This window comes from Vibrio japonicus (assembly GCF_024582835.1).
GTDB lineage: Bacteria > Pseudomonadota > Gammaproteobacteria > Enterobacterales > Vibrionaceae > Vibrio > Vibrio japonicus.
This window is the reverse complement of sequence record NZ_CP102096.1, coordinates 2479878-2536029: the sequence shown is the minus strand read 5'-3', so window position 1 is coordinate 2536029 and position 56152 is coordinate 2479878. Positions and strand designations below refer to the sequence as shown.

The window sequence follows — 56152 nt, the reverse complement described above, 5'->3', positions numbered from 1 at the left end:
TGACGACCCCCTTACTTTTGATGGTACAAAATCGTTGGTACGCTCGTAGGCTCAATGCCGTCGCATCTAAAACACGCCGTAGCGATGTCGTCAATAAACAGCCAAGAGTCATCATTGCAGGTTTTGGACGTTTCGGTCAGATTGTTGGCCGTTTGATGTATGCCAATAAAATGAAGGTCACGGTTCTGGAGAGTGATGCCAGTCAAATTCAATTGCTTCGTAAGTATGGCTATAAGGTGTTTTTTGGCGATGCGACTCAATTAGATCTATTGCGGGCAGCCGGTGCTGATAAAGCGGAAGCGATGATCATCTGCACCGACTCACCGGACGAAATAATGAAAATCGTCGAATTGTGTCAACAACACTTTCCGAAGCTAAAATTATTAGCACGAGCCAGAAGCCGAGTAGAGGCATATCAGTTGCTCAGTCACGGAATTGAAAGCTATTCGCGAGAAACCTTTTTAGGTGCGTTAGACTTGGGGCGTCAGGCGTTGGTTGAATTGGGCATGCACCCATATCAGGCAAAAAGGGCAGAAGCGCATTTCAGAAAACTGGATAACGCGATGCTAAAAGAGTTGTTGCCTCAGCACACCGATGATAAACAATTAGCGTTAAGAGCCAAAGAAGCTCGAAAAGAACTGGAAGAGATTTTTGGTCGTGAGATGGAAAGCGATAAACAATCGAAAAACTTCTGGGATTAATCCAAACAGAGTCGTGAAATGAAAAAAAGATTTATTGCGGGAGCCAGTTGTCCTAAGTGTTCTGCACAAGACACATTACGCTGGTGGATAGAGAACAATATCGAATTGGTAGAGTGTGTTGAGTGTGGGCATACCGATCAACGCAAGCCTCAATCTGTAGAAAAAACTGAACACAGTGGCCAAGAGATGATCGGAATTTTTAAGCCAGAATAATTGAGTTTCTATAATCAATCCCCATAATACGTGGATAGACATTTTGTTAATCGGAGCAAGCTTTTTGCTCCGTTTCTTTAACTCCTTGGAGTAATTATGAAAATCGAAAAGAACGTAGTAGTAAGTCTTGCTTACCAAGTAAAACTAGAAGATGGTGCGGTTGTTGATCAATCTACAACTGACGCGCCACTAGATTACCTACACGGTAACAACAACCTAATTACAGGTCTTGAAAACGCCCTAGAAGGTAAAGAAGCAGGTGCTAAGTTCTCTGTAACTGTTACTCCAGAAGAAGCATACGGCGAGCACAGCGATGCGCTAGTTCAGCGTGTTCCTGCGAACGTATTCCAAGGCGTTGAGCAAATTGAAGTTGGTATGCGTTTCCTAGCGGATACTGATCAAGGTCCTATTCCTGTTGAAGTAACAGAAGTAGACGGCGATGAAGTTGTTGTAGATGGCAACCACATGCTTGCTGGTCAAACACTGACTTTTGACGTTGAAGTAGTTGCACTACGTGAAGCGTCAGCTGAAGAAGTAGAACACGGTCATGTACACCAAGAGGGTGGCTGTGGTCACGATCATGGCCATGATCACGACCACGAAGATGGCTGTTGTGGCGGTGGTAGCTGCGGTTCTCACTAATTCGAGAATAGTAAATCCTGCTGACTAGAAGCAGGAATGCCGATATTGAAAACGCAAGCGATGTATCCGCTTGCGTTTTTGTATTCTTTAGCGCGAAATTTCGTAACGAAATAAGAAAGGGAAGGTCTGTGAATACGCCATTTTCCATTGCCATACACGGCGGAGCAGGAACCATTTTACGTGAACAGATGACGCCTGAGCTGGAAACTCAAATTCGGTCCGCTCTAGAGGCATCAGTTCGAGCTGGGCACAAAATATTGGAGCAGGGTGGGGATGCGTTAGACGCCGTCATCGAAGCGGTAAAAGTGCTGGAAGACTCTCCTCATTTTAATGCAGGAAAGGGCTCAGTACTGACCAGTAAAGAGATGGTCGAGATGGATGCGTCCGTTATGCATGGCAAACAAATGGAAGCTGGGGCTGTAGCGGGTGTTCGTCATATAAAAAATCCTATCGAACTGGCGCGTGATGTCATGAAAAACAGCAACCACGTCCTATTAATTGGAGAAGGCGCGGAAGAGTTTGCGTTCGAACAAGGTTATGAATATACCGAACAAGACTACTTCTATACCGATCGCCGATACGACCAGTTGCAATCCATGAAAGAGAAGGGGTTGTTTGCGTTGTCTGAATCAAAATACCCTGATGATAATAAGTACGGTACGGTTGGTGCAGTTGCGTTGGATAAGCAAGGTAACTTGGCAGCTGCAACCAGTACGGGAGGCGTGACCAATAAGAAGTATGGTCGAGTTGGGGATTCATCAATCATTGGCGCGGGCACGTTCGCAGAAAATGGCAATGTTGCTGTGTCGACGACTGGGATGGGGGAGTTCTTCATTCGAAAATGCGTTGCCAGTGATGTCGCCGCACGAATGCGTTACTTGCAAGAAGATGTGAAAACGGCAAGTGAATCAGTGATTCAAGGTGAGCTCAAAACGATGGGTGGTGAAGGTGGTCTGATCGCACTCGATTCACAAGGCAGCATCAGTTACGCAATGAATAGTTCAGGTATGTATCGTGCTGGAATCGATACTCAAGGCCGAATAGAAATTAAGATCTACGCCGCAGAAAGCTAAGTGTAATGGCGACAAAATCTTGTATCTACAAACACTTAGTTAACCTCTGCGCAAGCGTGATTAAAAAATAACTGCAAGAAATGTGATTCAGTGCTAGAATCCATTTTTAACCAGCAATCAGACTTGGAAAGATGGGTAATAACGTAGTCGTTCTAGGCACCCAATGGGGTGACGAAGGTAAAGGTAAAATCGTAGACCTTTTAACTGAAGATGCAAAATATGTGGTTCGCTACCAAGGCGGTCACAATGCAGGCCACACTCTAGTAATTGACGGTGAAAAAACCGTTCTTCACTTAATTCCATCAGGTATCCTTCGCGATAACGTGAAATGTGTTATCGGTAACGGTGTAGTTCTATCACCAGAAGCTCTACTTAAAGAAATGAAACCTCTTGAAGAGCGCGGTATTCCTGTACGCGAGCGTCTTTTCATTTCTGAAGCTTGTCCACTAATTCTCCCTTACCACATCGCGCTTGACCAAGCTCGCGAACTTGCTCGTGGTAAGAAAGCAATCGGTACGACTGGTCGTGGTATCGGTCCAGCTTATGAAGATAAAGTTGCTCGTCGCGGTCTACGCGTTGGCGACCTATTTGATATGGAAGCTTTCGCAGAGAAACTAAAAGAAGTGATGGAATTCCATAACTTCCAACTAGTTAACTTCTACAAAGCTGAAGCAGTGAGCTACGAAGAAGTACTTGAGCAAGCGAAAGGCTACGCTGAACTACTGACTTCAATGGTTATCGACGTAACTGACGAACTAGACGCGGCACGCAAGCGTGGCGACAAGATCATGTTCGAAGGCGCGCAAGGTACACTACTAGATATCGACCACGGTACATACCCATACGTAACGTCTTCTAACACGACTGCTGGCGGTGTTGCTGCAGGTTCGGGTTTCGGTCCTCGTCACATCGGTTACATCCTTGGTATCGCTAAAGCTTACTGTACTCGTGTCGGTTCGGGTCCATTCCCAACAGAACTATACGACGGTCAAGAGAAACAAGACCCAGTTGGTAAGCACCTAGGCACTGTTGGCCACGAGTTTGGCGCAACGACTGGTCGTCTACGTCGTACAGGTTGGTTTGATGCTGTTGCAATGCGTCGTGCAATCCAAATCAACTCTATTTCTGGTTTCTGTCTAACTAAGCTAGACGTACTGGATGGTCTAGAAGAGCTAAAAATCTGTACTGGTTACAAGATGGCAGATGGCTCTGTACTAGAAGTTTCTCCGATGGCTGCTGAAGCGTTTGAAGAAGCTACGCCAATCTACGAAACTATGCCTGGTTGGTCTGAGAACACATTCGGTGCGAAATCAATCGAAGCGCTACCAAAAGCGGCTCTAGATTACATCAAGCGCATTGAAGAACTCACAGGCGTTCCAGTAGACATCATTTCTACAGGTCCAGATCGTAACGAAACAATCATCAAGGTTCACCCATTTGAATCTTAATCCTGATTGTTATCAGTGAATTAGAAAGCCAGCGCATCGTCGCTGGTTTTTTTATGCATTGCATTCCATAGCCAGCTATACTCCCTATGGCAATATTTTGCCTAAAAGCGGCAATTTTGACTAAAGAGATTACACGGTTTGCCGATATAACTATCAAACTTGCCGTTCTTACGGCAAACATGGCATTGGTGTACCGCCAAAGTTAATAATCGAAGTTAAGAGTGCAAAAAATGAAGCTAAAACGATTAGCGGCTTCAATGGTATTGGCTGCGACGACTTTTATGGTCAAAGCGAATGGTTTGCAGGATATTGGCGAGCCAGTACCTATCTACTCCGAAGCAGAACTAATAAATCTCGTTAATGAAAACCAACATTTAGCGCGTGTTAAGGCCGACAACTGCCAGTTGGTCGAAGACATTGTTGCTCGTGCTACCCGAATCAGTTTACCAGCGTACGAGTTTCTCTACGGTGACATGCTGGCCTGGGGTGTGTGTGTTGATCAGGATGTAGAGCTTGGCCTTTACTACATGGAAAACGCGGCTCACCAAGGGTTACCAGCAGCACTGGAACAGTTAGGTCGCTATTATTCGCGTGGAACATTAGTCCAGCAAGATAAAGAGCGAGCGATACCGTATCTTCGAGAGGCGGCAGCAATGGGTAACCTCAACGCACGAATTCACTTAGCTGAGTTGCTACTAAGAGACTATGGTAGTCCTTTGGATTATGAAGATGCGTACAGATGGTTGTATAACTCTGCAACAGCCGATCAACGTACTCATAAGCGTATTACGATCTTACGTGATGGGCTTGAACAACGTATGCCAATGAATATTATCGCACGTGCCAAAAAGCGAGAGACTTTCTGGTGATCCGCATTTGAGATAAGCCTCCCTGCACTCAGGTTTATCTCAGTGAGCGGTATGCCTGTCCACGATTTCTCTCTGATCTCTTCTTTTTCATACAACTCCCTACAACCTATCAGTTGATGCCGTGACTTTTTCACAGGCTAGTCGATGACTGCGAATAGCAGAGCTAAGTTATGAAAACTAATCAGATAATCTCCGTTTTTAAACGGCTTTACCTGTAGGTTATGGCAGGACTCAGATATACTAGTTTCAGATACCTTCCTTGCTAACTTTAGGCGTGCCTATGTCAGATAATATCCCAAACGACCCATTTGCAGATCGTGAGTCGGAAAATTACGAAAACCCAATTCCAAGCCGAGAATTTATTCTGGAGTTCCTGGAACAAGCGGGCGTGCCGATGAATCGCAATGACCTGTTTGAATCTCTTCAGCTTAAAGGTGAGGAGCAATATGAAGGCTTACGACGTCGCTTAAGAGCGATGGAGCGAGATGGGCAACTCGTGTTCACTCGTCGCCAGTGTTATGCGTTACCTGAAAAACTTGAAATGGTTAAAGGCTACGTCATTGGTCATAGAGATGGGCATGGTTGGGTGCGTCCTGAAGGAAGCACAGGTAAAGACAATGATATCGTCTTACCGCACCATCAGATGAAAAACATCATCCATGGCGATTATGTTCTGGTTCAACCGACACAAAACTCAAAACGTGGCCGCAAGGAAGGTCGTTTAGTTCGTGTACTAGAAGAGAGAACAGGGCAGATCGTCGGCCGTTTCTTTATGGAATATGGTTACTCGTATGTCGTGCCTGATGATTCCCGTATATCTCAAGACATCCTGATTCCAAATGAGTTGAAAGCGGGCGCTCGCATGGGGAACGTGGTCGTGATTGAGATTACTGATCGCGGTTCACGTTCACGCGGAATGATGGGCAAAGTAGTTGAAGTGCTTGGGGAGAACATGGCTCCGGGGATGGAAACGCAAATTGCAATCCGTACACACCAGATCCCTCATGAATGGCCAGTTGAAGTTGATAAGCAAATTGTAGGGTTGGGTGAGGAAGTTCCAGAAGAAGCGAAACAAGGCCGTGTCGATCTGCGTGAACTCCCGTTGGTGACCATTGATGGTGAAGATGCCCGAGACTTTGATGACGCGGTGTACTGCGAAGCCCTTCCTGATGGTGGTTGGAAACTATGGGTAGCGATTGCTGATGTCAGCTATTACGTCCGCCCGGATTCCGCACTGGATAAAGAAGCAATCAACCGTGGTAACTCCGTATACTTCCCATCTCAAGTGGTACCAATGCTACCAGAGGTGTTGTCTAACGGTCTATGTTCTCTAAACCCGCAGGTGGATCGCTTGTGTATGGTTTGCGAAATGACATTGTCTGAAACGGGTAAACTGACGGGTTACAAACACTATGAAGCGGTAATGAATTCGCACGCTCGTCTAACATACACCAAAGTTCACGAAATCCTCGAAGGTGATGAAGAACTTCGTCAACGATACGAGCCTTTGGTCGTGCATCTTGAAGAACTGCATAAAATGTATAAGACACTTAAGAAAGCGCGTGAACATCGCGGAGCTATCGAGTTTGAAAGTGTCGAGACTAAGTTTATCTTCAATGCAGAACGTAAAATTGACAGCATTGAACCTGTCATTCGTAACGACGCTCATAAAATCATTGAAGAATGTATGATTCTGGCCAATATCGCGTCTGCGTCATTGGTAGAAAAAGCAAAAGAGCCAGCACTTTACCGTATTCACGAGTCTCCAGGTGAAGAGCGATTGACGGGCTTTAGAGATTTCTTGAGCGAATTGGGTTTAGACTTGAAAGGTGGTTTAGAACCATCACCAATGGATTACGCAGATCTAGCACGTCAAATTGCAGAACGTCCAGACCAAGAACTGATCCAAACTATGCTGCTGCGTTCAATGAAGCAGGCGGTGTACAACGCAGATAATGTTGGCCACTTTGGTCTAGCACTCAAGCGTTACGCGCATTTCACATCACCAATCCGCCGTTATCCTGATTTGCTTTTACACCGTGCGATTAAATATCTGATCGCGAAACAAGAAGGGCGTAATCAAGATCGCTGGACTCCAACGGGTGGTTACCACTATTCGTTTGACGATATGGATTTCTATGGTGAGCAGTGCTCGATGACTGAGCGCCGTGCAGATGATGCAACTCGAGAAGTGGCAGACTGGCTTAAGTGTGAGTACATGCAAGACCATGTCGGCGATGAGCTGGAAGGTGTCATTGCCAACGTAACGAGTTTTGGTTTCTTTGTTCGCCTGACCGAACTGCACATTGATGGCTTGGTTCATATTTCGACCCTTGCTAACGACTACTATCAATTTGACCCGATTGGTCAAAGGCTTATCGGTGAAAGCTTTGGTGCGATCTATCGTTTAGGTGATGCGGTAAAAGTGAAAGTCTTGTCCGTGAACTTAGATGATCGTCAAATTGACTTTGAATTAGTCGAAACAAGTCGTAAGCTACGCGGCAAAGGAAAAACGGCGAAGAAACGCGCGGCAGAAGCTCAATCGAAAGCAAAGGCGAAAAAGCGTGCTGCAACAAAAGGCAGCGGCAAAGCCTCTCCTAATATTGAGCCAACTGTACGCCCAGAATCGGTAGAGCGTAAAGAGGGGCCTAAAAAGCCTAAAGTCACCAAAGCGCGTAAGAAAAAGCCGAACAGTAAGCCTAGGAAAGCCAAAAGTAGCAAACACGCGAAAGCGCAGTAAACGAAACAGGTTTAGTTAATGAGTAATGAATTTATTTACGGTATTCACGCAGTAAAAGCAGTTTTAGCGCGTGAACCAGAACGTTTTATTGAAGCGTTCGTTTTAAAAGGTCGTCAAGACGACCGTTTGATGCCGATTCTAAACGAACTGCAACAAATCGGTGTGTCGATTCAACAAATGACACGTAAAACACTCGACGATAAAGCTCGCGGTGCGAATCACCAAGGCGTTATGGCACGTGTAAAACCGGCTAAGCAATTAAATGAAAATGATCTAGATGACATTTTGGCTAAGCATGAAGCACCATTGCTATTGGTACTTGATGGAGTGACTGACCCGCATAACTTAGGGGCGTGTTTACGTAATGCAGATGCTGCCGGTGTAGCCGCGGTTATTGTACCTAAAGATAAATCAGCGAACATCAACGCGACAGTGAGCAAAGTAGCGTGTGGTGCAGCAGAAACAGTACCACTTGTACGAGTAACGAACCTTGCTCGCACCATGCGTTCACTACAAGAGCAGGGCATTTGGTTTGTGGGCACTGCGGGTGAGGCGACTCACGATATTTACCAAGCTAAGCTCACTGGTCCATTGGCAATTGTGATGGGTGCTGAAGGTGATGGTATGCGCCGCCTGACGCGCGAAACGTGTGATGACTTAATCAAAATCCCAATGGCGGGCAGCGTATCGAGCCTTAACGTATCGGTGGCTTCAGGCGTTTGTTTGTTTGAGGCGGTACGTCAACGGCTGGCGTAATGTCCTTCCCAAATCATTAATTTTAAAGCGCATATGACTCACGTCCTGTGCGCTTTTTTCTATCTGAAATTAATTTCGCTTAATTTTCACACACCCCTTGCAACTAAAACTGTGATCTGTATAATGCAGCGCACTGGTTAAGCCAGTTGTGAACCAATGAGCAGTGAGGAGCTGACGTATCTGTTTGATTTGTCAGGTAATGTAGACTCAGCTTATGTTCGCGGTTAATACAATTAGCTATCTTTTCTTCGGAAAAACTATCCCCAAGGGTGACCTTGGTATATAGGGATAGTTAATCGAAAATTAACTGACAATGCTTCCTAATCTTGGGAGCTACGGTTTCACATAAATCAATCGGCATTCTCTCGTCTTTACGAGTCTGAGTGGCGATATTGTTTGTGTAATTTTTTATTATTGGAGCTCTGTCTCATGCAGAACCAACGTATCCGTATCCGCCTTAAAGCTTTCGATTACAAACTAATCGATGCTTCTACAGCGGAAATCGTTGAAACAGCTAAGCGCACTGGCGCACAGGTTCGTGGTCCAATCCCACTACCAACTCGTAAAGAGCGTTTCACAGTTCTTATCTCTCCACACGTTAACAAGAAAGCACGTGACCAGTACGAAATCCGTACTCACAAGCGTCTAATCGACATCGTTGAGCCAACAGACAAAACTGTTGATGCTCTAATGCGTCTAGACCTTGCTGCGGGCGTTGACGTTCAAATTAGCCTAGGTTAAGGGAGATTAGAAGTATGATTGGTCTAATCGGTCGTAAAGTGGGCATGACCCGCGTATTTACTGAAGAAGGCGTTTCTATCCCAGTAACTGTTGTTGAAGTTGAAGCTAACCGTGTTTCTCAAGTGAAAACTCTTGAAACTGACGGCTACGCAGCAATCCAGGTTACAGCTGGTTCTAAGAAAGCTAACCGCGTAAACAAAGCTGAAGCAGGTCACTTTGCTAAAGCTGGCGTTGAAGCTGGTCGCGGTCTTTGGGAATTCCGTTTAGAAAACGGCGAAGAGTTCGAAGTTGGTTCAGAACTAACTGTTGAACTATTCAACGAAACTAAGAAAGTAGACGTTACTGGTACATCTAAGGGTAAAGGTTTCCAAGGCGCTGTTAAGCGTTGGAACTTCCGTACTCAAGATATGACTCACGGTAACTCATTGTCTCACCGTGCTCCTGGTTCTATCGGTCAATGTCAGACTCCAGGTCGCGTATTTAAAGGCAAGAAAATGGCAGGTCACATGGGTGCTGAGCGTGTAACGACTCAAAACCTAGAGATCGTACGTGTTGACGCTGAGCGCAACCTGCTTCTTATTAAAGGTGCAGTCCCAGGCGCAACTGGCGGCAACGTGATCGTTAAACCAGCTGTTAAAGCATAACGTCTCAGGAGTAAGTAATGGAACTAATGGTTAAAGGTGCTGATGCACTAACTGTTTCCGAAACTACTTTCGGACGTGAGTTTAACGAAGCTCTTGTACACCAAGTAGTTGTTGCGTTTGCAGCAGGTGCTCGTCAAGGTACTCGTGCTCAAAAAACACGTTCAGAAGTTTCTGGCGGTGGCGCTAAGCCATGGCGTCAAAAAGGTACTGGCCGTGCACGCGCTGGTACAATCCGTAGCCCAATCTGGCGTACAGGTGGTGTTACTTTTGCTGCGAAACCACAAGATCACAGCCAAAAAGTAAACAAAAAAATGTACCGCGGTGCTATGAAGAGCATTCTTTCTGAGCTAGTTCGTCAAGAGCGTCTAATCGTTGTTGATAACTTCTCAGTTGAAGCGCCAAAGACTAAAGAGCTAGTTGCTAAGCTTAAAGAGCTTGAGCTAACTGACGCTCTAATCGTGACTAGCGAAGTAGATGAGAATCTATTCCTAGCTGCTCGTAACCTATACAAAGTTGACGCACGTGACGTTGCTGGTATCGACCCAGTTTCACTAATCGCGTTCGACAAAGTTGTAATGACTGCTGAAGCAGTTAAGCAAGTTGAGGAGATGCTAGCATGATCACTGAAGAGCGTATCCTAAAAGTTCTACGTGCTCCGCACATCTCTGAAAAAGCAACTATGGCAGCTGAGAAAGCGAACACTATCGTTTTCAAAGTAGCTAAAGATGCAACTAAGAAAGAGATCAAAGCAGCTGTAGAAAAGCTTTTTGAAGTTGAAGTTAAGTCTGTAAATACTCTTATCACTAAGGGTAAGACCAAACGTCAAGGTCTACGCCAAGGTCGCCGCAGCGACGTTAAGAAAGCGTACGTTACTTTGAAAGAAGGTCAAGATCTTGACTTTGTTGGCGGCGCGGAATAACAGGAGTAGTTGAGAAATGGCTATTGTTAAATGTAAGCCGACTTCGGCTGGTCGTCGTCACGTTGTTAAAGTTGTTAACGCTGACCTACACAAGGGTAAGCCTTACGCACCTCTTCTAGAGAAAAACTCTAAGAACGGTGGTCGTAACAACAACGGTCGTATCACAGTACGTCACATCGGCGGTGGTCACAAGCACCACTACCGTGTAATTGACTTCAAACGTACTAAAGATGGCATCCCAGCGAAAGTTGAGCGTCTAGAATACGATCCAAACCGTAGCGCAAACATTGCTCTAGTGCTGTACGCAGACGGTGAGCGTCGTTACATCCTAGCACCTAAAGGTGTTCAAGCTGGTGATGCAATCCAGTCTGGTGCGGATGCACCAATCAAAGCTGGTAACGCACTTCCAATGCGTAACATCCCAGTAGGTTCAACTGTACACAACGTTGAACTTAAGCCTGGTAAAGGTGGTCAGCTAGCTCGTTCGGCTGGTGCGTACGCGCAAATCGTTGCTCGCGACGGTGCATACGTAACTATCCGTCTACGTTCTGGTGAGATGCGTAAAGTATTGTCTGAAGGCCGTGCAACAATCGGTGAAGTAGGCAACTCTGAGCACATGCTACGTGAACTAGGTAAAGCTGGTGCTAACCGCTGGCGCGGTGTTCGTCCTACCGTTCGCGGTGTGGTAATGAACCCGGTAGACCACCCACACGGTGGTGGTGAAGGTCGTACTTCTGGTGGTCGTCACCCAGTATCTCCTTGGGGTATGCCAACTAAAGGCTTCAAGACCCGTAAGAACAAACGCACTGACAAGTACATCGTACGTCGTCGTAACAAGTAATCTATATAAAGAGGAATCGCCATGCCACGTTCTCTCAAGAAAGGTCCTTTTATTGACCTACACTTGCTGAAGAAGGTAGAGAAAGCGGTGGAAAGCGGAGACAAAAAGCCTATTAAGACTTGGTCCCGTCGTTCAATGATCATCCCTACGATGATCGGTTTGACCATCGCTGTCCATAATGGTCGTCAGCACGTACCAGTTTTCGTAACCGAAGAAATGATCGGTCACAAGCTGGGTGAATTCGCACCAACACGTACTTACCGCGGCCATGTCGTGGATAAGAAAGCTAAGAAGCGTTAAGGAGTAGATGATGGAAGCACTAGCTAAACATAACTTTGCTCGCATTTCGCCTCAGAAAGCTCGCTTAGTTGCGGACCAAATTCGTGGAAAATCTGTAGACCAAGCTCTAGAAATCTTGACTTTCAGCAACAAAAAAGCTGCTGAACTAATCAAGAAAGTTCTTGAGTCAGCTATCGCTAACGCGGAGCACAATGAAGGCGCAGATATTGACGATCTAAATGTCGCAAAAATCTTCGTAGATGAAGGCCCGATCATGAAGCGTATTATGCCTCGTGCTAAAGGTCGTGCGGATCGTATCTTGAAGCGTTCAAGCCACATCACTGTTGTTGTAGCAGATCGCTAAGAGACTAGGAGAGTAAGCAATGGGTCAAAAAGTACATCCTAATGGTATTCGTCTAGGCATCGTTAAGCCTTGGAATGCTACTTGGTTTGCTAACACCAAAGATTTCGCTGACAACCTAGACGGCGACTTCAAGGTACGTCAGTTCCTTACAAATGAACTGAAAAAAGCATCACTTTCACGCATCATTATCGAGCGTCCAGCTAAGAGCATCCGTGTGACTATTCACACTGCTCGTCCTGGCGTTGTAATCGGTAAGAAAGGTGAAGACGTAGAAAAACTACGCGCAGCTGTAGCTAAAATCGCAGGTGTACCAGCGCAAATTAACATCGCTGAAGTACGTAAACCTGAGCTAGACGCACAGCTTGTTGGTGATAGCATCGCGTCTCAGCTAGAGCGTCGTGTTATGTTCCGTCGTGCTATGAAGCGCGCGGTACAAAACGCAATGCGTCTAGGCGCTAAAGGTATCAAAGTAGAAGTAAGCGGTCGTCTAGGCGGCGCTGAAATTGCACGTTCAGAGTGGTACCGTGAAGGTCGTGTACCTCTACACACTCTACGTGCTGACATTGATTACGCAACTTCTTCGGCTCACACTCAATACGGTGTGATCGGCATCAAAACTTGGATCTTCAAAGGTGAGATCCTAGGTGGCATGCCAGCAGCTAACGCTGTAGAGCCTAAAGGCGACAAGCCTAAGAAGCAGCGCAAAGGCCGTAAGTAAGGAGTCGACAGATGCTACAACCTAAACGTACTAAGTTCCGTAAGGTTCACACAGGTCGTAACCGTGGTCTAGCTAAAGGTACTGATGTAAGCTTCGGCGAATTCGGTCTTAAAGCTGTTGGCCGTGGTCGTCTAACTGCTCGTCAAATCGAAGCGGCACGTCGTGCAATGACACGTCACGTTAAGCGTCAAGGTAAAATCTGGATCCGTGTGTTCCCAGACAAACCTATCACAGAAAAGCCACTTGAAGTTCGTCAGGGTAAGGGTAAAGGTAACGTTGAGTACTGGGTAGCCCAAATCCAACCTGGTAAGGTTATGTACGAAATGGGTGGTGTACCTGAAGAATTGGCACGTGAAGCGTTCCGCCTAGCGGCTCGTAAACTGCCATTCAAAACTACATTTGTAACTAAGCAGGTGATGTGATGAAAGCACAAGATCTACGCGAGAAAAGCGTTGAAGAGCTTAACGCTGAGCTATTGAATTTGCTACGCGAACAGTTCAACTTGCGCATGCAAGCTGCAACTGGTCAACTACAGCAAACTCATACTCTGAAAGCTGTACGCCGTGATATCGCACGTGTGAAAACTGTTTTGACTGAGAAGGCAGGCGCATAATGAGCGAAGTAAAACGTACTCAACAAGGTCGTGTTGTTAGCGATAAGATGGACAAGTCTATCACTGTTGCTATCGAGCGTTTCGTAAAACACCCGATCTACGGTAAATACGTAAAACGTACGACTAAAGTACACGCACATGACGAGAACAACGAGTGTGGCCTAGGCGACACTGTTGAAATCGCAGAGTGTCGTCCTCTGTCTAAGACTAAGTCTTGGACATTGGTAAAAGTTCTAGAAAAAGCGAAGATTTAATCTTGCTAATTCTATGAAAATAAACGGCTCCAAAAATTTTTTTGGGGCCGTTTATTTTTTGACTACCCAATTATAAAAAAGGGTGGTACAATTCGCGTCCCTTTTAAAGAGGCAGCCCGACCCGTGAGGGTCTAGTTTTTTTATATATTTAGCGGAGCACTAACATGATCCAAATGCAAAGTATGCTGGACGCAGCTGATAACTCAGGCGCTCGCAGCGTAATGTGTATTAAGGTTCTGGGTGGCTCTCACCGCCGTTATGCACATATCGGTGACGTCATCAAAGTTACTGTTAAGGAAGCAATTCCTCGCGGTAAAGTTAAGAAAGGTGACGTTCTGAAGGCGGTGGTAGTTCGCACCCGTAAAGGCGTACGTCGTCCAGACGGTTCTGTCATTCGCTTCGACCGTAATGCTTGCGTACTGTTAAATGACAATACTGAGCAACCAATCGGTACACGTATCTTTGGTCCTGTGACTCGCGAACTTCGTGGCGATAAGTTCATGAAGATCGTTTCACTGGCTCCAGAAGTTCTGTAAGGAGCACGTAAGATGGCAGCTAAAATCCGTCGTAATGACGAAGTAATCGTTCTTGCTGGTAAAGATAAAGGCAAGAAAGGTAAAGTAACTAAGGTCCTAGCAACTGGTAAAGTTATCGTTGAAGGTATTAACCTTGTTAAGAAGCACCAAAAGCCGGTACCGGCTCTAGGTCAACAAGGTGGCATCGTTGAACAAGAAGCAGCAATTGATGTTTCTAACGTTGCAATCTTTAATGCAGCTACTGGTAAAGCTGACCGTATCGGTTTCCGTTTCGAAGATGGCAAGAAAGTTCGTTTCTTCAAGTCTAACGGCGAAACCGTTTCTAACTAATAGAAGTAATTTGGAGTTCTACTATGGCGAAACTGCATGATTACTACAAGTCGTCTGTAGTCGCTGAGCTGACCAAACAGTTCAGTTACACAAGCGTCATGCAAGTCCCTAGAATCGAGAAAATCACCCTAAACATGGGTGTTGGTGAAGCAATCAACGATAAGAAACTGCTAGAAAACGCAGCGTCTGATATGGCAACGATCTCTGGTCAGAAGCCACTTATCACAAAAGCGCGTAAATCTGTTGCAGGTTTCAAAATCCGTGAAGGCTACCCTATCGGTTGTAAAGTAACCTTGCGTGGCGAACGTATGTGGGATTTTCTTGAGCGTCTAATTTCGATCGCTCTTCCACGTGTACGTGACTTCCGTGGTGTTAGCGCTAAGTCTTTTGACGGTCGCGGTAACTACAGCATGGGCGTTCGCGAGCAAATCATCTTCCCGGAAATCGACTTTGATAAAGTTGATCGAGTACGCGGTCTAGACATCACTATTACGACGTCTGCTGGTACTGATGAGGAAGGCCGTGCTCTGCTGGCTGCCTTTAACTTCCCATTCCGTAAGTAAGGTGAAGGGTTACTGTTATGGCTAAACAATCAATGAAAGCACGTGAAGCAAAGCGTGCAAAGCTAGTAGCTAAGTTCGCTGAAAAGCGTGCAGCGCTAAAAGCTATCATCAGCGATGTAAACGCATCTGAAGAAGATCGTTGGAACGCAGTTCTTACACTGCAATCTCTTCCACGTGATTCAAGTGCTTCACGTCAGCGCAACCGTTGCAACCAAACTGGTCGTCCACACGGTTACCTACGTAAGTTCGGTCTAAGCCGTATTAAGGTTCGTGAAGCTTGCATGAAAGGCGAGATTCCGGGTCTTCGTAAGGCTAGCTGGTAATTGCCACTTAATCATTTGGAGTAAATCATATGAGCATGCAAGATCCGATTTCGGATATGCTGACCCGCGTTCGTAACGGTCAGGCAGCAAACAAAGTTGCTGTAAAAATGCCTTCTTCAAAGCTTAAAGTTGCAATTGCTGCACTACTAAAAGCTGAAGGTTACATCACTGACTTCGCTGTTGAAGGCGAAGTAAAACCTGAGCTAGAAGTAACTCTTAAGTACTTCCAAGCTAAACCAGTTATTGAGCAACTTAAACGTGTTTCTCGTCCAGGTCTACGTGTTTACAAGAAGAAAGATGAACTTCCTTCTGTAATGGGTGGTCTTGGTGTTGCTATCGTTTCAACTTCCAAGGGTCTAATGTCAGACCGCGCTGCACGTAAAGCAGGTCTTGGTGGTGAAATCATCTGCTACGTAGCGTAATAGGAGTAGAATATGTCTCGTGTTGCTAAAGCACCTGTCGCTATTCCAGCTGGCGTAGAGGTGAAACTAAACGGCCAAGAAATCACTGTAAAAGGTGCTAAAGGCGAACTATCACGCGTTCTTAATGATGCGGTAGTTGTTGCTCAGGAAGAAAACAATCTTACTTTCGGTCCACGCGAAGGTGTTGCTAACGCATGGGCACAAGCAGGTACTGCTCGCGCTCTAGTTAACAACATGGTTGTTGGTGTTACTGAAGGCTTTACTAAGAAGCTAACTCTTAAAGGTGTTGGTTACCGTGCTGCTATTAAAGGCAACGCTGTAGGCCTAACACTAGGCTTCTCTCACCCAGTTGAGCACGAGTTGCCAGCGGGTATTAAAGCTGAATGTCCAAGCCAAACTGAAATTGTTATCACTGGTTGTGACAAACAACTAGTTGGTCAAGTTGCGGCTGACATTCGTTCTTACCGTGAGCCTGAGCCGTATAAAGGCAAAGGTGTTCGTTACGCAGATGAAAATGTGCGTACTAAAGAAGCTAAGAAGAAGTAAGGTAACACTATGGATAAGAAAGCATCTCGCATCCGTCGTGCTACACGCGCACGTCGTAAGATTGCAGAACTGGGTGCGACTCGCCTAGTTGTACACCGTACTCCTCGTCACGTGTACGCTCAGGTTATCGCAGCGAACGGCTCTGAGGTAATCGCAGCAGCTTCTACTGTAGAAAAAGCGATCCGTGAGCAAGTGAAGTACACTGGTAACATCGATGCAGCTAAAGCAGTAGGTAAAGCTATTGCAGAGCGCGCTCTTGAGAAAGGCGTTGAGTCAGTTGCATTTGATCGTTCTGGTTTCCAATACCACGGTCGAGTAGCGGCGCTAGCAGAATCTGCTCGCGAAGCTGGTCTGAAATTCTAAGGTAGGGTTGGACGATGGCTAAAGAACAACAAGTTCAAGCGAATGATTTGCAAGAAAAGCTAATCGCCGTTAACCGTGTTTCTAAAACGGTTAAAGGTGGTCGAATCATGAGCTTTACTGCACTAACAGTAGTTGGTGACGGTAACGGTCGCGTAGGTTTCGGTTACGGCAAAGCTCGTGAAGTACCTGCAGCGATCCAAAAAGCAATGGAAAAAGCGCGTCGTAACATGACTACGATCGCTCTAAACGAAGGTACTCTTCACCACCCAGTGAAAGGTCGCCATTCGGGCTCTAAAGTTTACATGCAGCCTGCTGCAGAAGGTACTGGTGTTATCGCAGGTGGTGCGATGCGTGCAGTACTAGAAGTTGCTGGTGTACACAACGTACTATCTAAAGCATACGGTTCTACGAACCCTATTAACATCGTTCGTGCAACGATCGATGCACTAGGTAGCATGAAGTCGCCAGAGATGGTTGCTGCTAAACGTGGTCTAACTGTTGAATCTATTTCGGAGTAAGAACACCATGGCAACTATTAAAGTAACTCAAACTAAAAGCTCAATTGGTCGCCTACCAAAGCACAAAGCGTGTCTTAAAGGTCTGGGCCTTCGTAAAATCAACCACACAGTAGAACTTGAAGATACTCCGTGCGTACGCGGTATGATCAACAAGGTTTATTACATGGTTAAAGTTGAGGAGTAATCAGAATGCGTTTGAATACTCTATCACCGGCTGCGGGCTCTAAGCCTTCTGCGAAGCGCGTAGGTCGTGGTATCGGTTCTGGCCTAGGTAAAACCGGTGGCCGTGGCCACAAAGGTCAAAAGTCACGCTCAGGCGGTAAAGTTCGCCCAGGTTTCGAAGGCGGTCAGATGCCTCTGAAACAGCGTCTACCTAAGTTCGGCTTCACTTCTCGTAAGAGCCTAGTGTCTGCTGAAGTTCGTCTAGCTGAGCTAGCGAAAGTAACAGGTGACGTAGTAGATCTAAACAGTCTTAAAGCTGCTAACATCATCACTAAGAACATCGAATTCGTTAAAGTTGTTCTTTCTGGTGAAATCAACAAAGCAGTGACTGTAAAAGGTCTACGTGTGACTAAAGGCGCTAAAGCTGCAATCGAAGCTGCAGGCGGTAAAATCGAGGAATAATCTCGAGGAACGAGGTACAGATGGCTAAGAAACCAGGACAAGATTTTCGTAGTGCTCAGAGCGGCTTAAGTGAATTAAAGTCGCGCTTGTTATTCGTAATTGGTGCACTTTTAGTATTCCGAGCAGGCTCTTTTGTGCCGATTCCTGGTATTGACGCTGCTGTACTTGCCGATTTGTTCGAACAGCAAAAAGGTACCATCGTTGAAATGTTTAACATGTTCTCCGGTGGTGCTCTTGAGCGTGCATCTATATTAGCGTTGGGCATTATGCCGTATATTTCGGCATCTATTGTTGTCCAACTGCTAACTGTAGTTCATCCAGCGTTAGCTGAACTCAAAAAAGAGGGTGAAGCAGGCCGTCGTAAGATCAGCCAATATACACGCTACGGCACGCTTGTACTTGCGACATTCCAGGCTATTGGTATTGCAACAGGCTTACCAAACATGGTCGACAATCTGGTTGTTATCAACCAAACCATGTTTACGCTAATTGCTACCGTAAGTTTAGTAACCGGCACCATGTTCCTAATGTGGTTAGGTGAACAAATTACTGAGCGTGGAATTGGTAACGGTATTTCGTTACTTATTTTTGCAGGTATTGTTGCTGGATTGCCTTCAGCAATCGGTCAAACAATCGAGCAAGCGCGTCAAGGTGAATTGCATGTACTTCTTCTGCTGTTGATTGCGGTACTAGCTTTTGCAGTTATTTACTTTGTTGTTTTCATGGAGCGTGGTCAGCGTCGTATCGTTGTAAACTACGCGAAGCGTCAACAAGGTCGTAAAGTATTTGCTGCTCAAAGCACTCACTTGCCTCTTAAAATTAATATGGCAGGTGTTATACCAGCAATCTTTGCATCAAGCATTATCCTGTTTCCAGGAACATTGGCTCAGTGGTTTGGCCAGAATGGTGAGAGCAGCGCGTTTGGTTGGTTAACTGACGTGTCCTTGGCTCTTAGCCCAGGTCAACCGTTGTATGTAATGCTTTATGCAGCAGCGATTATTTTCTTCTGTTTCTTCTACACGGCGTTGGTTTTCAACCCGCGTGAAACAGCAGATAACCTGAAGAAGTCAGGTGCATTCGTACCCGGCATCCGCCCAGGTGAGCAGACAGCTAAGTATATTGATAAAGTAATGACGCGTTTAACCCTAGCTGGTGCGCTATACATTACCTTTATCTGTCTGATTCCGGAGTTCATGATGGTCGCGTGGAACGTACGTTTCTACTTCGGCGGTACATCTCTACTTATCGTAGTTGTTGTTATCATGGACTTTATGGCACAGGTACAGACTCATATGATGTCTCAACAGTATGATTCTGTGTTGAAGAAAGCGAATCTGAAAGGTTACGGCCGTTAATTCGGCGGTAGTTTCAGTTTCAATTACGGAGTTTAGCAATGAAAGTTCGTGCTTCCGTTAAAAAAATCTGCCGTAACTGTAAAGTTATCAAGCGTAACGGTGTTGTTCGCGTGATTTGCAGTGAGCCAAAGCACAAGCAGCGCCAAGGCTAATCAGCAGAAATTTTTACTTGAAATATAAGGTAGTGTCGAGTATATTCCTCGGCCTACCTTTTGCGTGCAAAAGAAGTAGTACTCCGCAGCGTATCCGAGACGGGCTTTGCTGCGGCTAATTCTTTTATAGAACCACTTAGGAGTGAATAATGGCCCGTATAGCTGGCATTAACATTCCTGATCAGAAACATGCTGTAATCGCTCTAACAGCGATCTACGGCATCGGTAAAACTCGCTCTCAAGCTATCCTAGCTGAAGTGGGTATTGCTGAAAATGTGAAGATCAGTGAACTAACTGAAGAGCAGATCGATCAACTGCGTGATGGTGTAGCTAAGTACACTGTAGAAGGTGATCTACGTCGTGAAGTATCTATGAACATCAAGCGTCTTATGGACCTTGGCTGTTTCCGTGGTCTTCGTCATCGTCGCAGTCTACCACTACGTGGACAGCGTACTAAAACCAACGCTCGCACCCGTAAGGGTCCGCGTAAGCCGATCAAGAAATAATCGGGAAGGTAGAGTACAATGGCTAAACAACCAACTCGCGCTCGCAAGCGCGTACGCAAGCAAGTTGCAGATGGCGTTGCGCACATCCATGCATCTTTCAATAACACAATCGTAACTATCACTGACCGTCAAGGCAATGCTCTTGCATGGGCTACTGCAGGTGGTTCAGGTTTCCGTGGTTCTCGTAAGTCTACTCCGTTCGCTGCACAGGTTGCTGCTGAGCGTTGTGCTGAAATGGCTAAAGAGTACGGTCTAAAGAACTTGGAAGTTATGGTTAAGGGTCCTGGTCCAGGTCGTGAATCTACTGTTCGCGCACTGAATGCAGCTGGTTTCCGCATCACAAACATCGTTGATGCTACACCAATCCCTCATAACGGTTGTCGTCCACCTAAGAAACGTCGCGTATAACGTTTCTAGGATAATTGGAGAAAGATCATGGCAAGATATTTGGGTCCTAAGCTGAAGCTTAGCCGTCGTGAAGGCACTGACTTATTTCTTAAGTCTGGTGTTCGCGCGATCGATACCAAGTGTAAAATTGATAACGCACCAGGTGTACACGGCGCTCGTCGCGGTCGTCTATCTGAGTATGGCGTTCAGCTTCGTGAGAAGCAAAAAGTTCGTCGTATGTACGGCGTTCTAGAAAAACAATTCCGTAACTACTACAAAGAAGCAGCTCGCCTAAAAGGCAACACTGGTGAAAACCTACTTCAGCTTCTTGAAGGTCGTCTTGATAACGTAGTTTACCGCATGGGCTTTGGTGCGACTCGCGCAGAAGCACGTCAGCTAGTTAGCCACAAAGCTATCCTAGTTAACGGTAAAGTTGTAAACGTTCCTTCTTTCAAAGTTGCGGCTAACGACGTTGTTTCTATCCGCGAGAAAGCTAAACAGCAATCTCGTATTAAAGCGGCTCTAGAAGTTGCTGAACAACGCGAAAAACCAACTTGGATTGAAGTAGATGGCGGTAAGATGGAAGGTACGTTCAAGCGTATGCCTGAGCGTTCAGATCTGTCTGCTGACATCAACGAACAACTGATCGTCGAGCTTTACTCTAAGTAAGGTTTAAACTAAAGAGAGGACACAATGCAGGGTTCTGTAACAGAATTTCTTAAGCCACGTCTTGTTGACATCGAACAAGTTAGCACGACTCACGCAAAAGTAACTCTTGAGCCATTAGAGCGTGGCTTTGGTCATACTCTAGGTAATGCACTTCGCCGTATTCTTCTATCTTCTATGCCAGGTTGCGCAGTTACAGAAGTAGAGATTGAAGGCGTTCTACACGAATACAGCACTAAAGAAGGTGTTCAAGAAGATATTCTTGAAATTCTTCTAAACCTTAAAGGTTTGGCTGTACGCGTTGCCGAAGGCAAAGATGAAGTGTTTATTACACTGAACAAATCAGGCTCAGGCCCTGTGGTTGCAGGTGACATCACCCATGATGGTGATGTAGAGATCGCTAACCCAGAACACGTTATTTGTCACCTAACGGATGACAACGCTGAGATCGCAATGCGTATCAAAGTTGAACGTGGTCGTGGTTACGTTCCAGCTTCAGCTCGTATCCATACTGAAGAAGATGAGCGTCCAATTGGCCGCCTACTGGTTGACGCTACGTACAGCCCAGTAGACAAGATTGCTTACTCTGTTGAAGCAGCTCGTGTAGAGCAGCGTACAGACCTAGACAAGCTTGTTATCGACATGGAAACGAACGGTACTCTTGACCCTGAGGAAGCTATCCGTCGTGCAGCAACAATTCTTGCTGAACAATTGGATGCGTTCGTAGATCTACGTGATGTACGTGTACCTGAGGAGAAGGAGGAGAAGCCAGAATTCGATCCGATCCTACTGCGTCCTGTAGACGATCTTGAACTAACAGTTCGCTCTGCTAACTGTCTGAAAGCAGAAGCGATTCACTACATCGGTGATCTTGTACAGCGTACTGAGGTTGAGCTACTTAAAACGCCTAACCTTGGTAAAAAATCTCTTACTGAGATTAAAGACGTACTTGCATCACGTGGTCTGTCTCTGGGCATGCGCCTAGAAAACTGGCCACCAGCGTCTATCGCTGAAGATTAATCGATAATAGTTAGAAGGATTAGGTCATGCGCCATCGTAAGAGTGGTCGTCAACTCAACCGCAACAGCTCACATCGTAAAGCGATGTTCAGCAATATGGCTAGCTCTCTAGTACGTCATGAAGTTATCAAGACTACACTGCCAAAAGCAAAAGAGCTACGTCGCGTAGTTGAGCCTTTGATTACACTAGCTAAGACTGACAGCGTTGCTAACCGTCGTCTAGCATTTGCACGTACTCGTGACAACGAAGTAGTTGCAAAACTGTTTAACGAACTAGGTCCACGTTTTGCTGCTCGTCAGGGCGGTTATACACGTATCCTAAAAGCTGGCTTCCGTGCTGGTGACAAAGCTCCAATGGCTTACATTGAGCTTGTAGATCGCCCAGCTGCTGAAGAAGCTGCTGAGTAATCAGGTTCGTAAGAACGGAAAAGCCGAGCGATAGCTCGGCTTTTTTGTATCTGAATTTCAATAAAGTATTATTCTTAAAGTAAGAAATACGCATCCCACCAATAAAAATCGCCAATGTAGCGAGTTAGTACCCGATTCATCAGCGACTTTACTTAACTTCTATACAGATATCTATTTAACTGAGTTCAGCTACTTTTCTGCTTATTGCCAGATTGTACCTAGGCTACTTAGAAGGCCAGTGCTTGCACCTTGGCTTTGAAGTGTTTGTAGAATGATTGGTGCAAATGTTGAAATGAGTGATGGGTCCATTCCTAAGGCAGTAAAGCTGCTTTTAACCATGTCACTGTTCACAATCATTGAAGTTAGACCTGATTGCTGAAGAGAGCTATAACCAGGAATTAGGCCTGCTAGTTCGTTGTTCTGCGTTTGACCTAGTGAGTTTTGAGCTAGTGCTAAAAGAGAGCCAACGCCTCCCGCCGCCTGCTGAGGTGTCACATTTGTACTTTGCTGAATAGCCTGAGTAAGAACCGAAGTATCCTCGCTTTGTTGACCCCATGATTGAGCAGCAGCAAGTAACGCAGCGCCAGCAATAGAGCTGTATGAGCTACTGCCAGCATTGGTCGATGCAGTATTTTCTGAGCTTCCTGAAGTGTTTTGACAGCCCATTAAAGCTGCACTTGCAATCACTGCCAATACAAGATTTTTATTCATGGTTTCTCCGATATCTAATTATTATCAATTACGTATTATGGAATAAAAAACGGTGACGCAAAGGCCACCGTTTCATAAAGCCGAGTTGCTTACAGATTATAGAATATCTAGTAGCTCAACTTCGAATACTAGTGCTGCAAATGGAGGGATTGCTGCACCTGCGCCACGCTCACCGTATGCAAGGTCTTGTGGGATGTATAGTTTCCACTTAGAACCAACAGGCATTAGTTGAAGTGCTTCAACCCAACCTTTGATTACGCCAGTTACAGGGAACTCAGCTGGTTGACCGCGTGATACTGAGCTGTCAAATACAGTGCCATCAGTTAGCTCACCGTGGTAGTGAACGCGTACTTGCTTGTCAGAAGTTGGGATTTCACCAGTACCTTCAGTGATAACTTCATATTGTAGACCAGACTCAAGTACCGTTACTTCTGGACGTAGAGCGTTGTCTTTCAGGAATGCTTCACCATCAGCAGCTGCAGCTTTTGCTGCTTCTTGACGTACTGCTTCAGCACGTTGATGTAGTTCTTGAAGTGCTTGGTTGATTTCGTCAATTTCGATTGCTGGCATATCACCAACTAGTGCAGTCGCGATACCTGCCGCGATAGCATCAACGTTCAAACCTTCAAGACCAGAACCCGCAAGTTGCTGACCCATCTGTAGACCGATACCGTAGCTTGCTTTTTGCTCTACAGTCTCAAATTTTACTTCAGACATAGTGTCTCTCTTTAGTATGGTGTGTGAAGTGCGTAAGGATACCAGTATTAGCGGCACGATGAAATGTTCACCTCTCAATCCAGCCGTACACGCGGTATTGTGAGATTTAGATCGACTTTCACCAAATCGTTGTAAAATTTTGACTTCTTAATAACTCAGAAGCGTTAAATTTCCTATACTCATGTGCGCTTGGTTTTTATACTTGAACTGAAGCCCTCTTGGAGATGAGTTGCGATGAATCGCAGAAAGAAAAAGAAACCACAATCAGTGGACTACCTTAGCGTGTTGAAAGAGAAGTACTCTTCAATTAACTGGCCTGCCATGAAAGATCAGGTAAAGGAAAAGTGGAATCTGTTTCCTAAAATGAATCAGCGCGCCCTTATGGTTATGGTTCCAGTTGTGTTGCTTTTATTACTGATTCCTTTTCCAGAGCAACAGACTGAAACAATAGATACCGAGCCTAAACGAGTCTCTATCGATATCAATGCTAAAGGCTTGAGTGAGCAAACTTTGGCTGGTTCAGGTAACGTGGATACAACGTCAAATGAGTGGAAAGAGTACCGAGTGAAGAGTGGCGATACACTTGCTCAAGTATTTCGTAGTAGTGGTTTACCTATGTCTGATTTGAATGCTTTGGTCAAAGTTGAAGGTGCTGACAAACCGCTAAGCTACATCAAAAAAGGTCAGTTAGTCCGCTATAAGTTAAACGCCGAAGGGAAGCTTGATATTTTGCAGCTAGAGAAGAGTGACCAATCAGTCATGTTTTTCCGTTTGTCTGACGGTGGATTTGGCCGCAGTAAATAACCATTACCTTGTCGCTCTTCTTCTCAATGAATGCCATGGGATCAGTGGGGCGACAATCATGATTATACCCATGGCAGTCAGCCAATCGGGCACTTCATCAAACCACATGACACCAAATAAAGTGACAAACAGTAGCCCAGAGTTCTCTGCTACTGCAATACTCCCTGCCTGCGCTTTTTGATAAGCAGCTACTGCTAATCCGTTATACAGCAAAATCAAACTTGCGCTACCCAGAATGAAGAACAAAGCTTCTGATTGAATTGGTGCCCAGTGAAATAGTGCTAGTGCTGCGGAAATCGGGAGTGAAAGTACACTCGTCCAAAACAGCGTTGTGATGATAGATTGCTCGGCTGGAAGTTGACGCGCTGTGATGTTGAAGAGTGCTATCGTCATCGCTGTAACTAAAGCGAAAACGGCTGCCCAATGAAACTCTGATGGTCTCAAGACCACCAGCACGCCAACAAAACCAATCACAGTTGCGATCACTTTGCCAAATGGTGGTGTTTCTTTCAATAACATCGTCGACAGTGGCAACATGAGTAGTGGAGCTGCGTAGAAAATAGCATTAGCCGTCGCAAGTGGTAAGTGAGTAACTGCCACCACCATGCAACCACTGCCTAGGATAAGAATGTGGGCGCGGAAGAAATTGAGTCCCGGTTTATGCAGTTTGCGTTGCTTGCGTTTTTGTCTTAGCCAAAGCGGTAATATCACTAAAGCCGACAGTAGCTGGCGAATAAACACATATTGATAAACAGGCACACTGCCATCGAGAACTTTAACCGCCACGTCTGATAACGATGCCGCTAAATTCCCTATGACCAGCAGTAAGATCGCGAAGTATTGTGTAGACATGAATTACACGTGCTTAGATAGCTTCATATCAATATGTGGGATACCGTCTTCTAGATACATCGCCGAGGTCGTAACAAAACCATGCTGAGCATAGAATCCTGCAAGGTGTTCTTGAGCGCCTATTTCAATATCCGAAGTCGGCCATAGTTGCTCACAACCGGATAAAGCCTGCTTTAAAAGTTGATGACCTAATCCACCACCACGATGTGCTTTCTTAGTTGCGACGCGGCCAATGCTGACCGAGGGATAACTGACTCCGCGTGGAAGCAGACGAGCACAGGCAACCAGTTCATCACCTTTGTAACCTAGCAAATGGTGAACATCAGGCAGGTGGTCTTTGTTATCTAATTCAGGGTAAGGGCACTCTTGCTCAACCACAAATACGTCCACACGTAGTTTGAGTAACTGATAGAGTTTCTGCGTTGAAAGCTGATTAAAAGAAACAAGTTGCCAGTGGTTCATAATGTTCTCAAAGTGAATCCAAGTTTCTGAAAGTTATCAGTCTAAAAGACGAAAGGCATTAACAATTGTTAACTTTGTGATCGTTTTTTTATTCGGCTTAAACTTATTGGGGTGATACCTAAATACGCTGCAATTTGATAATCGTTCAAGCGTTCCCGCAAATCTGGGTAATGTTGGCAGAACAACTCGTAGCGCTGCTCAGGGCTATAAAGCAACATAAAGCGCTCTTTGTTTTCTTTATACATCAACTGGGTTTCGAGCAGTTTGAGATATACGCTGTGCTTTTGCTCACGCCAGATACGCAAGGTTTCAACTGGTAAGGCAACCAGCGTACAAGGCGTCAGTGATTCCAACAGATAAGGCGAGGCTTGTTGCTTAATCAGGCTTTCGAAGCCAATGATCCAATCGCTCTCCCAATAAAACTCTTTACTGAACTCTTTGCCTTTATCGGTTAGATAAGCTGAGTGACAAATCCCCTCCAGCAGAAAGAATATCTCTTCAGCGACTTGACCTTGATGCAACAGGCTATGACGGGTTGGGAGATCAATTAAATGCGCAGAATTGGTCAGTTGCTCAATCTCTTGAGAGTTAAAACCGTTGTCAGCGAGTTGCTGTTGAAAGCGTTCAAACATGATAGATAAAGGTTGATTGGAATGAGTGGACTGATTTTACCTCACTTTTAGCGTATGAGAGGATGAAAAAAGCCGCGGTAGGTACGCGGCTTGAGATGGTGTGATGTTGATTATTTTTGTAGGTCGATTTGGTAGACCGCAAAACCCACATCGTCTGTCGCGACACGTTTCATCGGATATTGACCTTTTTCTTCAATGAACTTGGCTGCTTTTTCGCTTGGTGATGTTTCAAAGCGAATATCCAACGCTTTGTCCGATTGAATCGGCGCAAACGACCAGTTGTTGTCTGCACTTGGTGCAAACTCGCCATTCTCGTTGCTCACGCGAGTAATGTAGGCAGCAACCACAGAGCGGTTTTCATCCGGAGAATCGAACGCAATGAAATCAGAACCTGTACCAGGGAATTTGTTGCTGTATGCCCGGTAGTTATTGGTCGCGATGATAAAATCTTGCCCCAACTCGATTGGCTTGCCTTGGTAAGTTAAACCAACGATGCGCTGAGCATCTGGGTTAACCACTTTACAGTCGCCGTCGTATTTCGCTGGCTGAGTAACGTCGATTTGGTAGGTCAAGCCATCAATCACGTCAAAGTTATAAGTACGGAAACCATCCCAGTCGATAAGGCTCTGAGGTGCCGTACTATTTGCGTCGATTTGTTTGAATTGGCCCGCGCTGCATTCCAACCATGCTTTAACTTCTTTACCTGTTACCTTCATGGCAACCAAAGTGTTTGGGTAAAGGTAAAGATCGGCTGCGTTACGGAACGTCAACTGTCCAGATTCAACTTCGGTGAAGTTTGCCGGATCATTCTTACGACCACCGGCTTTAAACGGCGCGGCTGCTGACAGAACAGGAATATCGGCTAAGTCTGGGTCGCCTTGGATAAAGCGCTCAACATAATCTTTCTGTGCTAGGTTAACGATCTGTACGGTTGGATCGTCTTGCACCAATGCCAAAAAGCTGTACATTACATCATTGGCTTTGCCGATAGGTTGGTTAACAAAATCATGGGTGCCTTTGTGGTCGGCTTCAAGCGCTTTGACGATACCCGCATCCGCTTTTGCCAGCGGTTGCTGTGCGTTTTTATCGTAAATTGGGCGAGCTTCAGTCTTTCCTTTTACAACCTGCCATTTGCCGTCTTGCTCTTTTAGTTCAAGGTCAATGACACCCACATGGCTACCCCAACGGCCAGGCATGACGGCAGCTACACCGTTGATGGTGCCGTTTTGGTTATCAACGCCAGGGATGTTATCGAATCCTTTTCCTGGGAATACGGCATGAGAGTGACCAAACGCAATCGCATCAATGCCTTCTACCTGAGATAGATAATAGGTGGAGTTTTCTGCACCTACTTTATGTGGGTCAGAGGAAACACCCGAGTGAGGGATTGCCACGATTACATTCGCGCCTTCCGCTTTCATCTTTGGTACGAGCTCTTCTGCGGTGGCTTTAATATCTTTGGCAAAGACTTTGCCCTCTAGATTCTTCTTATCCCATACCATGATTTGTGGCGGTACAAAGCCGATATAACCCACTTTGATTTGGTGTTCTTCCCCCTCTACGTCTTTAAAAGTATGGGTTTTAATAATGTAAGGCTTGAAGTAGTGCTGGCCTGTTTTTTTGTCAAAAACGTTAGCGCTTACGTACGGGAAATCGGCATCGTTAATGGTTTCAGCGAGGAACTCTAAACCGTAATTGAATTCATGGTTACCAATATTACCCACATCGTAGTTGAGCTGGTTCATCGCTTTGTAAACGGGATGGACTTCGCCTTTTTCGATGCCCTTTGCCGCCATATAGTCACCCATAGGACTGCCTTGAATCAGGTCACCGTTATCAACCAGAACACTATTTTCTACTTCTGATCGGGCTTGTTTAACTAAAGTTGCAGTTCTCGTTAAGCCAATTTTCTGGCTTGGTTTGTCTTTGTAGTAGTCGTAATCCATCACGTTAGTGTGGATGTCGGTTGTTTCGACAATACGCAGTTTGATTGTGTCTGCCATAGCTGGATTAGCCATGGTCAGCATTCCACCTAAGACTGCTAGAGAAAGAGGTTTCACTGCTAATTTCATTTTTAAGCTCCGATAGCATTAGTTAGCACTATGCTTAATGTAACAAAATGATATGAAACAACGGTGTTATCGAATTGCATTCTGTGATCTAACACCTTGGTTCTCCAGTGTTCTGCCGACAATCTCTCAAAACTTTCTGGTCTATATTCTTTCTCAGTATGTGGCCTTATCAATAAATAGTATAAAAAATGAAATTTTAGAATTTCAGGTAATATGTATTGAGCGCCATAATGCCAGCATCAACAACAAGAGGATGACATGATGGCGAGCAAGGATACGGTTTCTCAGTTTCCTCTGAGTAATTTGCACACGCAGCGTAATGCACAAACAAACTTAAATTCGATTGGTAGCAGTTTACTCGGTCAAGGTGAAGTTGCCCTTGTGGGCTCAGGACCGGGTGACGTTGAGTTACTAACGCTAAAGGCGCTACGCTTTTTACAGCAAGCAGACGTTGTGCTGTTTGATTACCTTGTCTCCGACGAAATCATGTCTCTTGTACCTAGCGATACCATCCAAGTGTGCGTGGGTAAACGCGCTGGTCACCACAGTGTTCCTCAAGAGAAAACCAACCAGTTATTGGTCGATTTTGCTAAACAAGGTCATCGCGTAGTGCGCATTAAAGGTGGCGATCCGTTCATCTTTGGTCGTGGTGGTGAAGAGCTCGAAATATTGGCTGATGCGGGTATTTCATTCCACGTTGTTCCGGGGATTACTGCGGCTGCAGGTGCGACTGCGTATGCTGGTATTCCGCTAACACACCGTGATTTTGCTCAGTCGGCGATGTTTATCACCGGGCACTTGAAAGCGGAAAGCGATCAAATGGATTGGTCGACACTGGCGCGTGGTAACCAAACCTTAGTTATCTACATGGGGTTGATGAAGTCAGAGTACATTCAAGCCCAGTTAATAGAACACGGACGTAACCCAAATACACCGATTGCCATCATTGAGCGTGGGACACAAGCAAGCCAAAAAGTGTTTAAAGGTCAGCTAGTTCAACTTGCTGAACTTGCACAAGGTGCGGAGTCACCGTCGCTGATTGTTATCGGAGAGGTCGTGTCATTGTCAGAAAAACTGGCGTGGTTCTCGACCTCACAACAGGCAGATGAGCAGCAACGCCAATTCGCCTAACACCAAATTTTGACTAGTCAGAAGCTCATTAAGAGTCGTAAAGGAAGCCCTAACATGGACCAAGAACGATTAACCCATTTGAAGCAGCTGGAAGCGGAGAGTATCCATATCATCCGTGAAGTAGCTGCTGAATTCGATAACCCAGTGATGATGTACTCCATCGGTAAGGACTCATCCGTGATGCTGCATCTTGCGCGTAAAGCATTTTACCCAGGCAAGATCCCTTTCCCGCTGCTGCACGTCGACACGGATTGGAAATTCAAAGAGATGATCGAGTTCCGTGATCGTACGGCAGAGAAATACGGCTTTGAGCTTTTGGTACATAAGAACCCAGAAGGTCTGGCGATGGGGATTAGCCCATTTGAACACGGTTCTTCAAAGCACACTGACATCATGAAAACCCAAGGCTTGAAGCAAGCGCTGAACAAATACGGTTTTGATGCTGCTTTTGGTGGCGCGCGCCGTGATGAAGAAAAATCACGTGCTAAAGAGCGTGTGTACTCGTTCCGCGATAAGAACCATACCTGGGATCCAAAGAATCAACGTCCTGAGCTTTGGCGTACGTACAACGGCCAAATCAACAAAGGCGAAAGCATCCGTGTGTTCCCACTATCTAACTGGACCGAGTTAGATATCTGGCAATACATCTACTTAGAAAATATCGAGATCGTACCGCTTTATCTTTCAGAGAAGCGTCCGGTAGTAGAGCGCGATGGCATGTTGATCATGGTCGACGACGATCGTATGAAGCTACAACCCGGCGAGAAAATTGAAGAGAAAAGCGTTCGCTTCCGTACGTTGGGTTGTTACCCACTGACCGGCGCGATCGAATCAGAAGCCAACACGCTGACAGGCATTATCGAAGAGATGCTGGTTGCGACATCGAGCGAACGTCAGGGCCGAGCGATCGACCACGATCAGTCCGGATCGATGGAGCTGAAAAAGCGTCAGGGTTACTTCTAAACAGGATCTAAGGAAAGAAAATGAATAGCGCAGTAGAAGCTCAATTAGCAGAGCTAGGTATCGAAGGTTACCTCAAACAGCACCAGTACAAGTCACTACTTAGATTCTTAACGTGTGGCTCAGTTGATGACGGCAAAAGTACCTTGATCGGTCGCTTGCTGCATGACTCGAAACAAATTTATGAAGATCAATTGGCAGCGGTTCACTCGGACAGCCAACGTGTAGGTACAACGGGTGAGCGACCAGACTTAGCCTTGCTGGTTGACGGCCTACAAGCCGAGCGTGAACAAGGGATCACGATTGATGTAGCTTACCGTTACTTCTCAACCCAGAAGCGTAAGTTCATCATCGCCGATACACCGGGACACGAGCAGTACACGCGTAATATGGCGACGGGTGCCTCGACGTGTGATCTGGCGGTGATCTTGATTGATGCGCGCAAAGGCGTGCTGGATCAAACGCGTCGTCACTCATTCATTTCCAACTTGCTGGGTCTGAAGCACTTTATCGTTGCGGTGAACAAGATGGATCTTGTCGATTATTCACAGCAGCGTTTTGAAGAGATTCGTGAAGAGTATTTAGCGTTCTCTAAGCACTTGCAAGGCGAAACCGATATTCAAATCATTCCACTGTCGGCACTGGAAGGCGACAACGTGGTCGAAGCCAGCGCCAACATGACATGGTTTGAAGGCCCGTCACTGCTTGAGCTGTTAGAAAATGTCGATGTTGACCGCGAGAAGAAAGTCGGTGAATTCCGCTTCCCGGTGCAATACGTGAACCGTCCTAACCTCGACTTCCGCGGTTTTGCGGGCACGGTTGCGGGCGGTGAAGTGAAAGTGGGCGACCGTATTAAAGCGCTCCCTTCAGGCAAAACGTCGACCGTTGCGCGCATCGTGACATTCGATGGCGATTTAGAACGCGCGCAGGCAGGCCTTGCTGTGACTCTGACTCTAGCAGACGAAATCGACATCAGCCGTGGTGACTTGATTGTGCTGGAAGAGTCAAAAGTCGAATCCAGCAACCACCTGCTCGCCGATGTGGTTTGGATGACAGAGCAACCACTGCAACCGGGTCGCGAGTATGACATCAAGATTGCGGGCAAGAAGACCGTTGGTCGTGTAGAGGCGATTCGTCACCAATACGACATCAACAACCTATCGACACACAGTGCGGTTGAGCTGCCACTGAATGGCATTGGTTTGTGTGAGTTGACATTGAACGAGTCTGTGGCATTGGACCACTACTTAGAGTGTCAAGACACAGGTGGTTTCATCATCATCGACCGTTTATCTAACGTGACTGTTGGTGCGGGCTTGGTACGTGAAAGCCTCACTCAAGTTGAAAAACAAACGGGTGATATCTCAGCCTTTGAGCTGGAGCTGAACGCTCTTGTACGTAAACACTTCCCGCATTGGGAAGCGAAAGACATCAGTCAGTTACTTAAATAAGTACTCATTACTGACAAGGAAAAGTTATGTGGCAACAAGGTTTTGTGTTGGCGTTGTTATTGGGAACAGTGACCTGTTTGCTCAGCACACGCATTAAACCAAGCTTCATTTTTGCTGGGGCGGCATTTATTGCTTTCATGGCGGGATTGATTGAAGTTGGCGACGTTGCCACTAACTTTACCAACTCTTCATTATTGACGTTGGTGCTGCTTATCGTGGCATCAGCGGCGATAGAAAAAACCATGCTGATCAGTTGGGTGAGCCGCTCGTTATCGACGGGGTGCCTAGGCACTGTTGTCGCTAAGCTGGGGCTATCGACCGCATTTTTATCTTCATTTACTAACAATACCGCTGTGGTGGTCTCGTTGATCAGTGCGATCAAACGTAACCAGCAGCACGCGCCATCCAAACTACTTATCCCACTTTCTTATGCGGCGATATTAGGTGGAACGCTGACGTTGATCGGTACCTCAACCAATTTGATCATCAATAGTTTTGTCGAAGATGCAGGGCTACCTAGTTTGGGGTTCTTTACCCCGAGCATGATCGGATTGTCGGTATTAGTGGCTGGGCTCATGATCTTGATCCCGCTGAGCTATCTATTACCGAGTTATGAAGATCATAACCAAGATGAACTCTCTTATTTCCTCGAAGCGAAAGTCGAACCGGGATCGCCATTGGTTGGACGCAGCATCAATGAGAATAATCTACGTGCTCTGCGTAAGCTGTTTTTGGCCGAGGTGGTACGCGACGGTAAAACCATTGCGCCCGTCGAACCCGATTTCGTTCTGCAAGCGCGAGACAGCTTACTGTTTTGTGGTGACGTAGAAAGTGTCGCGACGTTGCAAGATATTCAAGGGCTGACTTTATTCGGTCAACATCACCTCAACGGGCAAAGCTTTGTCGAAGTTGTGGTGAGCTCTTCCGCGAGCTTTTGTAACAAGACCCTGAAATCTAGCCACTTCCGTGACCGTTTTGACGCCGTAGTTGTGGCGATCCGACGTGGCCACGAAAGGCTGCAAGGCGGTTTGGGCAACATCACGTTAAACGCTGGTGACACCTTGGTTTTAGTGCCAGGGAAACGCTTTGAGCAAGAGCGCCGTGCGCATCGCAAAGAATTTGTGGTGGTGAATGACTTGGACTCCAGCGCGCGCTTAGATGCACGCAAATCTACGATGGTGCTGCTGGGTTTTGCCTCGGTGATCGTCTCGGCGTTGCTGGGGTGGGTACCACTTATCAAAGGCTTGTCGGTGTTTTTGCTGGTGGCAGTATTTAGCGGTATTGTTCAATTAAGCGAGCTACGCCGTCGCTTTCCTATCGATATCGTTGTCATTGTGGGCTCAGCTCTTTCTATTGCGCAGTTAATGCTTTCCTCTGGTTTATCAGAAAGCCTAGGCCAAATGTTCATGGAAAGCTTTAATGGCTGGGGTGTATTTGGTGCGTTAGTTGCGACTTATTTGCTGACGTTAGTACTTACCGAATTGGTCACCAATAATGCTGCGGCAGCGTTAGCTTTTCCACTCGGTTATAGTATGGCAATCAGCTATGGTGTGGATCCGATGCCATTCATAATGGCGATATTATTCGGTGCTAGCGCAAGTTTTATCTCTCCTTACGGATATCAGACTAATCTTTTGGTATACAGCGTAGGGAATTACAAATTGACTGACTACATTAGGGTGGGCATACCGATTTCTATTGTTTATTCGGTATTAGTGTTAGCGCTTATCCCTCAGTTTTTCCCGTTTTAAAAGGATTGAATTATGACAGCGGAAACGCCGATTAAAGACGAGAACATCGTTTGGCATCAGCACGCCATCGATAAAGAGTTCCGAGCTAAGTTAAAGCAACAAAAACCAGTCATATTGTGGTTTACGGGATTGTCTGGTGCCGGTAAATCTACCGTGGCGGGCGCGTTAGAAAATAAATTGGCTGAGCAGGGGTATCATACTTACTTGCTTGATGGTGATAACGTGCGTCACGGGTTATGCAGTGATCTGGGTTTCTCTGAGCAAGACCGCAGAGAAAATATTCGCCGTATTGGAGAACTTGCTAAGCTGATGGCGGATGCGGGGCTTATTGTTCTGTCGGCATTTATTTCTCCTCACCGAGCGGAACGTCAACTAGTGAGAGACATGGTGCCTGCAGGCGAGTTTTTAGAAGTGTACGTGAATACGTCGCTTGAAGTCTGTGAGCAGCGTGATCCAAAAGGTTTGTATAAGAAAGCACGTGCGGGCGAGATACGAAACTTCACTGGTATCGATTCAGACTACGAAGCGCCAATCAATCCAGAAATAGATTTACTTGCTGGAGACAAATCGATTGATGAGTTGGTTGAGGATTGCATCAAGGTTTTGCAGCAACGAGATATCATTGCGTAAACAATAAAAAAGCTTCCACAAAGGAAGCTTTTTACTTTTTGGATATTGGTTACTCGAAACAGATTTCAATAAAGGCGTTACCCCATTGAGATGTGAAAGGCATAATGATGATTGAGCCTTCACATTTATGACGAATAGTATGGCCTTTGCCTGAAACAACGACAGGAGTAGCCATATCAAAATCAAACCCACTTTCTGCAAGGATGCGTTTCGCGCCACCTGTCACCATATTGGTGATTTCGCCTACCATGTCTGTGACTTCATCGTTCACGCCGTTGGGTCTTTCACCAAGCATGTTGTTCATGATTTCGAGAGCGAGACTTTCGTCAAACGTTATAGACATAGAACCGCGGGTTTGCGGACCAACCATTCCTATCAGGCCAGACACATCACCACGTGCTATTTCATCTTTTTTCACACGAGGCTTCTGTGGCTTTATTTCTAATGAAGCCATCGTTTTCAGTACGTTCATTAAAGAAGCTAAAAACGGGTTTACAAATTCAGCGCGCATAATTTTCTTCTATATATTTATTTCGCTATTCAGAACGACAGTTTCTACAAACCCCGTGTGTTTCTAGGACGTGATTGGTGATTGTAAATCCATGTTTTTCTGCATTTTCAACTAATAAGGCTACCAAACTATCATCTTGTAGTTCAATAACGTTACTGCATTTATCACATATCAAAAGATGCGAGTAATGTTGATGAGCGTTACAGGAGCAGCATTGAATGTAGCTGTTGGTTGACTCTACACGGTGTATGAAGCCTTGATCCAGTAAGAAATCTAATGCTCTATAAACAGTAGGAGGTTTGGCCTGAGGCTCTACTTTTTGTAACTGCTCTAAAAGCTCGTAAGCGCTAGACGCTTTTGGGCTAGTGCAAATAAGTTCGAAAACTCTTTTTCTTTGCGTTGTTAACCGTACTCCGCGAGAGGCACATATTTCTTCAATTTGTTTGACTAACTGCTGGTCCAAACTTTTCACCATTACTCATGGACGTTGTTAACAATATATCATTGATTAGCTGCAAACGTCGTCTAACTGTCTAATTTTGATGGTTTCATCAATGCTTTTACTTAAACCCAGACTGAAAAGGTCATGTGTGGCAATAAAGGTGCGGCATTAATCTGATTGATAACCAAAACAAAAAATACGTCTTAAATGAAAATATCTCGATAAGTCGTGATGTTCTGTAAATGATCTTCCCCTGTAGTGTATAATACGCGATTAATTTTTAAAATTGCAGTAAAGGTAGACTTGTCGCGTTAAGAGACATTCAACATCTACAACCCTGCAATCAGACTTCACCAAATAGACTTTATGAGGATCACTCAGTGTCTAACACCGATGTAAAAAACGACTTTGCCTTACAGCGCTTTTCTATCGCTCCAATGTTGGATTGGACAGACCGCCATTGCCGCTACTTCCATCGCCTGCTGACGAGTGAAACTTTGCTGTATACGGAAATGGTCACTACTGGTGCGATTATTCACGGCAAAGGGGATTTTCTGGCGTATAACGAAGAAGAACACCCAGTCGCGCTACAGCTTGGTGGATCGAACCCTCAAGATTTAGCGACTTGCGCCAAGCTAGCGGCAGAACGTGGATATGATGAAATCAACCTTAACGTTGGTTGTCCATCTGACCGAGTGCAGAATGGTCGTTTTGGTGCTTGTTTGATGGCAGAGCCTCAGCTTGTTGCAGATTGCATTGCAGCAATGAAAGAGGTTGTAGACGTGCCGGTGACAGTGAAAACGCGTATCGGTATCGATGACCAAGACTCGTACGAGTTCTTAACGGACTTCGTTTCTATCGTGTCAGAGAAAGGTGGCAGTGAACAGTTCACTATTCATGCCCGTAAAGCGTGGCTATCCGGTCTGAGCCCGAAAGAAAACCGTGAAATACCACCGTTGGATTACCCGCGCGCTTACCAGTTGAAGAATGATTTCCCGCATCTGACGATTGCGGTGAATGGTGGGGTTAAAACTTTGGAAGAGACCAAAGAGCATCTCAAGCACCTAGATGGTGTGATGGTTGGGCGTGAGGCATACCAAAACCCATACATCCTTGCTGAAGTGGATCAACAGATCTTCGGTTTGGACAAGCCGATCAAAAAGCGTACTCAAGTTGTGCAAGAGATGTATCCGTACATCGAACAACAGTTGGCGAACGGGGCATACCTTGGCCATATTACGCGTCATATGCTGGGTTTATTTCAAAACATGCCGGGCGCTCGCCAGTGGCGTCGTTATATCAGCGAAAACGCGCATAAACCGGGTGCTGGTATTGAAGTGGTTGAAGCAGCGTTAGCTAAAATACCGAAAGAGTTGGATGTGTAAAAATCACCAATTGCACTGGTTAAAAATACCAACTTCAGATTATTTAAGGCACTCACTTTGAGTGCCTTTCATTTTATCTATTATTAATCAATGATTTATTTTTAGTCAAAATGTTGGCATGCATCCTGATAGGTTAACTTAAACAAAGGAGATGCGTATGTTTGAGTTAATCTTTATTCTGGTATTTACCGCTACCCTGTTAGTGACAGGTGTAACTATGCTTACTGTATTTGCTGCGGTGGCATTTTCTATTGTTGTGATGGTATTACTTGGAATGTTGGGGGCGGTACTTAAGCTTCTTCCATGGCTAATCGTTATCGCTATAGGTATTTGGTTCTTTAAGTCCCATGTCGCCCAATCAAGGTAAATGGCTATGTGATTTATAGGTGTTCAGGCTGAGCGTTGCCTTAAGATGGCTTCACGTTGTCATTCATTCGTCTGCGATACCGACAAAATAGGGCCGCTGACTTCTGCTTTAGAACAACGCGCATTTATTAAAACGTCACTAAATATAGTGGCGTTTTTTTATACCCTTTAATTATATCTACAATATTTCTTTAGCACTTTTTTATGTTTGACCCATCCTTAATAGGGAGTTTTACATCTGCCAGAGAAAGGAATCTCATGACGATCACTGAGCTAAGAAACTTATTTAGAGAAAAGCAGCTAGTTGAAGCCATTATTGAGCCATCTGCCGAGGAAGGGACATGGATAGTGGAATTTCGCCATGCACGCGGCGGGTTTGTGCTATTGACCGATTCTCATGGTGAAGAATGCCATTATATAGACTTGGATCTGGCGTCTAAGTCCGCGATGGCAGTGGGTTTTAAACAAGTTCGAATCGAGGCCAAATAGTTTCAACTGGGCTTACTCTATTTTTTACTTCCAAAAAGTTATAAAACATTCACTTCTATTCTTTCTTGTTATTAAAAAGAGTGGTTAATCTATGCTCACGCAATGAATAGGGATGTCGTGACCATGTCTTTAAACAAGAATGTTCCCTCTCAAGGAAACACATCACAAGAATTACCGTCAATTGCTGCTCCTCTAAACGATCAGCAGCTTGGCTCATTACAACAAACGGTAGCAGGTCTATCGACACAACAGCTCGCTTGGGTGAGTGGTTATTTCTGGGGTTTAGCACAGTCTCAACCTCAGACAGCTTCGGCGTCTGCTCCACTAACGCAAGCAGCCGTTGCGGTTGCTGCTAAACCAGCGGGTAAGTTGACGATTATTTTCGCTTCTCAAACGGGGAATGCGAAGGGTGTCGCTGAATCACTTGAGCAAGAAGCAAAGTCGCAAGGTATCGACGTTGCGCTGTTTGACGCTAGTGACTACAAAGGAAAGAACCTTTCGAAAGAGACCCACGTGATTATTGTGGCGTCGACTAACGGTGAAGGTGAAGCACCAGATAACGCTATTGAGCTCCATGAGTTCTTGCAATCGAAGAAAGCACCTAAGCTGCCAAACCTGAAATACGGTGTGATTGGCTTGGGTGATTCAAGCTATGAGTTCTTCTGCCAAACAGGTAAAGACTTTGACGCTTATTTATCTAAGCTCGGTGCAACGTCATTTATTGATCGCGTTGATTGCGACGTTGACTACGAAGCACCTGCGTCGGATTGGAAAGCGAAAGCCCTAGACAAAGTGAAAGACGACCTAGCGGCTGGTCCACAGGCTGAAGTCGTGCAACTACCTGTTGGACAGGCGTCGGGACATTCTCAATACAACAAACAAAATCCATATACAGCAACGTTGTTAGCAAGCCAAAAGATCACGGGTCGTGATTCAGGCAAAGATGTTCGTCATGTGGAAATTGATCTTGAAGGTTCAGGCTTAACTTATCAGCCGGGCGATGCTTTGGGAGTGTGGTTTGAGAATAGCTCTGAGCTTGCGAATGCAATTTTAAGTAAAGTGGGCTTATCTGGTGTTGAAAGCGTTGATGTTGATGGCGAAAGTCTCTCTATTCATAGCGCTTTGGTAAGCAAGTATGAGATCACTGCATCCAATCCACAATTTGTAACCAAGTTCGCTGAGCTATCTGGAAGCAAAAAGCTACAAAAGCTGGTGGAAGATAAAGACAAGCTACGCGAGTACTCAGCCAATACTCAAGTTGTTGACGTATTAGCAGAGAAGAAAACCAAGCTGTCTGCGGAAGAGCTGGTTGGTTTACTGCGCCGTTTGACTCCTCGTTTGTACTCTATTGCATCGAGCCAAACAGAAGTAGATGAAGAAGTGCACCTTACCGTTGGCTTGGTTGAGTTCGACAAAGACGACGAAAAACGCTTAGGTGGAGCATCGAGCTTCCTGACTCAGCGTTTAGAAGAAGGCGGAGAAGTGAAGGTGTTCGTAGAGAACAACAATAACTTCAAACTTCCTCAAGATGATAACACTCCAATCATCATGATTGGCCCAGGTACTGGTATTGCACCATTCCGTAGCTTCATCCAAGAGCGTGATAACCGCGATGCTGAGGGCAAGAACTGGTTGTTCTTCGGTGACCGTACGTTTACCCAAGACTTCTTGTATCAGGTTGAATGGCAGAAGTACTTAAAGTCGGGCTTATTGAACCGTCTAGATGTGGCTTTTAGTCGTGACCAAGTTGAAAAAGTTTACGTACAGCACCGCATATTAGAAAACGCGGCTCAAGTATGGCAGTGGATTCAAGACGGCGCTTACATCTACGTATGTGGTGATGCGACTCGCATGGCTAAAGATGTTCATGACGCGCTGGTTATTGTCGCAGAGCAAGAAGGCAAAATGCCACGTGATGATGCTGAACAATTTATTAATGACTTACGTAAAGCAAAACGTTATCAGAGGGATGTGTACTAATGACTTTTTCTACTGAAAATAATAAGCAGGTTGTATTAGACGAAGAGCTAGGACCACTTTCTGATAACGAACGCCTAAAAAGAGAAAGTAACTTTTTGCGCGGTACGATCGAGCAAGATCTAGAAGACCGTATTACTGGTGGCTTTACGGCGGATAACTTCCAGCTGATCCGTTTCCACGGTATGTATCAGCAGGATGACCGAGATATCCGTAACGAGCGTGCAAAGCAAAAGCTAGAGCCACTACATAACGTGATGTTACGTGCTCGTATGCCAGGTGGGATTATCAATCCTACTCAATGGTTGGCGATTGATAAATTCGCGACGGAGCACTCTCTGTATGGAAGTATTCGTTTAACTACTCGTCAAACGTTTCAGTTCCACGGTGTGTTAAAACCAAACATCAAGTTGATGCACCAAACGCTAAACAGTATTGGTATTGACTCAATCGCGACAGCGGGTGATGTGAACCGTAACGTGTTGTGTACTACTAACCCAGTGGAGTCGGAGCTACACCAGGAAGCTTACGAGTGGGCGAAGAAGATCAGTGAGCATCTTTTACCTAAAACTCGCGCTTATGCTGAAATCTGGTTGGATGGTGAAAAAGTCGAAACAACTGACGAAGAACCAATTCTTGGTAGTAACTACCTACCTCGTAAATTCAAAACCACAGTAGTGATTCCGCCGCAAAATGATGTCGACGTTCACGCGAACGACCTCAACTTCGTTGCAATCGCGGAAAGCGGCAAGCTGGTGGGTTTCAATGTATTGGTTGGTGGCGGTCTAGCAATGACGCACGGTGATACAGCTACTTACCCACGTCGCGCAGACGACTTTGGTTTTATCCCACTTGAGAAAACGCTCGATGTGGCTGCTGCGGTAGTGACGACTCAGCGAGACTGGGGTAATCGATCAAACCGTAAGAACGCAAAAACCAAATATACACTCGACCGTGTAGGTACTGATGTTTTTAAAGCAGAAGTTGAAAAGCGTGCAGGTGTGACATTTGGTGAAAGTCGCCCGTATGAATTTACCGAACGTGGTGACCGCATCGGTTGGGTGGAAGGTATTGATGGAAAACATCACTTAACACTATTTATTGAGAATGGACGTCTACTGGACTATCCGGGCAAGCCTCTTAAAACTGGTGTTGCAGAAATTGCTAAAATCCACAAAGGCGATTTCCGAATGACCGCGAACCAGAACTTAATTGTAGCGGGCGTGGCGAAGAGCCAGAAAGCGAAGATAGAAAAGATCGCTGTTGAACATGGTTTGATGGACGCTTCGGTGAGTGAGCAACGTAAGAACTCAATGGCATGTGTGGCATTCCCAACGTGTCCACTGGCGATGGCTGAAGCAGAACGTTTCTTACCTGAGTTTGTTACCGATGTTGAATCTATCCTAGAAAAACATGGCTTGCCGAAAGAAGACAATATTATCTTGCGTGTTACAGGCTGTCCAAACGGTTGTGGCCGAGCTATGTTGGCTGAAATCGGTCTGGTCGGTAAAGCACCGGGACGTTATAACCTGCACTTGGGTGGTAACCGTGGTGGTACGCGTATTCCTAAGATGTATAAAGAGAACATCACTGACAAACAGATTTTGGAAGAGATTGATCAGCTCGTTGGGCGCTGGGCGAAAGAGCGTGAGGAAGGTGAGTGCTTCGGTGATTTCACAATCCGAGCTGGGATCATAGAAGAGGTATTCGTATCTAAGAGGGATTTCTATGCTTGATTCTGTAGCTTCAAAACTGGAGCTGGCAGAACTACTCAAACTCACCAAGACGGAGCAAATCCTCCGTCTTGCAGAAATAAACGTGAAGCTTGAGCAGTTGTCAGCACAAGAGCGAGTAGCTTGGGCTCTTGAAAACCTGCAAGGTGAACACGTTGTATCGTCTAGCTTTGGAATTCAAGCTGCCGTTATGCTCCACTTGGTGACTCAGCAAAGGCCTGATACTCCGATCATATTGACTGATACAGGTTATCTATTCCCAGAAACATACCGCTTTATTGACCTTTTGTGTGAAAAGCTAACGCTAAACCTAAAAGTCTACAAAGCAAAAGAAAGTTCGAATTGGCAGGAGGCTCGTTACGGACAACTTTGGGAACAAGGAGTAGAGGGCATAGAGAAATACAATAAGCTCAATAAAGTTGAGCCGATGCGTAGAGCTCTAAATGAACTTAATGTTGGGACTTGGTTTTCCGGTTTACGCCGAGAGCAATCTCGAACACGCGCTGGGCTGCCGATCTTGTCTATCCAAAACGGCGTCTTTAAGTTCTTACCGGTAATCGATTGGACTAATAAAGATATCCACTATTACTTGGAAGAGAATGACCTGCCTTATCATCCTTTACGAGATGAAGGTTATCTTTCGGTAGGTGATACCCACACAACAAGAAAGTGGGAGCCTGGAATGTCGGAAGAGGAAACGCGTTTTTTTGGTCTAAAGCGAGAATGTGGATTACATGAAGAAGATAACGAACAAGATGGTTCGGGAATCTAAAGTAATCTTTTCAGCTATAGCAGAGTGAATAAAGTTTAAAGGTCGCAATTGCGACCTTTTTCTTTGATTGAAAATTGAACGAATGTGGATAAGTCTGTGTGTATTATGTTTGTTATATAGGGGTAAAGTTTGATAAATAAGGCTTAGGGTGAAAATTAGACGTTTAGCCGTTATTTTTGCATTTTTTTCAAAATAACTCTTGCCAATGTGAGCGCGATCTCTATAATGCCTCCTCGTCGACAGGGCAAGGGCTCACAAGGGTTCAAAGCGAAGTCGACAAGGTCAAAAAGAAAAACGAAATAATTTAGGAAAGTGTTTGACACAAAAAATTATATCGTTAGAATGGCCGCCTCTTCCGAAGTGATGTGAGTCACAACGAAGAATAGCTCTTTAACAATATAAACCTATCAATCTGTGTGGGCACTCGTTGATGATAATCCAATTAGAAACCTCGGTTTCAAATTAGGTTTCAATGATACGAAGTGACCATTGAATCTTCGGATTCAGCACAGTCAATTCATTATCGTTCTGTTGGAACGATAATAGCTTTAAAATTACATTAGTAGTTTTGAAGTCAGTATTCATTGAGCCTCCCCTATTTGTTTAGGGAATCAAAACTTTAAATTGAAGAGTTTGATCATGGCTCAGATTGAACGCTGGCGGCAGGCCTAACACATGCAAGTCGAGCGGAAACGAGATGTCTGAACCTTCGGGGAACGATATCGGCGTCGAGCGGCGGACGGGTGAGTAATGCCTGGGAAATTGCCCTGATGTGGGGGATAACCATTGGAAACGATGGCTAATACCGCATAATAGCTTCGGCTCAAAGAGGGGGACCTTCGGGCCTCTCGCGTCAGGATATGCCCAGGTGGGATTAGCTAGTTGGTGAGGTAAGGGCTCACCAAGGCGACGATCCCTAGCTGGTCTGAGAGGATGATCAGCCACACTGGAACTGAGACACGGTCCAGACTCCTACGGGAGGCAGCAGTGGGGAATATTGCACAATGGGCGCAAGCCTGATGCAGCCATGCCGCGTGTATGAAGAAGGCCTTCGGGTTGTAAAGTACTTTCAGCAGTGAGGAAGGTGGGTGTGTTAATAGCACATTCATTTGACGTTAGCTGCAGAAGAAGCACCGGCTAACTCCGTGCCAGCAGCCGCGGTAATACGGAGGGTGCGAGCGTTAATCGGAATTACTGGGCGTAAAGCGCATGCAGGTGGTGTGTTAAGTCAGATGTGAAAGCCCGGGGCTCAACCTCGGAATAGCATTTGAAACTGGCAGACTAGAGTACTGTAGAGGGGGGTAGAATTTCAGGTGTAGCGGTGAAATGCGTAGAGATCTGAAGGAATACCGGTGGCGAAGGCGGCCCCCTGGACAGATACTGACACTCAGATGCGAAAGCGTGGGGAGCAAACAGGATTAGATACCCTGGTAGTCCACGCCGTAAACGATGTCTACTTGGAGGTTGTGGCCTTGAGCCGTGGCTTTCGGAGCTAACGCGTTAAGTAGACCGCCTGGGGAGTACGGTCGCAAGATTAAAACTCAAATGAATTGACGGGGGCCCGCACAAGCGGTGGAGCATGTGGTTTAATTCGATGCAACGCGAAGAACCTTACCTACTCTTGACATCCAGAGAACTTTCCAGAGATGGATTGGTGCCTTCGGGAACTCTGAGACAGGTGCTGCATGGCTGTCGTCAGCTCGTGTTGTGAAATGTTGGGTTAAGTCCCGCAACGAGCGCAACCCTTATCCTTGTTTGCCAGCACTTCGGGTGGGAACTCCAGGGAGACTGCCGGTGATAAACCGGAGGAAGGTGGGGACGACGTCAAGTCATCATGGCCCTTACGAGTAGGGCTACACACGTGCTACAATGGCGCATACAGAGGGCGGCCAACTTGCGAGAGTGAGCGAATCCCAAAAAGTGCGTCGTAGTCCGGATCGGAGTCTGCAACTCGACTCCGTGAAGTCGGAATCGCTAGTAATCGTGGATCAGAATGCCACGGTGAATACGTTCCCGGGCCTTGTACACACCGCCCGTCACACCATGGGAGTGGGCTGCAAAAGAAGTAGGTAGTTTAACCTTCGGGAGGACGCTTACCACTTTGTGGTTCATGACTGGGGTGAAGTCGTAACAAGGTAGCGCTAGGGGAACCTGGCGCTGGATCACCTCCTTATACGATGATTATTGCGATGAGTGTTCACACAGATTGATATGTTTATAGTTTAAGAGACGATACTGGGTCTGTAGCTCAGGTGGTTAGAGCGTTCGCCTGATAAGCGAGAGGTCGGTGGTTCAAGTCCACTCAGACCCACCAATCTTCCTCCCAGGAGATTGGCATACAGTATCGACACCTTGATGGGGCTATAGCTCAGCTGGGAGAGCGCCTGCCTTGCACGCAGGAGGTCAGCAGTTCGATCCTGCTTAGCTCCACCATCTTTAAGCATTCTTGCGAGTGTGTTTAAAAATGGTTCTTTAATGAATCTAGCTCTTTAACAATTTGGAAAGCTGACAAAACAACAATTTATTGTTGTTTGTAAAGTTCTCAATGTTTGTCTTTATGACAAACACCAATACAACACATTCAAGTGTTCTTGGCTTTTTGTTTTCACTTTTATAAAAAGTAAAATAAAAAGAAATTGAGTCCGGCAAAATCGAAAGCTATCTCGCTCATTCAAATAATGAGATAGCAACTTTGGTTGTTTAAACAACATCCTCAAGATTCGCTCCGCGAAACTCTTTGGGGTTGTATGGTTAAGTGACTAAGCGTACACGGTGGATGCCTTGGCAGTCAGAGGCGATGAAGGACGTATTAACTTGCGATAAGCCCAGATTAGGCAGTAAAAGCCACTTGAGTCTGGGATTTCCGAATGGGGAAACCCACGTGCATAAGCACGTATCTTGTACTGAATACATAGGTGCAAGAGGCGAACCGGGGGAACTGAAACATCTAAGTACCCCGAGGAAAAGAAATCAACCGAGATTCCGAAAGTAGCGGCGAGCGAAATTGGACTAGCCCTTAAGCTTTATATGCGTTAGACGAACGGTCTGGAAAGTCCGGCGATACAGGGTGATAGCCCCGTAGTTGACAACGCACATTCAGTGAAATCGAGTAGGGCGGGACACGTGATATCCTGTCTGAATATGGGGGGACCATCCTCCAAGGCTAAATACTACTGACTGACCGATAGTGAACCAGTACCGTGAGGGAAAGGCGAAAAGAACCCCTGTGAGGGGAGTGAAATAGAACCTGAAACCGTGTACGTACAAGCAGTAGGAGCAGGCTTTGTCCTGTGACTGCGTACCTTTTGTATAATGGGTCAGCGACTTATATTCAGTGGCAAGGTTAACCATCTAGGGGAGCCGTAGGGAAACCGAGTCTTAACTGGGCGCTCAGTCTCTGGATATAGACCCGAAACCAGGTGATCTAGCCATGGGCAGGTTGAAGGTTGAGTAACATCAACTGGAGGACCGAACCGACTAATGTTGAAAAATTAGCGGATGACTTGTGGCTAGGGGTGAAAGGCCAATCAAACCTGGAGATAGCTGGTTCTCCCCGAAAGCTATTTAGGTAGCGCCTCGGACGAATACTACTGGGGGTAGAGCACTGTTAAGGCTAGGGGGTCATCCCGACTTACCAACCCTTTGCAAACTCCGAATACCAGTAAGTACTATCCGGGAGACACACGGCGGGTGCTAACGTCCGTCGTGGAGAGGGAAACAACCCAGACCGCCAGCTAAGGTCCCAAATTATAGCTAAGTGGGAAACGATGTGGGAAGGCTTAGACAGCTAGGATGTTGGCTTAGAAGCAGCCATCATTTAAAGAAAGCGTAATAGCTCACTAGTCGAGTCGGCCTGCGCGGAAGATGTAACGGGGCTAAGCTATAAACCGAAGCTGCGGCAATGCAGTTTACTGCATTGGGTAGGGGAGCGTTCTGTAAGCCGTTGAAGGTGAGTTGTAAAGCTTGCTGGAGGTATCAGAAGTGCGAATGCTGACATGAGTAACGATAAAGGGGGTGAAAAACCCCCTCGCCGGAAGACCAAGGGTTCCTGTCCAACGTTAATCGGGGCAGGGTAAGTCGACCCCTAAGGCGAGGCTGAAAAGCGTAGTCGATGGGAAACGGGTTAATATTCCCGTACTTCTTACAATTGCGATGGGGGGACGGAGAAGGCTAGGTGGGCCTGGCGACGGTTGTCCAGGTTCAAGTGCGTAGGCTTAAGAGTTAGGTAAATCCGGCTCTTTCTAAGGCTGAGACACGACGTCGAGCACCTACGGGTGTGAAGTCATTGATGCCATGCTTCCAGGAAAAGCCTCTAAGCTTCAGATTGTAAGGAATCGTACCCCAAACCGACACAGGTGGTCGGGTAGAGAATACCAAGGCGCTTGAGAGAACTCGGGTGAAGGAACTAGGCAAAATGGTACCGTAACTTCGGGAGAAGGTACGCTCTTGACGGTGAAGTCCCTTGCGGATGGAGCTATTGAGAGTCGCAGATACCAGGTGGCTGCAACTGTTTATTAAAAACACAGCACTGTGCAAAATCGTAAGATGACGTATACGGTGTGACGCCTGCCCGGTGCCGGAAGGTTAATTGATGGGGTTAGACTTCGGTCGAAGCTCTTGATCGAAGCCCCGGTAAACGGCGGCCGTAACTATAACGGTCCTAAGGTAGCGAAATTCCTTGTCGGGTAAGTTCCGACCTGCACGAATGGCGTAATGATGGCCACGCTGTCTCCACCCGAGACTCAGTGAAATTGAAATCGCTGTGAAGATGCAGTGTACCCGCGGCTAGACGGAAAGACCCCGTGAACCTTTACTACAGCTTGGCACTGAACATTGAGCCTACATGTGTAGGATAGGTGGGAGGCTTTGAAACCGGTACGCCAGTATCGGTGGAGCCGACCTTGAAATACCACCCTTGTATGTTTGATGTTCTAACTTAGCCCCGTCATCCGGGGTGAGGACAGTGCCTGGTGGGTAGTTTGACTGGGGCGGTCTCCTCCCAAAGAGTAACGGAGGAGCACGAAGGTGGGCTAATCACGGTTGGACATCGTGAGGTTAGTGCAATGGCATAAGCCCGCTTGACTGCGAGAATGACAATTCGAGCAGGTGCGAAAGCAGGTCATAGTGATCCGGTGGTTCTGAATGGAAGGGCCATCGCTCAACGGATAAAAGGTACTCCGGGGATAACAGGCTGATACCGCCCAAGAGTTCATATCGACGGCGGTGTTTGGCACCTCGATGTCGGCTCATCACATCCTGGGGCTGAAGTCGGTCCCAAGGGTATGGCTGTTCGCCATTTAAAGTGGTACGCGAGCTGGGTTTAGAACGTCGTGAGACAGTTCGGTCCCTATCTGCCGTGGGCGTTGGAAGATTGAAGGGGGCTGCTCCTAGTACGAGAGGACCGGAGTGGACGAACCTCTGGTGTTCGGGTTGTGTCGCCAGACGCATTGCCCGGTAGCTAAGTTCGGAATCGATAACCGCTGAAAGCATCTAAGCGGGAAGCGAGCCCTGAGATGAGTCTTCCCTGACTCCTTGAGAGTCCTGAAGGGTTGTTCGAGACTAGAACGTTGATAGGCAGGGTGTGTAAGCGTTGTGAGGCGTTGAGCTAACCTGTACTAATTGCCCGTGAGGCTTAACCATACAACACCCAAAGGGTTTTGATGGACTCAAAGTAAGAACATTGAATGTGTAAGAACGAGAATTAAAAAAACAGCTTTCCAGATTTAGGAATTGAATTTATTAACTACATCCATGTAGTTAACCCTTCGGGCCGCACTAAAGTGCGTTAAATTTTGTTCCAGACAAAATTTTGCTTGGCGACCATAGCGATTTGGACCCACCTGATTTCCATGCCGAACTCAGAAGTGAAACGAATTAGCGCCGATGGTAGTGTGGGGTTTCCCCATGTGAGAGTAGGACATCGCCAGGCTTTAATTGCGTACTTGCTTAATCTTTAAGCAAGTCACCATAAAACTTTAAAAAAGCTTAGAGTTTTATGTTGACTTTCAACGCAGACAGCGTATTATACGCGTCCTGCCTAAGTGCTAAGGCACTGAAAGCAAAGCTCTTTAACAATATAAACCTATCAATCTGTGTGGGCACTCGTTGATGATAATCCAAATAGTTTCTTCGGAAACAATTTAGGTTTCAATGATACGAAGTGACCATTGAATCTTCGGATTCAGCACAGTCAATTCATTATCGTTCTGTTGGAACGATAATAGCTTTAAAATTACATTAGTAGTTTTGAAGTCAGTATTCATTGAGCCTCCCCTATTTATATAGGGAATCAAAACTTTAAATTGAAGAGTTTGATCATGGCTCAGATTGAACGCTGGCGGCAGGCCTAACACATGCAAGTCGAGCGGAAACGAGTTAACTGAACCCTCGGGGGACGTTAACGGCGTCGAGCGGCGGACGGGTGAGTAATGCCTGGGAAATTGCCCTGATGTGGGGGATAACCATTGGAAACGATGGCTAATACCGCATAATAGCTTCGGCTCAAAGAGGGGGACCTTCGGGCCTCTCGCGTCAGGATATGCCCAGGTGGGATTAGCTAGTTGGTGAGGTAAGGGCTCACCAAGGCGACGATCCCTAGCTGGTCTGAGAGGATGATCAGCCACACTGGAACTGAGACACGGTCCAGACTCCTACGGGAGGCAGCAGTGGGGAATATTGCACAATGGGCGCAAGCCTGATGCAGCCATGCCGCGTGTATGAAGAAGGCCTTCGGGTTGTAAAGTACTTTCAGCAGTGAGGAAGGTGGTGTGTTAATAGCACATTATTTGACGTTAGCTGCAGAAGAAGCACCGGCTAACTCCGTGCCAGCAGCCGCGGTAATACGGAGGGTGCGAGCGTTAATCGGAATTACTGGGCGTAAAGCGCATGCAGGTGGTGTGTTAAGTCAGATGTGAAAGCCCGGGGCTCAACCTCGGAATAGCATTTGAAACTGGCAGACTAGAGTACTGTAGAGGGGGGTAGAATTTCAGGTGTAGCGGTGAAATGCGTAGAGATCTGAAGGAATACCGGTGGCGAAGGCGGCCCCCTGGACAGATACTGACACTCAGATGCGAAAGCGTGGGGAGCAAACAGGATTAGATACCCTGGTAGTCCACGCCGTAAACGATGTCTACTTGGAGGTTGTGGCCTTGAGCCGTGGCTTTCGGAGCTAACGCGTTAAGTAGACCGCCTGGGGAGTACGGTCGCAAGATTAAAACTCAAATGAATTGACGGGGGCCCGCACAAGCGGTGGAGCATGTGGTTTAATTCGATGCAACGCGAAGAACCTTACCTACTCTTGACATCCAGAGAACTTTCCAGAGATGGATTGGTGCCTTCGGGAACTCTGAGACAGGTGCTGCATGGCTGTCGTCAGCTCGTGTTGTGAAATGTTGGGTTAAGTCCCGCAACGAGCGCAACCCTTATCCTTGTTTGCCAGCACTTCGGGTGGGAACTCCAGGGAGACTGCCGGTGATAAACCGGAGGAAGGTGGGGACGACGTCAAGTCATCATGGCCCTTACGAGTAGGGCTACACACGTGCTACAATGGCGCATACAGAGGGCGGCCAACTTGCGAGAGTGAGCGAATCCCAAAAAGTGCGTCGTAGTCCGGATCGGAGTCTGCAACTCGACTCCGTGAAGTCGGAATCGCTAGTAATCGTGGATCAGAATGCCACGGTGAATACGTTCCCGGGCCTTGTACACACCGCCCGTCACACCATGGGAGTGGGCTGCAAAAGAAGTAGGTAGTTTAACCTTCGGGAGGACGCTTACCACTTTGTGGTTCATGACTGGGGTGAAGTCGTAACAAGGTAGCGCTAGGGGAACCTGGCGCTGGATCACCTCCTTATACGATGATTATTGCGATGAGTGTTCACACAGATTGATACGGTTTAGTTTTCAGAGCAAAGATTGGTTCTGCATAAATGCTGAAGCAATTTATGTGGGGCTATAGCTCAGCTGGGAGAGCGCTTCGCTGGCAGCGAAGAGGTCATCGGTTCGATCCCGATTAGCTCCACCACTGACTTTCTAGTGTCCCGTTCGTCTAGAGGCCTAGGACACCGCCCTTTCACGGCGGTAACAGGGGTTCGACTCCCCTACGGGATACCATATTTAAGCGCATTTACTTAAGTGTTCTTAAAAATGGTTACTTCTTTGAAGTGATTAGCTCTTTAACAATTTGGAAAGCTGACAAAACAACAATTTATTGTTGTTTGTAAAGTTCTCAATGTTTGTCTTTATGACAAACACCAATACAACACATTCAAGTGTTCTTGGCTTTTTGTTTTCACTTTTATAAAAAGTAAAATAAAAAGAAATTGAGTCCGGCAAAATCGAAAGCTATCTCGCTCATTCAAATAATGAGATAGCAACTTTGGTTGTTTAAACAACATCCTCAAGATTCGCTCCGCGAAACTCTTTGGGGTTGTATGGTTAAGTGACTAAGCGTACACGGTGGATGCCTTGGCAGTCAGAGGCGATGAAGGACGTATTAACTTGCGATAAGCCCAGATTAGGCAGTAAAAGCCACTTGAGTCTGGGATTTCCGAATGGGGAAACCCACGTGCATAAGCACGTATCTTGTACTGAATACATAGGTGCAAGAGGCGAACCGGGGGAACTGAAACATCTAAGTACCCCGAGGAAAAGAAATCAACCGAGATTCCGAAAGTAGCGGCGAGCGAAATTGGACTAGCCCTTAAGCTTTATATGCGTTAGACGAACGGTCTGGAAAGTCCGGCGATACAGGGTGATAGCCCCGTAGTTGACAACGCACATTCAGTGAAATCGAGTAGGGCGGGACACGTGATATCCTGTCTGAATATGGGGGGACCATCCTCCAAGGCTAAATACTACTGACTGACCGATAGTGAACCAGTACCGTGAGGGAAAGGCGAAAAGAACCCCTGTGAGGGGAGTGAAATAGAACCTGAAACCGTGTACGTACAAGCAGTAGGAGCAGGCTTTGTCCTGTGACTGCGTACCTTTTGTATAATGGGTCAGCGACTTATATTCAGTGGCAAGGTTAACCATCTAGGGGAGCCGTAGGGAAACCGAGTCTTAACTGGGCGCTCAGTCTCTGGATATAGACCCGAAACCAGGTGATCTAGCCATGGGCAGGTTGAAGGTTGAGTAACATCAACTGGAGGACCGAACCGACTAATGTTGAAAAATTAGCGGATGACTTGTGGCTAGGGGTGAAAGGCCAATCAAACCTGGAGATAGCTGGTTCTCCCCGAAAGCTATTTAGGTAGCGCCTCGGACGAATACTACTGGGGGTAGAGCACTGTTAAGGCTAGGGGGTCATCCCGACTTACCAACCCTTTGCAAACTCCGAATACCAGTAAGTACTATCCGGGAGACACACGGCGGGTGCTAACGTCCGTCGTGGAGAGGGAAACAACCCAGACCGCCAGCTAAGGTCCCAAATTATAGCTAAGTGGGAAACGATGTGGGAAGGCTTAGACAGCTAGGATGTTGGCTTAGAAGCAGCCATCATTTAAAGAAAGCGTAATAGCTCACTAGTCGAGTCGGCCTGCGCGGAAGATGTAACGGGGCTAAGCTATAAACCGAAGCTGCGGCAATGCAGTTTACTGCATTGGGTAGGGGAGCGTTCTGTAAGCCGTTGAAGGTGAGTTGTAAAGCTTGCTGGAGGTATCAGAAGTGCGAATGCTGACATGAGTAACGATAAAGGGGGTGAAAAACCCCCTCGCCGGAAGACCAAGGGTTCCTGTCCAACGTTAATCGGGGCAGGGTAAGTCGACCCCTAAGGCGAGGCTGAAAAGCGTAGTCGATGGGAAACGGGTTAATATTCCCGTACTTCTTACAATTGCGATGGGGGGACGGAGAAGGCTAGGTGGGCCTGGCGACGGTTGTCCAGGTTCAAGTGCGTAGGCTTAAGAGTTAGGTAAATCCGGCTCTTTCTAAGGCTGAGACACGACGTCGAGCACCTACGGGTGTGAAGTCATTGATGCCATGCTTCCAGGAAAAGCCTCTAAGCTTCAGATTGTAAGGAATCGTACCCCAAACCGACACAGGTGGTCGGGTAGAGAATACCAAGGCGCTTGAGAGAACTCGGGTGAAGGAACTAGGCAAAATGGTACCGTAACTTCGGGAGAAGGTACGCTCTTGACGGTGAAGTCCCTTGCGGATGGAGCTATTGAGAGTCGCAGATACCAGGTGGCTGCAACTGTTTATTAAAAACACAGCACTGTGCAAAATCGTAAGATGACGTATACGGTGTGACGCCTGCCCGGTGCCGGAAGGTTAATTGATGGGGTTAGACTTCGGTCGAAGCTCTTGATCGAAGCCCCGGTAAACGGCGGCCGTAACTATAACGGTCCTAAGGTAGCGAAATTCCTTGTCGGGTAAGTTCCGACCTGCACGAATGGCGTAATGATGGCCACGCTGTCTCCACCCGAGACTCAGTGAAATTGAAATCGCTGTGAAGATGCAGTGTACCCGCGGCTAGACGGAAAGACCCCGTGAACCTTTACTACAGCTTGGCACTGAACATTGAGCCTACATGTGTAGGATAGGTGGGAGGCTTTGAAACCGGTACGCCAGTATCGGTGGAGCCGACCTTGAAATACCACCCTTGTATGTTTGATGTTCTAACTTAGCCCCGTCATCCGGGGTGAGGACAGTGCCTGGTGGGTAGTTTGACTGGGGCGGTCTCCTCCCAAAGAGTAACGGAGGAGCACGAAGGTGGGCTAATCACGGTTGGACATCGTGAGGTTAGTGCAATGGCATAAGCCCGCTTGACTGCGAGAATGACAATTCGAGCAGGTGCGAAAGCAGGTCATAGTGATCCGGTGGTTCTGAATGGAAGGGCCATCGCTCAACGGATAAAAGGTACTCCGGGGATAACAGGCTGATACCGCCCAAGAGTTCATATCGACGGCGGTGTTTGGCACCTCGATGTCGGCTCATCACATCCTGGGGCTGAAGTCGGTCCCAAGGGTATGGCTGTTCGCCATTTAAAGTGGTACGCGAGCTGGGTTTAGAACGTCGTGAGACAGTTCGGTCCCTATCTGCCGTGGGCGTTGGAAGATTGAAGGGGGCTGCTCCTAGTACGAGAGGACCGGAGTGGACGAACCTCTGGTGTTCGGGTTGTGTCGCCAGACGCATTGCCCGGTAGCTAAGTTCGGAATCGATAACCGCTGAAAGCATCTAAGCGGGAAGCGAGCCCTGAGATGAGTCTTCCCTGACTCCTTGAGAGTCCTGAAGGGTTGTTCGAGACTAGAACGTTGATAGGCAGGGTGTGTAAGCGTTGTGAGGCGTTGAGCTAACCTGTACTAATTGCCCGTGAGGCTTAACCATACAACACCCAAAGGGTTTTGATGGACTCAAAGTAAGAACATTGAATGTGTAAGAACGAGAATTAAAAAAACAGCTTTCCAGATTTAGGAATTGAATTTATTAACTACATCCATGTAGTTAACCCTTCGGGCCGCACTAAAGTGCGTTAAATTTTGTTCCAGACAAAATTTTGCTTGGCGACCATAGCGATTTGGACCCACCTGATTTCCATGCCGAACTCAGAAGTGAAACGAATTAGCGCCGATGGTAGTGTGGGGTTTCCCCATGTGAGAGTAGGACATCGCCAGGCTTACATTTCGTTTTTAGATTTTAGAAAAATCTAAAGGCAAAAACTTAGACTTAGAGTCTAACCAGTGCGGAGCGGTAGTTCAGTTGGTTAGAATACCGGCCTGTCACGCCGGGGGTCGCGGGTTCGAGTCCCGTCCGCTCCGCCACTTATTCAGAAGCCCTGCTAGCAATAGCAGGGCTTTCTTCATTTATGGCATTTTGAAGTCATAAGATCTATCTCCGGCTTTTCCATCATGCTTCTCCGAATTCAGACTATGCGTTTCCAATACCAATCGTATACCAATCTGGAAAATTAACTGGTCAGGTCTGCCCATTCTCTCGAACACATCTTGGTGACTCTGTTGGAGCATGCCAAAAAACGATTCCAAGCCCTACACACTTTGGAGACAATGTCTTCGTAATCCGCAAAAGACTGATTGGCGAGATAGTGTTGTCTCATCCAGCTCCATACTTGTTCTATAGGGTTTAGCTCTGGAGAATAGGGGGGAAGTTTGATGACACTGATGTTCTGAAAGCCATTAGCGATATCTTCTGTATGCCATCCTGCGCCATCCATAATGATGACGGCATGACGTCCTTTTTCAGTGACCGCCGATATTTGCTTTAAATGCTCAATCATGAGGTCTTTATTGACCCATGGGACAACGATAGCCTCACCAATACCTTTTTGAGGACAGACAGAACCAAATAGATACGCATATTCGAACTGTTGTTGCTTCACTGCTCTGGGACGTGTGCCTCTTTCAGCCCATAACCGTGTTGTTGTATTTTGTTGCCCAAATCGAGCTTCATCCTGAAACCAGATATCGACATGCTTTAAAGCGACATGACCTGGGATCTTAAGGATCGTTTCGTCTTGGAGTTTTTTTAAAATCTTCCTGTATCGCTTGGGATTGTTGTGGGTGTTTTGAACGGGAAGTGACCCATGAGAAACCCATATGCTCGAGTAGGTAATAGATAGAATCAGGATGATAATGCTGGCCAAATTCTTTCACAATATAGGCATGGATATCGGCGCCGGTCAGTCGCCCACCTTGAGTATCATGAGCTTTATCTTTGATGTATTGGCTCAATTGCTCCCTTTGTTCAGAAGTTAATAATGGTGGTCTTCCCGTTCTTGGCTTTTCCTTCAGCCCTTCTAATCCTTCTTCAAGAAAGATTTGAACCCATCGATTAACACTGGTTCGGCTCACCTTAAGAAACTTGGCGATTTGGGTACGAGAGTGTCCATCTTTGAAATGAGCAAGTGCGAGCAATCTCATTTTCATCTGGATGGATTTCTGCTGGCTTGCGAGCTTTTTAAAATCAATATTCTTGAGGCTATCCATAGCGAATACATTCTATTGTTGAATGGCCTTAAATTAGATCATATTTTTTCTTAGATTGGTATTAGCTCTGGAGAATAGGGGGGAAGTTTGATGACACTGATGTTCTGAAAGCCATTGGCGATATCTTCTGTATGCCATCCTGCGCCATCCATAATGATGACGGCATGACGTCCTTTTTCAGTGACCGCCGATATTTGCTTTAAATGCTCAATCATGAGGTCTTTATTGACCCATGGGACAACGATAGCCTCACCAATACCTTTTTGAGGACAGACAGAACCAAATAGATACGCATATTCGAACTGTTGTTGCTTCACTGCTCTGGGACGTGTGCCTCTTTCAGCCCATAACCGTGTTGTTGTATTTTGTTGCCCAAATCGAGCTTCATCCTGAAACCAGATATCGACATGCTTTAAAGCGACATGACCTGGGATCTTAAGGATCGTTTCGTCTTGGAGTTTTTTTAAAATCTTCCTGTATCGCTTGGGATTGTTGTGGGTGTTTTGAACGGGAAGTGACCCATGAGAAACCCATATGCTCGAGTAGGTAATAGATAGAATCAGGATGATAATGCTGGCCAAATTCTTTCACAATATAGGCATGGATATCGGCGCCGGTCAGTCGCCCACCTTGAGTATCATGAGCTTTATCTTTGATGTATTGGCTCAATTGCTCCCTTTGTTCAGAAGTTAATAATGGTGGTCTTCCCGTTCTTGGCTTTTCCTTCAGCCCTTCTAATCCTTCTTCAAGAAAGATTTGAACCCATCGATTAACACTGGTTCGGCTCACCTTAAGAAACTTGGCGATTTGGGTACGAGGGTGTCCATCTTTGA

Annotated in this window: 60 protein-coding genes, 5 tRNA genes and 6 rRNA genes (2 of these 71 only partly in view); 59 read left to right on the top strand and 12 right to left on the bottom strand. The window is 46.4% G+C overall.

Annotation, left to right across the window (positions count from 1 at the left end; genetic code table 11):
- The 36 genes from kefB to rplQ form a co-directional block, all read left to right on the top strand.
- Nucleotides 1-701, top strand: the 3' portion of a protein-coding gene (kefB, locus tag NP165_RS12055; protein WP_257084153.1) for a glutathione-regulated potassium-efflux system protein KefB. Its footprint begins 1096 nt before the window's first position; the window shows 701 of its 1797 coding nt (coding positions 1097-1797); its start codon lies beyond the left edge, outside the window; it ends in the stop codon at nucleotides 699-701.
- An 18-nt stretch (nucleotides 702-719) separates the two neighbouring features.
- The gene (locus NP165_RS12050) at nucleotides 720-914 is read left to right on the top strand and encodes a YheV family putative zinc ribbon protein (RefSeq protein ID WP_257084152.1); all 195 of its coding nucleotides are present in this window, start codon (nucleotides 720-722) and stop codon (nucleotides 912-914) included.
- Between the two features lie 96 nt (nucleotides 915-1010).
- Nucleotides 1011-1556, top strand: a complete 546-nt coding sequence (gene slyD, locus NP165_RS12045; protein WP_257084151.1) for a peptidylprolyl isomerase — start codon at nucleotides 1011-1013, stop codon at nucleotides 1554-1556.
- Nucleotides 1557-1684: 128 nt separating this feature from the next.
- Complete coding sequence (locus NP165_RS12040) at nucleotides 1685-2629, top strand: isoaspartyl peptidase/L-asparaginase family protein (RefSeq protein ID WP_257084150.1); 945 nt, start codon at nucleotides 1685-1687, stop codon at nucleotides 2627-2629.
- Between the two features lie 131 nt (nucleotides 2630-2760).
- Complete coding sequence (locus tag NP165_RS12035; RefSeq protein ID WP_257084149.1) at nucleotides 2761-4077, top strand: adenylosuccinate synthase; 1317 nt, start codon at nucleotides 2761-2763, stop codon at nucleotides 4075-4077.
- Between the two features lie 230 nt (nucleotides 4078-4307).
- Nucleotides 4308-4946 carry a flagellar protein MotX gene (gene motX, locus NP165_RS12030; protein WP_257084148.1) on the top strand — a complete coding sequence of 213 codons (639 nt, stop codon included), beginning with the start codon at nucleotides 4308-4310 and terminating at the stop codon, nucleotides 4944-4946.
- Between the two features lie 280 nt (nucleotides 4947-5226).
- On the top strand, nucleotides 5227-7686 hold the full coding sequence (gene rnr / locus NP165_RS12025) for a ribonuclease R (RefSeq protein WP_257084147.1): 2460 nt from the start codon (nucleotides 5227-5229) through the stop codon (nucleotides 7684-7686).
- A gap of 18 nt (nucleotides 7687-7704) precedes the next feature.
- The gene (rlmB, locus tag NP165_RS12020) at nucleotides 7705-8442 is read left to right on the top strand and encodes a 23S rRNA (guanosine(2251)-2'-O)-methyltransferase RlmB (RefSeq protein ID WP_257084146.1); all 738 of its coding nucleotides are present in this window, start codon (nucleotides 7705-7707) and stop codon (nucleotides 8440-8442) included.
- 429 nt (nucleotides 8443-8871) lie between these two features.
- Nucleotides 8872-9183: a 30S ribosomal protein S10 gene (gene rpsJ / locus NP165_RS12015; RefSeq protein WP_004410492.1), complete on the top strand. Its 312-nt coding sequence runs from the start codon at nucleotides 8872-8874 to the stop codon at nucleotides 9181-9183.
- Between the two features lie 14 nt (nucleotides 9184-9197).
- Complete coding sequence (gene rplC, locus NP165_RS12010) at nucleotides 9198-9827, top strand: 50S ribosomal protein L3 (RefSeq protein WP_005379555.1); 630 nt, start codon at nucleotides 9198-9200, stop codon at nucleotides 9825-9827.
- Between the two features lie 17 nt (nucleotides 9828-9844).
- The gene (gene rplD / locus NP165_RS12005; protein ID WP_005435074.1) at nucleotides 9845-10447 is read left to right on the top strand and encodes a 50S ribosomal protein L4; all 603 of its coding nucleotides are present in this window, start codon (nucleotides 9845-9847) and stop codon (nucleotides 10445-10447) included.
- Nucleotides 10444-10746, top strand: coding sequence for a 50S ribosomal protein L23 (gene rplW / locus NP165_RS12000; RefSeq protein WP_004398471.1), 303 nt, complete (start codon nucleotides 10444-10446; stop codon nucleotides 10744-10746). Before rplD ends, rplW begins: the two co-directional genes overlap by 4 nt.
- 16 nt (nucleotides 10747-10762) lie before the next feature.
- Nucleotides 10763-11587 (top strand): 50S ribosomal protein L2, encoded by an 825-nt coding sequence (gene rplB / locus NP165_RS11995; RefSeq protein WP_053410100.1) that lies wholly within the window; start codon nucleotides 10763-10765, stop codon nucleotides 11585-11587.
- Between the two features lie 21 nt (nucleotides 11588-11608).
- Entirely contained in the window at nucleotides 11609-11887 is a 279-nt protein-coding gene (gene rpsS / locus NP165_RS11990; protein WP_004745876.1) for a 30S ribosomal protein S19, read from the top strand.
- 10 nt (nucleotides 11888-11897) lie between these two features.
- Nucleotides 11898-12230, top strand: coding sequence for a 50S ribosomal protein L22 (rplV, locus tag NP165_RS11985; RefSeq protein ID WP_004410462.1), 333 nt, complete (start codon nucleotides 11898-11900; stop codon nucleotides 12228-12230).
- A 19-nt stretch (nucleotides 12231-12249) separates the two neighbouring features.
- Nucleotides 12250-12948, top strand: coding sequence for a 30S ribosomal protein S3 (gene rpsC, locus NP165_RS11980; protein ID WP_257084145.1), 699 nt, complete (start codon nucleotides 12250-12252; stop codon nucleotides 12946-12948).
- Between the two features lie 11 nt (nucleotides 12949-12959).
- Complete coding sequence (gene rplP, locus NP165_RS11975; protein WP_053410101.1) at nucleotides 12960-13370, top strand: 50S ribosomal protein L16; 411 nt, start codon at nucleotides 12960-12962, stop codon at nucleotides 13368-13370.
- On the top strand, nucleotides 13370-13561 hold the full coding sequence (gene rpmC / locus NP165_RS11970; protein ID WP_004410456.1) for a 50S ribosomal protein L29: 192 nt from the start codon (nucleotides 13370-13372) through the stop codon (nucleotides 13559-13561). Before rplP ends, rpmC begins: the two co-directional genes overlap by 1 nt.
- Nucleotides 13561-13815, top strand: a complete 255-nt coding sequence (gene rpsQ / locus NP165_RS11965) for a 30S ribosomal protein S17 (RefSeq protein ID WP_005379575.1) — start codon at nucleotides 13561-13563, stop codon at nucleotides 13813-13815. Before rpmC ends, rpsQ begins: the two co-directional genes overlap by 1 nt.
- 164 nt (nucleotides 13816-13979) lie before the next feature.
- Nucleotides 13980-14351: a 50S ribosomal protein L14 gene (rplN, locus tag NP165_RS11960; RefSeq protein WP_004410450.1), complete on the top strand. Its 372-nt coding sequence runs from the start codon at nucleotides 13980-13982 to the stop codon at nucleotides 14349-14351.
- Nucleotides 14352-14363: 12 nt separating this feature from the next.
- Nucleotides 14364-14681: a 50S ribosomal protein L24 gene (rplX, locus tag NP165_RS11955; RefSeq protein WP_041156795.1), complete on the top strand. Its 318-nt coding sequence runs from the start codon at nucleotides 14364-14366 to the stop codon at nucleotides 14679-14681.
- Between the two features lie 23 nt (nucleotides 14682-14704).
- A complete protein-coding gene (gene rplE / locus NP165_RS11950; RefSeq protein ID WP_114787356.1) occupies nucleotides 14705-15244 on the top strand; it encodes a 50S ribosomal protein L5 in 540 nt (179 codons plus the stop codon).
- 17 nt (nucleotides 15245-15261) lie between these two features.
- Nucleotides 15262-15567 (top strand): 30S ribosomal protein S14, encoded by a 306-nt coding sequence (gene rpsN / locus NP165_RS11945; protein ID WP_005455658.1) that lies wholly within the window; start codon nucleotides 15262-15264, stop codon nucleotides 15565-15567.
- A 29-nt stretch (nucleotides 15568-15596) separates the two neighbouring features.
- Nucleotides 15597-15989, top strand: coding sequence for a 30S ribosomal protein S8 (rpsH, locus tag NP165_RS11940; protein ID WP_006878391.1), 393 nt, complete (start codon nucleotides 15597-15599; stop codon nucleotides 15987-15989).
- Between the two features lie 12 nt (nucleotides 15990-16001).
- Nucleotides 16002-16535, top strand: coding sequence for a 50S ribosomal protein L6 (gene rplF / locus NP165_RS11935; RefSeq protein ID WP_045974707.1), 534 nt, complete (start codon nucleotides 16002-16004; stop codon nucleotides 16533-16535).
- Nucleotides 16536-16544: 9 nt separating this feature from the next.
- Nucleotides 16545-16898 carry a 50S ribosomal protein L18 gene (rplR, locus tag NP165_RS11930; protein WP_257084144.1) on the top strand — a complete coding sequence of 118 codons (354 nt, stop codon included), beginning with the start codon at nucleotides 16545-16547 and terminating at the stop codon, nucleotides 16896-16898.
- Nucleotides 16899-16912: 14 nt separating this feature from the next.
- Nucleotides 16913-17416 carry a 30S ribosomal protein S5 gene (gene rpsE, locus NP165_RS11925; RefSeq protein WP_004745894.1) on the top strand — a complete coding sequence of 168 codons (504 nt, stop codon included), beginning with the start codon at nucleotides 16913-16915 and terminating at the stop codon, nucleotides 17414-17416.
- Nucleotides 17417-17423: 7 nt separating this feature from the next.
- Nucleotides 17424-17600, top strand: coding sequence for a 50S ribosomal protein L30 (gene rpmD / locus NP165_RS11920; protein ID WP_004410429.1), 177 nt, complete (start codon nucleotides 17424-17426; stop codon nucleotides 17598-17600).
- A 5-nt stretch (nucleotides 17601-17605) separates the two neighbouring features.
- A complete protein-coding gene (gene rplO, locus NP165_RS11915; RefSeq protein ID WP_257084143.1) occupies nucleotides 17606-18040 on the top strand; it encodes a 50S ribosomal protein L15 in 435 nt (144 codons plus the stop codon).
- 20 nt (nucleotides 18041-18060) lie between these two features.
- Nucleotides 18061-19395, top strand: a complete 1335-nt coding sequence (secY, locus tag NP165_RS11910; protein ID WP_008072356.1) for a preprotein translocase subunit SecY — start codon at nucleotides 18061-18063, stop codon at nucleotides 19393-19395.
- Nucleotides 19396-19433: 38 nt separating this feature from the next.
- Entirely contained in the window at nucleotides 19434-19547 is a 114-nt protein-coding gene (gene rpmJ / locus NP165_RS11905) for a 50S ribosomal protein L36 (protein ID WP_000868186.1), read from the top strand.
- A gap of 149 nt (nucleotides 19548-19696) precedes the next feature.
- A complete protein-coding gene (gene rpsM / locus NP165_RS11900; protein ID WP_250611005.1) occupies nucleotides 19697-20053 on the top strand; it encodes a 30S ribosomal protein S13 in 357 nt (118 codons plus the stop codon).
- Nucleotides 20054-20071: 18 nt separating this feature from the next.
- The gene (rpsK, locus tag NP165_RS11895) at nucleotides 20072-20461 is read left to right on the top strand and encodes a 30S ribosomal protein S11 (protein ID WP_001118870.1); all 390 of its coding nucleotides are present in this window, start codon (nucleotides 20072-20074) and stop codon (nucleotides 20459-20461) included.
- Nucleotides 20462-20488: 27 nt separating this feature from the next.
- Nucleotides 20489-21109: a 30S ribosomal protein S4 gene (rpsD, locus tag NP165_RS11890; RefSeq protein WP_014230671.1), complete on the top strand. Its 621-nt coding sequence runs from the start codon at nucleotides 20489-20491 to the stop codon at nucleotides 21107-21109.
- Between the two features lie 24 nt (nucleotides 21110-21133).
- The gene (locus NP165_RS11885) at nucleotides 21134-22126 is read left to right on the top strand and encodes a DNA-directed RNA polymerase subunit alpha (RefSeq protein WP_004410407.1); all 993 of its coding nucleotides are present in this window, start codon (nucleotides 21134-21136) and stop codon (nucleotides 22124-22126) included.
- A 26-nt stretch (nucleotides 22127-22152) separates the two neighbouring features.
- Nucleotides 22153-22533 carry a 50S ribosomal protein L17 gene (gene rplQ, locus NP165_RS11880; protein ID WP_005383141.1) on the top strand — a complete coding sequence of 127 codons (381 nt, stop codon included), beginning with the start codon at nucleotides 22153-22155 and terminating at the stop codon, nucleotides 22531-22533.
- 201 nt (nucleotides 22534-22734) lie between these two features.
- Here the strand turns inward: rplQ and NP165_RS11875 are convergent, their stop codons facing one another.
- Both NP165_RS11875 and bamJ read right to left on the bottom strand, forming a co-directional pair.
- Nucleotides 22735-23244, bottom strand: a complete 510-nt coding sequence (locus NP165_RS11875) for a DUF2780 domain-containing protein (protein WP_257084142.1) — start codon at nucleotides 23242-23244, stop codon at nucleotides 22735-22737.
- A 96-nt stretch (nucleotides 23245-23340) separates the two neighbouring features.
- Complete coding sequence (gene bamJ, locus NP165_RS11870) at nucleotides 23341-23961, bottom strand: BamJ family beta-barrel-assembly machinery protein (RefSeq protein WP_257084141.1); 621 nt, start codon at nucleotides 23959-23961, stop codon at nucleotides 23341-23343.
- A 234-nt stretch (nucleotides 23962-24195) separates the two neighbouring features.
- Here bamJ and NP165_RS11865 point away from each other — a divergent pair, with 234 nt between their 5' ends.
- Nucleotides 24196-24765 (top strand): LysM-like peptidoglycan-binding domain-containing protein, encoded by a 570-nt coding sequence (locus NP165_RS11865; protein ID WP_257084140.1) that lies wholly within the window; start codon nucleotides 24196-24198, stop codon nucleotides 24763-24765.
- Nucleotides 24766-24768: 3 nt separating this feature from the next.
- On the opposite strand, the gene NP165_RS11860 is transcribed toward NP165_RS11865, so the two are convergent.
- From NP165_RS11860 to cpdB, 4 genes are all read right to left on the bottom strand, one after another.
- On the bottom strand, nucleotides 24769-25617 hold the full coding sequence (locus NP165_RS11860; RefSeq protein ID WP_257084139.1) for a DMT family transporter: 849 nt from the start codon (nucleotides 25615-25617) through the stop codon (nucleotides 24769-24771).
- A gap of 3 nt (nucleotides 25618-25620) precedes the next feature.
- On the bottom strand, nucleotides 25621-26079 hold the full coding sequence (locus tag NP165_RS11855) for a GNAT family N-acetyltransferase (protein WP_257084138.1): 459 nt from the start codon (nucleotides 26077-26079) through the stop codon (nucleotides 25621-25623).
- A gap of 68 nt (nucleotides 26080-26147) precedes the next feature.
- Entirely contained in the window at nucleotides 26148-26711 is a 564-nt protein-coding gene (locus NP165_RS11850) for a Crp/Fnr family transcriptional regulator (RefSeq protein WP_257084137.1), read from the bottom strand.
- 110 nt (nucleotides 26712-26821) lie between these two features.
- Nucleotides 26822-28783 carry a 2',3'-cyclic-nucleotide 2'-phosphodiesterase gene (gene cpdB, locus NP165_RS11845; protein WP_257084136.1) on the bottom strand — a complete coding sequence of 654 codons (1962 nt, stop codon included), beginning with the start codon at nucleotides 28781-28783 and terminating at the stop codon, nucleotides 26822-26824.
- A 261-nt stretch (nucleotides 28784-29044) separates the two neighbouring features.
- Between cpdB and cobA the strand changes: the two genes are divergently transcribed.
- The 5 genes from cobA to cysC are packed head-to-tail and all read left to right on the top strand — an operon-like array spanning nucleotide 29045 to nucleotide 34706.
- A complete protein-coding gene (gene cobA / locus NP165_RS11840) occupies nucleotides 29045-29914 on the top strand; it encodes a uroporphyrinogen-III C-methyltransferase (protein ID WP_257085594.1) in 870 nt (289 codons plus the stop codon).
- A gap of 27 nt (nucleotides 29915-29941) precedes the next feature.
- A complete protein-coding gene (gene cysD / locus NP165_RS11835; protein ID WP_503169891.1) occupies nucleotides 29942-30877 on the top strand; it encodes a sulfate adenylyltransferase subunit CysD in 936 nt (311 codons plus the stop codon).
- A 20-nt stretch (nucleotides 30878-30897) separates the two neighbouring features.
- The gene (gene cysN / locus NP165_RS11830; protein WP_257084134.1) at nucleotides 30898-32325 is read left to right on the top strand and encodes a sulfate adenylyltransferase subunit CysN; all 1428 of its coding nucleotides are present in this window, start codon (nucleotides 30898-30900) and stop codon (nucleotides 32323-32325) included.
- Between the two features lie 26 nt (nucleotides 32326-32351).
- Complete coding sequence (locus NP165_RS11825) at nucleotides 32352-34076, top strand: SLC13 family permease (RefSeq protein ID WP_257084133.1); 1725 nt, start codon at nucleotides 32352-32354, stop codon at nucleotides 34074-34076.
- Between the two features lie 12 nt (nucleotides 34077-34088).
- Complete coding sequence (cysC, locus tag NP165_RS11820) at nucleotides 34089-34706, top strand: adenylyl-sulfate kinase (RefSeq protein ID WP_257084132.1); 618 nt, start codon at nucleotides 34089-34091, stop codon at nucleotides 34704-34706.
- Between the two features lie 49 nt (nucleotides 34707-34755).
- On the opposite strand, the gene NP165_RS11815 is transcribed toward cysC, so the two are convergent.
- Nucleotides 34756-35217 (bottom strand): chemotaxis protein CheX, encoded by a 462-nt coding sequence (locus NP165_RS11815; RefSeq protein ID WP_257084131.1) that lies wholly within the window; start codon nucleotides 35215-35217, stop codon nucleotides 34756-34758.
- A gap of 25 nt (nucleotides 35218-35242) precedes the next feature.
- Nucleotides 35243-35692 (bottom strand): zinc uptake transcriptional repressor Zur, encoded by a 450-nt coding sequence (gene zur, locus NP165_RS11810; RefSeq protein ID WP_257084130.1) that lies wholly within the window; start codon nucleotides 35690-35692, stop codon nucleotides 35243-35245.
- 347 nt (nucleotides 35693-36039) lie between these two features.
- On the opposite strand from zur, the gene dusA reads away from it, so the two are divergent.
- The 17 genes from dusA to NP165_RS11725 all read left to right on the top strand — a co-directional run bounded on the left by dusA (nucleotide 36040) and on the right by NP165_RS11725 (nucleotide 54137).
- A complete protein-coding gene (gene dusA, locus NP165_RS11805; RefSeq protein ID WP_503169882.1) occupies nucleotides 36040-37044 on the top strand; it encodes a tRNA dihydrouridine(20/20a) synthase DusA in 1005 nt (334 codons plus the stop codon).
- A 157-nt stretch (nucleotides 37045-37201) separates the two neighbouring features.
- Nucleotides 37202-37411, top strand: coding sequence for an envelope stress response protein PspG (gene pspG / locus NP165_RS11800; RefSeq protein WP_257084129.1), 210 nt, complete (start codon nucleotides 37202-37204; stop codon nucleotides 37409-37411).
- A gap of 257 nt (nucleotides 37412-37668) precedes the next feature.
- Nucleotides 37669-37899, top strand: a complete 231-nt coding sequence (locus tag NP165_RS11795) for a hypothetical protein (protein ID WP_257084128.1) — start codon at nucleotides 37669-37671, stop codon at nucleotides 37897-37899.
- Nucleotides 37900-38022: 123 nt separating this feature from the next.
- On the top strand, nucleotides 38023-39879 hold the full coding sequence (locus tag NP165_RS11790; protein WP_257084127.1) for an assimilatory sulfite reductase (NADPH) flavoprotein subunit: 1857 nt from the start codon (nucleotides 38023-38025) through the stop codon (nucleotides 39877-39879).
- Entirely contained in the window at nucleotides 39879-41612 is a 1734-nt protein-coding gene (gene cysI, locus NP165_RS11785; protein WP_257084126.1) for an assimilatory sulfite reductase (NADPH) hemoprotein subunit, read from the top strand. Before NP165_RS11790 ends, cysI begins: the two co-directional genes overlap by 1 nt.
- A complete protein-coding gene (locus tag NP165_RS11780) occupies nucleotides 41605-42381 on the top strand; it encodes a phosphoadenylyl-sulfate reductase (protein ID WP_257084125.1) in 777 nt (258 codons plus the stop codon). The genes cysI and NP165_RS11780 overlap by 8 nt, the downstream gene beginning before the upstream one ends.
- Before the next feature lie 621 nt (nucleotides 42382-43002).
- A 16S ribosomal RNA gene (locus NP165_RS11775) occupies nucleotides 43003-44554 on the top strand.
- A gap of 64 nt (nucleotides 44555-44618) precedes the next feature.
- Nucleotides 44619-44695 (top strand) — tRNA-Ile (locus NP165_RS11770).
- 43 nt (nucleotides 44696-44738) lie between these two features.
- A tRNA-Ala gene (locus NP165_RS11765) sits at nucleotides 44739-44814 on the top strand.
- Between the two features lie 316 nt (nucleotides 44815-45130).
- A 23S ribosomal RNA gene (locus tag NP165_RS11760) occupies nucleotides 45131-48021 on the top strand.
- A gap of 172 nt (nucleotides 48022-48193) precedes the next feature.
- Nucleotides 48194-48310 (top strand): 5S ribosomal RNA (rrf, locus tag NP165_RS11755).
- Between the two features lie 370 nt (nucleotides 48311-48680).
- Nucleotides 48681-50230, top strand: a 16S ribosomal RNA gene (locus NP165_RS11750).
- Nucleotides 50231-50325: 95 nt separating this feature from the next.
- A tRNA-Ala gene (locus tag NP165_RS11745) sits at nucleotides 50326-50401 on the top strand.
- 13 nt (nucleotides 50402-50414) lie between these two features.
- Nucleotides 50415-50490: transfer RNA gene (locus tag NP165_RS11740), tRNA-Glu, on the top strand.
- A gap of 322 nt (nucleotides 50491-50812) precedes the next feature.
- Nucleotides 50813-53703: ribosomal RNA gene (locus NP165_RS11735) — 23S ribosomal RNA — on the top strand.
- Nucleotides 53704-53875: 172 nt separating this feature from the next.
- Nucleotides 53876-53992 (top strand): 5S ribosomal RNA (gene rrf, locus NP165_RS11730).
- Together the 16S, 23S and 5S rRNA genes with 5 tRNA genes alongside form the textbook arrangement of a ribosomal RNA operon.
- 68 nt (nucleotides 53993-54060) lie before the next feature.
- A tRNA-Asp gene (locus tag NP165_RS11725) sits at nucleotides 54061-54137 on the top strand.
- A 146-nt stretch (nucleotides 54138-54283) separates the two neighbouring features.
- Here the strand turns inward: NP165_RS11725 and NP165_RS11720 are convergent.
- The 4 genes in view from NP165_RS11720 to NP165_RS11705 are tightly spaced (at most 50 nt apart) and all read right to left on the bottom strand, a layout consistent with a single transcriptional unit that may run on beyond the window.
- Nucleotides 54284-54931: an IS630 family transposase gene (locus NP165_RS11720; protein ID WP_257085587.1), complete on the bottom strand. Its 648-nt coding sequence runs from the start codon at nucleotides 54929-54931 to the stop codon at nucleotides 54284-54286.
- Nucleotides 54831-55319 (bottom strand): IS630 family transposase, encoded by a 489-nt coding sequence (locus NP165_RS11715; RefSeq protein WP_257083891.1) that lies wholly within the window; start codon nucleotides 55317-55319, stop codon nucleotides 54831-54833. The genes NP165_RS11720 and NP165_RS11715 overlap by 101 nt, the downstream gene beginning before the upstream one ends.
- A gap of 50 nt (nucleotides 55320-55369) precedes the next feature.
- Complete coding sequence (locus NP165_RS11710) at nucleotides 55370-55855, bottom strand: IS630 family transposase (RefSeq protein ID WP_257085592.1); 486 nt, start codon at nucleotides 55853-55855, stop codon at nucleotides 55370-55372.
- On the bottom strand, nucleotides 55755-56152 hold the 3' portion of the coding sequence (locus NP165_RS11705; protein ID WP_257084124.1) for an IS630 family transposase. 91 nt of this gene lie beyond the right edge of the window; only the last 398 of its 489 coding nucleotides appear in the window; its start codon lies beyond the right edge, outside the window; it ends in the stop codon at nucleotides 55755-55757. Before NP165_RS11705 ends, NP165_RS11710 begins: the two co-directional genes overlap by 101 nt.

Coding starts and splice junctions, on each gene's coding strand:
- rplF (WP_045974707.1), top strand. CDS start 16,002: ATGTCTCGTGTTGCTAAAGCACCTGTCGCTATTCCAGCTGGCGTAGAG.
- NP165_RS11825 (WP_257084133.1), top strand. CDS start 32,352: ATGTGGCAACAAGGTTTTGTGTTGGCGTTGTTATTGGGAACAGTGACC.
- NP165_RS11860 (WP_257084139.1), bottom strand. CDS start 25,617: ATGTCTACACAATACTTCGCGATCTTACTGCTGGTCATAGGGAATTTA.
- NP165_RS11815 (WP_257084131.1), bottom strand. CDS start 35,217: ATGCGCGCTGAATTTGTAAACCCGTTTTTAGCTTCTTTAATGAACGTA.
- cysI (WP_257084126.1), top strand. CDS start 39,879: ATGACTTTTTCTACTGAAAATAATAAGCAGGTTGTATTAGACGAAGAG.
- zur (WP_257084130.1), bottom strand. CDS start 35,692: ATGGTGAAAAGTTTGGACCAGCAGTTAGTCAAACAAATTGAAGAAATA.
- NP165_RS11875 (WP_257084142.1), bottom strand. CDS start 23,244: ATGAATAAAAATCTTGTATTGGCAGTGATTGCAAGTGCAGCTTTAATG.
- rplP (WP_053410101.1), top strand. CDS start 12,960: ATGCTACAACCTAAACGTACTAAGTTCCGTAAGGTTCACACAGGTCGT.
- NP165_RS11795 (WP_257084128.1), top strand. CDS start 37,669: ATGACGATCACTGAGCTAAGAAACTTATTTAGAGAAAAGCAGCTAGTT.
- rplV (WP_004410462.1), top strand. CDS start 11,898: ATGGAAGCACTAGCTAAACATAACTTTGCTCGCATTTCGCCTCAGAAA.
- pspG (WP_257084129.1), top strand. CDS start 37,202: ATGTTTGAGTTAATCTTTATTCTGGTATTTACCGCTACCCTGTTAGTG.
- rpsJ (WP_004410492.1), top strand. CDS start 8,872: ATGCAGAACCAACGTATCCGTATCCGCCTTAAAGCTTTCGATTACAAA.
- NP165_RS11855 (WP_257084138.1), bottom strand. CDS start 26,079: ATGAACCACTGGCAACTTGTTTCTTTTAATCAGCTTTCAACGCAGAAA.
- cpdB (WP_257084136.1), bottom strand. CDS start 28,783: ATGAAATTAGCAGTGAAACCTCTTTCTCTAGCAGTCTTAGGTGGAATG.
- cobA (WP_257085594.1), top strand. CDS start 29,045: ATGGCGAGCAAGGATACGGTTTCTCAGTTTCCTCTGAGTAATTTGCAC.
- rpsN (WP_005455658.1), top strand. CDS start 15,262: ATGGCTAAACAATCAATGAAAGCACGTGAAGCAAAGCGTGCAAAGCTA.
- motX (WP_257084148.1), top strand. CDS start 4,308: ATGAAGCTAAAACGATTAGCGGCTTCAATGGTATTGGCTGCGACGACT.
- rplD (WP_005435074.1), top strand. CDS start 9,845: ATGGAACTAATGGTTAAAGGTGCTGATGCACTAACTGTTTCCGAAACT.
- rplQ (WP_005383141.1), top strand. CDS start 22,153: ATGCGCCATCGTAAGAGTGGTCGTCAACTCAACCGCAACAGCTCACAT.
- rpsE (WP_004745894.1), top strand. CDS start 16,913: ATGGCTAAAGAACAACAAGTTCAAGCGAATGATTTGCAAGAAAAGCTA.
- NP165_RS11865 (WP_257084140.1), top strand. CDS start 24,196: ATGAATCGCAGAAAGAAAAAGAAACCACAATCAGTGGACTACCTTAGC.
- NP165_RS12035 (WP_257084149.1), top strand. CDS start 2,761: ATGGGTAATAACGTAGTCGTTCTAGGCACCCAATGGGGTGACGAAGGT.
- rplE (WP_114787356.1), top strand. CDS start 14,705: ATGGCGAAACTGCATGATTACTACAAGTCGTCTGTAGTCGCTGAGCTG.
- cysC (WP_257084132.1), top strand. CDS start 34,089: ATGACAGCGGAAACGCCGATTAAAGACGAGAACATCGTTTGGCATCAG.
- NP165_RS11715 (WP_257083891.1), bottom strand. CDS start 55,319: ATGGATAGCCTCAAGAATATTGATTTTAAAAAGCTCGCAAGCCAGCAG.
- rpsS (WP_004745876.1), top strand. CDS start 11,609: ATGCCACGTTCTCTCAAGAAAGGTCCTTTTATTGACCTACACTTGCTG.
- rpmD (WP_004410429.1), top strand. CDS start 17,424: ATGGCAACTATTAAAGTAACTCAAACTAAAAGCTCAATTGGTCGCCTA.
- rpmC (WP_004410456.1), top strand. CDS start 13,370: ATGAAAGCACAAGATCTACGCGAGAAAAGCGTTGAAGAGCTTAACGCT.
- rpsC (WP_257084145.1), top strand. CDS start 12,250: ATGGGTCAAAAAGTACATCCTAATGGTATTCGTCTAGGCATCGTTAAG.
- NP165_RS11780 (WP_257084125.1), top strand. CDS start 41,605: ATGCTTGATTCTGTAGCTTCAAAACTGGAGCTGGCAGAACTACTCAAA.
- rplW (WP_004398471.1), top strand. CDS start 10,444: ATGATCACTGAAGAGCGTATCCTAAAAGTTCTACGTGCTCCGCACATC.
- secY (WP_008072356.1), top strand. CDS start 18,061: ATGGCTAAGAAACCAGGACAAGATTTTCGTAGTGCTCAGAGCGGCTTA.
- rpmJ (WP_000868186.1), top strand. CDS start 19,434: ATGAAAGTTCGTGCTTCCGTTAAAAAAATCTGCCGTAACTGTAAAGTT.
- cysN (WP_257084134.1), top strand. CDS start 30,898: ATGAATAGCGCAGTAGAAGCTCAATTAGCAGAGCTAGGTATCGAAGGT.
- rnr (WP_257084147.1), top strand. CDS start 5,227: ATGTCAGATAATATCCCAAACGACCCATTTGCAGATCGTGAGTCGGAA.
- rpsM (WP_250611005.1), top strand. CDS start 19,697: ATGGCCCGTATAGCTGGCATTAACATTCCTGATCAGAAACATGCTGTA.
- slyD (WP_257084151.1), top strand. CDS start 1,011: ATGAAAATCGAAAAGAACGTAGTAGTAAGTCTTGCTTACCAAGTAAAA.
- bamJ (WP_257084141.1), bottom strand. CDS start 23,961: ATGTCTGAAGTAAAATTTGAGACTGTAGAGCAAAAAGCAAGCTACGGT.
- rpsQ (WP_005379575.1), top strand. CDS start 13,561: ATGAGCGAAGTAAAACGTACTCAACAAGGTCGTGTTGTTAGCGATAAG.
- NP165_RS11885 (WP_004410407.1), top strand. CDS start 21,134: ATGCAGGGTTCTGTAACAGAATTTCTTAAGCCACGTCTTGTTGACATC.
- rpsH (WP_006878391.1), top strand. CDS start 15,597: ATGAGCATGCAAGATCCGATTTCGGATATGCTGACCCGCGTTCGTAAC.
- rplO (WP_257084143.1), top strand. CDS start 17,606: ATGCGTTTGAATACTCTATCACCGGCTGCGGGCTCTAAGCCTTCTGCG.
- rplN (WP_004410450.1), top strand. CDS start 13,980: ATGATCCAAATGCAAAGTATGCTGGACGCAGCTGATAACTCAGGCGCT.
- NP165_RS12050 (WP_257084152.1), top strand. CDS start 720: ATGAAAAAAAGATTTATTGCGGGAGCCAGTTGTCCTAAGTGTTCTGCA.
- rpsK (WP_001118870.1), top strand. CDS start 20,072: ATGGCTAAACAACCAACTCGCGCTCGCAAGCGCGTACGCAAGCAAGTT.
- rlmB (WP_257084146.1), top strand. CDS start 7,705: ATGAGTAATGAATTTATTTACGGTATTCACGCAGTAAAAGCAGTTTTA.
- rplX (WP_041156795.1), top strand. CDS start 14,364: ATGGCAGCTAAAATCCGTCGTAATGACGAAGTAATCGTTCTTGCTGGT.
- rpsD (WP_014230671.1), top strand. CDS start 20,489: ATGGCAAGATATTTGGGTCCTAAGCTGAAGCTTAGCCGTCGTGAAGGC.
- rplR (WP_257084144.1), top strand. CDS start 16,545: ATGGATAAGAAAGCATCTCGCATCCGTCGTGCTACACGCGCACGTCGT.
- NP165_RS11850 (WP_257084137.1), bottom strand. CDS start 26,711: ATGTTTGAACGCTTTCAACAGCAACTCGCTGACAACGGTTTTAACTCT.
- rplC (WP_005379555.1), top strand. CDS start 9,198: ATGATTGGTCTAATCGGTCGTAAAGTGGGCATGACCCGCGTATTTACT.
- NP165_RS11790 (WP_257084127.1), top strand. CDS start 38,023: ATGTCTTTAAACAAGAATGTTCCCTCTCAAGGAAACACATCACAAGAA.
- rplB (WP_053410100.1), top strand. CDS start 10,763: ATGGCTATTGTTAAATGTAAGCCGACTTCGGCTGGTCGTCGTCACGTT.